Raw genomic sequence first — 57,671 nt, forward strand, 5'->3', positions numbered from 1 at the left:
CGCGAATCAGTTGCAGGCCGGGCACGCCGAGGGTGTCGCGGTTGTGTTCGATGAAGCCCTGGCGGCCTTCGTCAGCCTCGATCGCAAGCGTGCGGCAGCTGGGGTGGGCGCGCATCCATTCGATGCCGATGGAACCGCAACCGGCGCCTACGTCCCACAGCAGCTCGCCGGGTTGTGGTGCCAGGCGGGCCAGGGTGATCGCTCGCACGTCGCGCTTGGTCAGCTGGCCGTCGTGACGGAAGGCGCTGTCGGGCAGGCCGGCCACGCGAGGCAGGCGTGGGGTGTCGGGCGAGGCCTGGCATTCGATGGCGACCAGGTTGAGCGTGGCGATGTCGGTGTGTGGCCAGTCGTCGGCGGTGCCGCTCAGCGTTCGCTCCTGCGGGCCACCGAGGTGTTCGAACACCTGCAGACGGCTGGGGCCGAAGCCACGTTCGCACAGCTGCGCGGCAATGGCCGCCGGGCTGCTTTCGTCGTTGCTCAGCACCAGCAGGCGCATGCCGCTGTGCAGATGGGCATTGAGCGCGGCCAGCGGACGGGCAACCACCGAGACTACCTGCACATCCTGCAACGGCCAGCCCAGGCGGGCGGCGGCCAGGGCGCAGGAGGAGGGCATCGACAGCACCTGCAGTTCCTCGGCGGGCAGCTGGCGCGCCAGGCTGGCGCCGACGCCGTAGAACATCGGGTCGCCGCTGGCCAGCACGCATACCGGCTCGCCGCGCAGGGCCATGACCGGGGCCAGGGAGAAGGGGCTGGGCCAGTGCAACTGCTCGGCGGTCACGCAGCGGGGCAGCAGCGCCAGCTGGCGTGGGGCCCCGATGATTCGCGTGGCCGATAGCAGGGCACGCCGGGCCTGCTTGCCCAGGCCACTGAAGCCGTCTTCGCCGATGCCTATTACTGTCAGCCAGGGGGCCATCTGTTCCTCGTAGCAATCATTGATCACGGGGCAAACCCGCTCCCACGAGGTGGCGTGGGAGCGGGTTTGCCCCGCGATTCGTCTAAGCGTTCGACCACCGGTTTTTCATGCCGCCGGACAAAGCAGGCATAATACCGCGCCTTCTACACTGAAGCGCACTTTCACGATTGCCGGATGCCCCCTTGACGCAGCCCCCGTCCCCCGAAGTTTCGCCCCGTCCCTCGGCCTGTCCGGGGTTGTGGCGCATCGTCGCCGCGCGCGACGGTGGCATTTGCCGGATCAAGCTGCCCGGCGGCTTGCTGCTGGCCGATCAGGCCGATGCCGTGGCGGACGCCGCCGAGCGCTTCGCCGGCGGGGTGATCGAGGCGACCAATCGGGCCAATCTGCAGATCCGTGGCATTGGCCAGGATCACAGCGGGCTGGTCGAGCATCTGCTGGCCGCCGGGCTCGGCCCGCGTGACGCGGCGGGCGATGATGTGCGCAACCTCATGCTCAGCCCACTGGCCGGGCTCGATCCGACCATGCTGTTCGACACCCGGCCATTGGCCGGGCAGATCCTCGATCTGCTGGAAAGCACACCCCGGTTCCACAAGCTGTCGGCCAAATTCGCCGTGCAGCTCGATGGCGGCGAAGCGCTGGCGATGCTCGACCACGCCCATGATCTGTGGCTGTCCGCGATGCAACGCGAAGGGCACATCTGGTTGCGGTTTGGCCTCGCGAGCAGCCTGTCGAATGGCCAGGCGCTGGGTGCGGTACCGATGGAGCAGGGGCCGGCGTTGGTGCGCGCGGTGCTGGAGCGCTTCCTCGACCTGGCGACACCCGAGCAGTCGCGCATGCGTCAATTGCTGCAGGTGTGCCCGGTTGAGCACTTCCTGGAAGGGCTGGCGATTCAGATCGATGCCACGTCGATGGCCTGGCAGCGCCCGGCGACGACAAGCCCCTGGTTGGGCGTGCTGCCCCAGCGCCAGGGCGTGGCCCTGGGCGTCGCACCGCCCCTCGGGCGCCTGACGGCCGCAATGCTTCGCAGTGCCGCGCGCATCGCCCGGCAATGGGGCGATGGCAGCTTGCGCCTGACGCCTTGGCAGAGCCTGGTGCTGACCTCCCTCGAACCGACCGAGCTGGAAAACGCACGCGCGCAGCTGGCGGCATCCGGCATGCTCTGCCACAACGAACATCCACTGGCGCGGGTCGTTGCCTGCACCGGCTCCAGCGGTTGCGCCAAGGCCCAGGCCGACACCAAGGCCGACGCCATTGTCCTGGCCGCGCTGCTGCACCACGGTGCCCCGGGCAGCGTGCACCTGACAGCCTGCCCACGTTCCTGCGCCATGGCCCATGCCGCCCCGGCCACCCTGTTGGCCCGCGCCCCGGGCCGTTATGACCTTTATTTGCGCGACGCGCGCCTGCCGGGTTTCGGCAGGCTGCGCGCAGCCGACCTCACCCCAGAAGAAGCAGGCGCCATGCTCGACCTGCCGACGGAGCACCTTGATGATTGACTACATTCGCGATGGTCAGGAGATCTATCGCAATTCCTTCCGGATCATCCGCGAGGAAGCCCGGCTCGAGCGGATCCCCGCCGATCTTGAAAAGCTCGCCGTGCGCGTGATCCATGCCTGCGGCATGGTCGAGGCCATCGATGGCCTGCAGTTCTCCGAAGGCGCCGGTAGCGCCGGCCGCGAGGCCCTGGCCAAGGGCGCGCCGATCCTCTGTGACGCGCACATGGTCGCCGAAGGCATCACCCGCGCCCGCCTGCCGGCCAACAACCCGGTGATCTGCACCCTGCGCGACCCGAGCGTGCCGGACCTGGCCAAGGCCGAGGGCAACACCCGCTCGGCGGTGGCCCTGGAACTGTGGCGCCCGCACCTGGAAGGCAGCGTGGTGGTGATCGGCAACGCGCCGACCGCATTGTTCTACCTGCTGGAGATGCTCGATGCCGGCGCGCCGAAACCGGCGCTGATCCTCGGCTTCCCGGTCGGCTTCGTCGGCGCCGCCGAATCCAAGGCCATGCTCGCCGCCGACAGCCGTGGCGTGCCGTTCGTGATCATGCAGGGCCGCCTGGGCGGCAGCGCGATGGCCGCCGCCGCGGTGAACGCCCTGGCCACGGAGGTGGAATGATGCACGCACGCGGACGACTGCTGGGCCTGGGCGTGGGCCCGGGCGATCCCGAACTGATCACGGTCAAGGCCCTGCGCCTGCTGCGCGAGGCCCCTGTGGTGGCGTACTTCGTGGCCAAGGGCAAGCGCGGCAACGCCTTCGGTATCATCGAAGCGCACCTGCAAGCCGAACAGACCCTGCTGCCCCTGGTATATCCGGTGACCACCGAGGCGCTGCCCGCGCCGCTCTCCTACGAGCAGGTGATCAGCGACTTCTACGACGAAGCCAGCCTGCAGGTGGCCGCGCACCTGGATGCCGGCCGCGACGTGGCGGTGATCTGCGAAGGGGACCCGTTCTTCTACGGCTCCTACATGTACCTGCACGATCGCCTGGCGTCGCGCTACGAGGCGCAGGTGATTCCGGGCGTCTGCTCGATGCTTGGTGGTGCCTCGGTGCTCGGTGCGCCGCTGGTGTATCGCAACCAGACCCTCACCGTGCTCTCCGGTGTGTTGCCCCATGAAGAGCTCAAGCAGCGCCTGGCCGCTGCCGACGCGGCAGTGATCATGAAGCTGGGGCGCAACTTCCCCAAGGTGCGCCAGGTGCTCGGCGAGCTGGGCCTGGATAGCCGTGCGCTGTACGTGGAGCGGGCAACCATGGCCAACCAGAAGATCGTCGCGCTGGACGAAGTCGACCCGCAGTCCTCGCCGTACTTCTCGCTGATCATCGTGCCGGGTGAGAAATGGCAGGGATGATCAAGGCACCGGCAATCGTCATTCTCGGCCCGGGCAGCCTGGCTACCGCGCAGCGAATCCAGCAACGTTATCCACAGGCCGTGATCCATGGCCTGCAAGGGCGTGTGGAGGGTGCCGACCGTTACTACGCAGCCTTCGGCGACACCCTGCGCGAGTTGTATCAGCAAGACACGCCGATCATCGCCCTGTGCGCGGCGGGTATCGTCATTCGCACCCTGGCGCCGCTGTTGAGCGAAAAAGGCGTCGAGCCGCCGGTGCTGGCCGTGGCCGAGGACGGCAGCGCCGTGGTGCCGCTGCTCGGTGGCCTGGGCGGGGTCAATGTCATGGCCCGAGAGATCGGTGAAGCGTTGGATGTAAGCGCGGCGATCACCACCAGTGGCGAGCTGCGCTTCGGCACCTGCCTGCTCAACCCGCCCGAGGGTTATGCTCTGGCGGACCTGGAGCAGGGCAAGCGCTTCGTCTCCGATCTGCTGGCGGGTGAAACCGTGCGTGTCGAAGGCGACGCGCCGTGGCTCGAGCACGCGCAGTTGCCGGCAGGTGACGATGCGCGGCGCACCATTCATGTGGGGAGCGCTATTCGCCCGAGCAACCGTGACGAACTGCTGATCCATGCGCGTTGCGTGGTGGTGGCAGTCACAGCCGGCAGCGCTGACCTGGTGCAACAGGTGCGCGAGGAACTGCTGCGAGCGAACATCGCCGAGCCCGCGTTGGCTTGCCTGCTGGCGAGCGAAACCGAGATGGCGGAGCCGACCCTGCACGAGGCTGCCCAGGCGCTGAATGTCGCCCTGCGCTTCGCCCCGGTCGCCGAGAGCCTGGAGCGGATGCTGGCTGATGCATTGCCGCAAGCGCTTGTAGGTTCGTCCGTGGGGCTCGCCCACGCCGTTGCCGCGGCACCGGTCGACATCGACCGAGTTGGCCGTCGCCGGGGGCGCCTGGCCGTGATCGGCCTGGGCCCTGGTGCCGCCGAGCTGATGGTACCGGCGGTCAAGGCCGAACTGGCGCGCGCCCAGGATGTGCTCGGCTACGAAACCTACGTGCGCATGGCCGGCCCCTTCCGCGACGATCAAGTGCTGCACTGCACCGACAACCGCGAAGAGATGCAGCGCGCCCGCCATGCCTTCGAGCTGGCGGCCCAGGGGCGTTCGGTGGTGGTGGTGTCGTCGGGCGACCCGGGCGTGTTTGCCATGGCGGCTGCGGTGCTGGAAGCATTGCACGAGTCCAGCGACCCGGCCTGGCAGCGCGTCGAGTTGGAGATCCTGCCCGGCGTCTCGGCCTCGCTGGCCACCGCCGCTCAAGCTGGGGCGCCGCTGGGGCATGATTTCTGCGTGATGTCGCTGTCGGACAACCTCAAGCCCTGGTCGATCATCGAAAAACGCCTCGACCTGGCGGCCCAGGCGGATCTGGTGCTGGCGTTCTACAACCCGATCTCCAAGGCCCGGCCTCATCAGTTGGGTGCGGCGCTGGAAGTGGTGCGCCGCCATCGCGACGAAGAAACGCCGGTGGTGCTGGGCCGCGATATCGGCCGGCCGGGGCAGACCCTGCGGGTAGTGACCCTGGGCGAGCTGCTGCCGGAGATGGTCGACATGCGCACCATGGTGCTGGTCGGCTCCTCGACCACTTGCACCTTCGCCCGTGCCGATGGCGGCCAGTGGGTGTACACGCCGCGCTGGTACCCCACCAAGCCCTGAGCGTAACCGGGGTCAGGGCAGCAGGTAGCCCTTGATCCCGGTGAAGATGATCTGCGCCGCCAGGGCGCAGACGAACAGCCCCATCAGGCGGCTGACGATCTGCAGGCCCTGGTCGCCGAGCAGCCGCTCGATACGGTGCGAAAGGTACAGCACCAGGCCGACGGTGAAGCTGGCCAGGGCGATGCTGACGATGGCCAGCAGCTTGTCGTCCCAGTGCGGCTGGCCCACTCCCATCACCAGCAGCGCACCGATGGTGCCCGGGCCGACTGTCAGCGGAATGGTCAGCGGCACGATGGTCACGTCTTGCTGCACGTTGTCGGTCTGCACCGCCGACTTGCCCTGGGCCATGCCCAGCGCCGAGATGAACAGCACCGAGCCCGCGCCGATGCGAAAGGCGTCGGCGGTGATGCCGAACACGCCGAAGATCACCCGCCCGAACAGATAGAGCAGCACGCTGGCCACCAGCGTGGCGATCGCCACGCGCCAGGCCAGTTGCTTGCGTTCCTTGCTGGAGTGGCCGCGGGTCAGGCCGATGAAGCACGACAGCACGAAGAACGGGCTGTAGAGCACGAGCATTTTCAGGTAGACGCTGAACAACTCATGGAGCATGGGGGCGGGTCCAGGCGGAGAAGAGTGGCATCTGTATAGCACGGAACCTGTAGGAGCGGCCTTGTGTCGCGATAGGGCCGCAGAGCGGCCCCAGGATCTCAGCTATAGCAGAAATGGTCGGGGGCTGCTGTGCAGCCCATTCGCGACGCAAGGCCGCTCCTACACCGATAGCGCTGCCCGCGGTGTTTCAGTCGAGAGGCGCAGTAACCACCTGCCGTTGCCCCGCCCAGAACTGGATCAGTTCGCGCAATTGCGACAGCTCCACCGGCTTGGCCATGTGCCCATCCATGCCAGCCAGGCGCGCGCGCTCCTTGTGTTCGTTGAGGATGTGCGCGGTCAGCGCCACCACCGGGGTACGCGGACGCTGGTTGGCGGTTTCCCAGGCGCGCAGCTGCTGGGTGGCGGAGAAACCGTCGAGCACCGGCATTTCGCAGTCCATCAGTACCAGGTCGTAGTGCCTGGTCTTCATCGCCTGCAGGGCTTCTTCGCCGTTGCTGGCAGTGTCCGGCTCGAGGTTGAGCTTGCCGAGCATGCCGCGGATGACCTTGGTCGAGATGCTGTTGTCCTCGGCCACCAGGATGCGGAAGTCGCCGGGCAGGTCCAGCGGTACCGGGGTACCTGCCGGCAGCGGCGGCGCGGCCTGCTCGCGGCCGCGCAGGGCGAGCTCCTCGGCGAGGGTGGTCTTGAGCGTGTAGCCGGCCACCGGCTTGGCGAGGATGCGCTTGACCCCGGCGTTACGGGCGATGATCTTGCTCGGCGCGTTGCTGATGCCGGTGAGCATGACCACCAGGATGTCGTGGTTCAGGCTCGGGTCTTCCTTGATCTTGGCTGCCAGTTGCATGCCGGTCATGCCGGGCATGTTCTGGTCCAGCAGCACGGCGTCGAAGTAGTCGCGCAAGTGCGCCTTGGTGCGCAGCAGCGCCAGCGCTTCCTTGCCCGACGGCACCGCGCTGACGTTCATGCCCCAGGCGCTGCATTGCTGCACCAGCACCTTGCGGCAGGTGTCGTTGTCGTCCACCACCAGCACCCGCGCATCGCGCAACGGACCGTCGAGGTCGGTGGCCGGCTGCTCCAGGCGCTGCGGATCCAGCGGCAGGGTCAGCCATAGGGTGTTGCCCATGCTGGTGCTGGTCTTGATGCCGAATTCGCCCTGCATCAGGCCGATCAGCTGTTTGGCGATCACCAGACCCAGATGGCCACCGAGCTTGTTGCTGGAGAGGAAGTGCCGGCTGTGCAGTTCGGCCTGCAGCAGGGCGTCGCGCTCGGCGGGCGGCATGGGCTCGCCGCTGTCCTGCACGGCGATGCGCAGGCGCGGGCTGTCGCCACGCTGGTCGAGGGCCACCACCAGCAGGATCTCGCCCTGGGTGGTGTTCTTCAGGGCGTTGTCCAGCAGGCTCGACAGGGCTTGGCGCAGGCGCGTCGGGTCGCCACTGACGACCCTGGGCACCTGGGGCTGGGTGAAGCTGATCAGCTCGATGTTCTGCTGCTCGGCCTTGGCCCGGAAGATGTTCAGGCAGTCCTCGATCAGGGCGTTGAGGTCGAACTGCACATCGTCCAGTTCGATCTGCCGCGACTCGAGCTTGGAGATGTCGAGGATCTCGTTGATCAGGGTGAGCAGTTCGTTGCCAGCGCTGTGGATGGTCTGCACGTAGTCGCGCTGCTTGACCGACAGCGGCGTGCCCAGCAACAGCTCGGTCATGCCCAGCACGCCATTCATGGGGGTGCGGATCTCGTGGCTGATCTTGGCCAGGAACTCGGCCTTGGCGTTGATCTCGGCATCGCTGGCGGCCAGGGCGCGGCTGGCGCGGAAGCGTTCCTCGCTGATCCGGCGCAGGCGCTCGCTGACCGCGAGGTTGAGCAACAGGCCGCTGACCACGGTCAGCGCCATGAGGATGCACAGCAGCCAGGGCGTGGCGGTGCGGGTCAGGCCCAGCAGGGCCGGCAGCAGCACCAGGCCGCCGAGGTTGAACACCAGCATCGCCACGCTGAACAGCCGCGCCGGGCCGTAGCCCTTGTACCAGTGATAGCTGCTGACCAGCAGCATGCTCACGCTGCCCAGGGCGAGCAGGGCGTAGGTCATCAGGTTCAGCGGCAGCGTGTCGACGAACAGCAGCACCAGGCCGCTGACCGCGGCCACCACCATTTCCATTTGCAGCAGGCGATTGAGCCGTGCCGAACTGCAGGGGGAGAAGAAATGCAGGGTGAAGTACAGTCCGGCCAGGCCCGCCAGCACCAGGGTCAGATAGGCCGCCGGGGTCTGCGCGCTATGCCACAGCTGCCCCCACGGGCCAGTGAGATTGAGCAGGATCAGCGCGCTGAGCAGCATCAGGCCGTGGTACAGCGCCAGGACCAGCGTGGTGCTGGAGCGTGAATAGGCGAAGCGGATCAGGTTGTGCAGGATCAGCATTACCAGCCCGCCGAACAGCAGGCCGAACAGCAGCGACTGGCGCTGGTCGGCCGCGGCGTGGGCGGTGGACTCGACGCTGATGGCCGGGCGCAACTGGTGTTCGGAGACCAGCCGCAGGTAGATGTCCAGTGGCTGGCTGCTGTGTGGCAGTGGCAGCACATGGTCCCGGCCGCGCTGGGTCGGGCTCAGGCCATCGCCCTGGCGGCCATGGTGCAGCTGGCGCAGCAGCTTGCCGCCTTCAAGGGCGTAGAGGTCCAGGCGCGACAGGTCGGGGGCGAAGATGCGGACCAGTTGCTCCTGGTCGTGCGGCTCCAGGCGGTAGTGCAGCCAGAGCGCCTGGTCGGGGAGGGCGGCATCCAGTTCGTCGAGGGCCAGGGGGCTGAACTGGTTGCGGTAACGCTCGGAGCGTACATCGGACAATTGCAGGTTGGCCTGTTCGTCGAGCAGCGCCGACCAGCCTGCGGCCTGTTCGGCGTGTGCCGGGAGCAGGCAGAGCAGGGTCAGCAGGCTGACGATCAGGGCTATGGCAATCCGAAGCCGACGCACGACGAAATCCCTTCTTAGCTAATGTGCCGGATAACAACTATGCGCGGCGCGCCAAGGCGAAGGCAAGGCCCCGGCAGGGCCTTGACGACGAGCCGAAGGCCGGGCGCCTGGAGCGCCACGGCCGTTCGGTGCATTTTTACTGCTGGTGCTCACCGCGCTCGCGGGCGATGGCCCGGTAGCCGATGTCGGTGCGGTAGAAGCTGGCGTCCCACTTGACCTGCTCGGCCAGGCGGTAGGCCTGCTGCTGGGCAGCCTCGACGGTGTCGCCCATGGCGGTGGCGCAGAGCACGCGGCCGCCGGCGCTGACTACCTGGCCGTCCTTCAGTGCGGTACCGGCGTGGAACACCTTGCCTTCAAGCTTGGCGGCGGCATCCAGGCCGCTGATCGCGGCGCCCTTGGCGTAGTCGCCCGGATAGCCACCGGCGGCCAGCACCACGCCCAGGCTCGGACGCGGGTCCCATTGCGCTTCGACCTTGTCCAGGGCCTTGGCGAAGGCAGCCTCGACCAGCAGTACCAGGCTCGACTCCAGGCGCAGCATGACTGGCTGGGTTTCCGGGTCGCCGAAGCGGCAGTTGAACTCGATGACCTTGGGGTTGCCCGCCTTGTCGATCATCAGGCCGGCGTAGAGGAAACCGGTGTAGACGTTGCCTTCCTCGGCCATGCCGCGCACGGTCGGCCAGATCACTTGGTCCATCACGCGCTGGTGCACGTCGGCGGTGACCACCGGGGCAGGGGAGTAGGCGCCCATGCCGCCGGTGTTCGGGCCGGTGTCCTGGTCGCCGACGCGCTTGTGGTCCTGGCTGGTGGCCATGGGCAGCACGTTGTGGCCGTCGACCATGACGATGAAGCTGGCTTCCTCGCCGTCGAGGAACTCTTCGATCACCACCCGCGAGCCGGCTTCGCCGAAGGCATTGCCGGCGAGCATGTCGCGCACGGCGTCTTCGGCTTCCTGCAGGGTCATGGCGACGATCACGCCCTTGCCGGCGGCCAGGCCGTCGGCCTTGATCACGATCGGTGCGCCTTTCTCACGCAGGTAGGCCAGGGCTGGCTCGATCTCGGTGAAGTTCTGGTAGTCGGCGGTCGGGATCTTGTGACGGGCCAGGAAGTCCTTGGTGAAGGCCTTGGAGCCTTCCAACTGGGCCGCACCCTTGGTCGGACCGAAGCAGTCCAGGTTGCGGCTGCGGAACAGGTCGACGACGCCGAGCACCAGCGGTGCTTCCGGGCCGACGATGGTCAGGTCGACGTTCTTCTCGGCGAAGTCGGCCAGTTGCTCCAGGGCGGTGACGTCGATGGCGACGTTCTCGCACTTGGCTTCGGTGGCGGTGCCGGCGTTGCCCGGGGCAACGAAGACTTTCTCGACGCGTGGGTCCTGGGCGACTTTCCAGGCCAGGGCGTGTTCACGACCGCCGCTGCCGATGATCAAAACTTTCATGTCAAAACCTCGAATTCTTTCGGACGGGAGGCAAAGCCTCACGCTGTACGAGGTCGCAATGAAGCAGGTAGATGCAAGGCGGGGCCGGTTCCGATGAGCGGAGTTGCCTTCTGGCAATGAGCATCAGCGGAACCGGCCCCAACGCAGCAGATGCCTGCTTCAGTGCGGCCGATTGCCGTAAATCAGTGGCGGAAGTGGCGCATGCCGGTGAAGACCATGGCGATACCGGCTTCATCAGCGGCAGCAATCACCTCGGCATCACGCATCGAACCACCCGGCTGGATCACGGCGCTGATACCCACTTTAGCCGCATTGTCGATGCCGTCGCGGAACGGGAAGAACGCATCCGAGGCCATCACCGCGCCCTGTACCTGCAGACCGGCGTGCTCGGCCTTGATGGCGGCGATGCGCGCGGAGTTGACGCGGCTCATCTGGCCGGCGCCGACGCCGATGGTCTGGCGGTTCTTGGCGTAGACAATGGCGTTGGACTTGACGAACTTGGCCACTTTCCAGGCGAACACCAGGTCGTGGATTTCCTGCTCGGTCGGCGCGCGTTTGGTGACGATCTTCAGGTCGTCGGCGCTGATCATGCCGATATCGCGGCTCTGCACCAGCAGGCCACCGTTGACGCGCTTGAAGTCCCAACCGGCGGCGCGCTCGGCTGGCCACTCGCCGCACTCCAGCAGACGCACGTTCTGCTTGGCGGCCACGACTTCGCGGGCGGCCTGGGAGATTTTCGGGGCGATGATCACTTCGACGAACTGACGCTCGACGATGGCTTTGGCGGTTTCGCCGTCCAGCTCGCGGTTGAAGGCGATGATGCCGCCGAAAGCCGATTCGGTATCGGTGGCGTAGGCCAGGTCGTAGGCCTTGCGGATGCCGCCTTCGTCTTCAGGCACCACGGCCACGCCGCACGGGTTGGCGTGCTTGACGATGACGCAGGCCGGCTTGACGAAGCTCTTCACGCACTCCAGCGCGGCGTCGGTGTCGGCCACGTTGTTGAACGACAGCTCCTTGCCTTGCAGCTGGATGGCGGTGGAGATGCTGGCCTCGCCCTTCTTCGCCTCGACGTAGAACGCCGCGCTCTGGTGCGGGTTCTCGCCGTAGCGCATTTCCTGGGCCTTGACGAACTGGCTGTTGAAAGTGCGCGGGAACTCGCTGCGGTCTTCGGTCGACAGGGTTTGCTTGGCCTGGTCGATGGTGCCCATGTAGTTGGCGATCATGCCGTCGTAGGCGGCGGTGTGCTCGAAGGCCTTGAGCATCAGGTCGAAGCGCTGGGCGTAGGTCAGGCCGCCGGCCTTGAGGCCCTCGACGATACCGGCGTAGTCGCTGGCGTTGACCACGATGGCGACGTCCTTGTGGTTCTTCGCCGCCGAACGGACCATGGTCGGGCCGCCGATGTCGATGTTCTCGATGGCGGTCGGCAGGTCGCAGCCCGGCTTGCTGATGGTGGCTTCGAACGGGTACAGGTTGACTGCGACCAGGTCGATCGGCTTGATGCCGTGCTCGTTCATGATGGCGTCGTCGGTGCCGCGACGGCCGAGGATGCCGCCGTGGATCTTCGGATGCAGGGTCTTGACCCGGCCGTCCATCATTTCGGCGAAGCCGGTGTAGTCGGCCACTTCCACCGCGTTCACGCCATTGTCCTTGAGCAGCTTGTAGGTGCCGCCGGTGGACAGGATCTCGACACCGAGCTGCTGCAGCTCACGGGCGAATTCGAGGATACCGGTCTTGTCGGAGACGCTGATCAGGGCGCGGCGGATCGGCAGGCGGGTAGTCTGGTCGGTCATTTCAGATTCCATAACGCGGTGGAGTCAGCAAAAAAGGCGCCTTTTTGCATGAGCGCCTTTTCTGGTTGGGGTTCTGGCCTTACAACAGATCGTACTGCTTGAGCTTCTTGCGCAGCGTGCCTCGGTTGAGTCCGAGCATCTCGCTGGCCTTGGTCTGGTTGCCCTTGACGTAGTTCATCACGCATTCGAGCAAGGGCGCCTCGACTTCCGAGAGCACCAGGTTGTACACGTCCGTGACGGTAGCGCCTTCCAGGTGGGCGAAGTAGTTGTGCAGCGCCTTCTCGACGCTGTCGCGCAGGGTCTGGCCCTCCTCGCTCGGCGTGTTCAGGTGCTGCTTGAGGTTGGCGTTGTCGCTCACGGGCGTTGTTCCACTCACTAATGTCTCGGTCATCATCGTCATGCGGCCACCCCTTGTTCGTCCTCTGTCCCAAGGCTCTGTCGACGTTCGGCGAAAAACGCCTGAACGTTGGCGCACTGCGCTTGTGTGTCTTCCAAAGCGTTGAACCGGCTGCGGAACTCCTTGCCGCCGGGTCGGGTCGCCAGGTACCAGCCCACGTGCTTGCGGGCGATACGCACGCCCATCACATCGCCGTAGAAGGCGTGCAGCGCAGCCAGGTGCTCCAGCAGAATGCGTTCCACTTCGTCCAGCGCCGGTGCGGGCAAATGCTCGCCCGTGCGCAGGAAATGCTCGATCTCGCGGAAAATCCACGGCCGCCCCTGGGCGGCACGGCCGATCAGCAGGCCGTCGGCACCGGTGGCGTGCAGCACCGCCCGGGCCTTTTCCGGCGAGGTGATGTCGCCGTTGGCGAAAACCGGGATCGACACCGCCTGCTTGATCGCGGCGATGGTGTCGTACTCGGCGTCACCGGTGTACAGGTCGGCGCGTGTGCGGCCATGTACCGCCAGCGCCTGGATGCCGGCCTGTTCGGCGATCTTCGCCACATTCAGGCCGTTCTTGTTCGCCCGGTCCCAGCCGGTGCGGATCTTCAGCGTCACCGGGACGTCCACGGCGCCGACGACGGCGTGGAGGATCTCGGTGACCAAGGCTTCATCTCTCAATAAAGCAGAGCCTGCAGCCTTGTTGCAGACTTTTTTCGCCGGGCAACCCATGTTGATGTCGATGATCTGGGCGCCGGCCTCGACGTTGGCCCGGGCCGCCTCGGCCATCATCTGCGCGTCGCCGCCGGCGATCTGCACCGAGCGCGGCTCGGGATCGCCTTCGTGGATGCGGCGCAGGCTCGACTTGCGGCTGTTCCACAGGCGCATGTCGCTGGAGACCATCTCCGAGACCACCATGCCCGCCCCCAGGCGTTTGCACAGGGTGCGGAAAGGCTGGTCCGTGACGCCGGCCATGGGGGCCAGGATCAGGTTGTTCTGCAGTGTGTAAGGGCCGATGCGTACCGCCGACATAGGTGTTCCCTGTTGTGGGGCCGAATCATTGGAGTTCGAAAAAGGGATGGCATGATACCCGCTCTCGATGACCGGATAAAGATGAATCTGGATAAAATCTGAACAGTTGCGGCGTTATGACCGATGCCGCGAGTCTCGGAAATTCAACCGTTCAGTTGAATCTGGGGCCGCTTTGCGGTCCGTTCGCGACACCGGCAAGCCCGTGGGGCGGGCTTGCCGCTGGTCGTTTATTCCGGCGAGCGGAAGCTCAGGCTGTAGTTCACCGCCTTCGGCCCCGGGTCGAGGATGTCCAGGGCGATATGGATCGGTGTCTGGCTGGGCATCTCGCCGCGGCCGGCCAGCTCGCCAGACAGGTACTCGCTGGGCTTGAAGCGCCGGCTGGCGATCAGCTGGCCGTTGAGGTCGGCGAAGCGCAGCTCCAGCAAGGGGAAGGGTTGGGCGAAGGGCGCGCGGTTGTAGATGATCGCGTCGACGATCAGCGCGCCCTTGAAGTCCGGGTGGCTGCGTACCACCAGGTTGCTGCTCTTGATCCGCGAGATGTCCACGCGGGTCGGCACCTGGCAGCCGAACACCGGGCACAGTTGCTGGAACCAAGGGCGGTACTGGTCCTGGCGGGCCATTTCGTCGAAGTGGAACCAGACGTACTGGAACGCCAGCAGGCCGGCGGCCAGCAGGGTCAGGAAGCCCCACAGCAGGCGCTTGCCCCAGTTCGGTGCAGGCTTCTCCCAGTCCAGTTGCAACGGGTCGTCGACTACATCGACCAGCGGCTCCTTGCGCGTGCGCTCGGGCTTGATCGCCAGGCTGGGCTCCAGGCGTTGCCCAAGCTGTTCGTCGGGTTCCTCGTCGCGGGCCGAGAGCGGTTCGCTGCGGACCTCGTCGTCCAGCGCCGACAGGCCCTTTTCCGGAACAGGTTCGTCGTTGGCGGACATCCGCTCCAGTGGCTCGTCGAGGTCGTCGGCTGCTGGCGGGTGGCGCACCGGCGGTTCGTCGTCCAGCTCGAGGTCGGCGCTGCCGAGGGTCGGTTCGGTGCGTTCGTCGGCCGCGGGCTCCAGGTCCAGCGGCTCCTGCTCGTTCAGTACCGGCGCTTCCTCGCCTACCTGTGCGGGCGTCAGGTCGTCATCAGTGGCCGTGCCGAACAGTTCGTCGCCGTGTCCATCGCCGGCCTGCTCGTCGCGACGGGCCTGCAACACGCTCTGCGCTGCGCCGCGCCGGTCGCCCGGGCTGCGCCGTTCGAGGCGCGCCAGTTCCTGGTCGAGGTCGAGGGCATCCAGCTCCTCGGCCGTGACGCTCCAGTTGTCTTCGTCCGGTGCCGGGGTTTCGGCCACCGGCTCGACTGCCGGGGCCACTGCAGCGACCGGTTCCGCCACGGCGAGCGGTGCCTCGGCGTTGCCCTCTGCGCTGGTGGCGCGGTTCTGCTCCAGCAACTGTTTCGCCGCATTGAACACCTGCAGGCAATGGCCGCAGCGCACCACGCCGCGGGCCACGCTCAACTGGTGATGGGTGACGCGAAAGCTGGTCTGGCAATGCGGGCACTGGGTGACGAAACTGTCGGTCATGCGGCTGTCCGGGGAGCTGTGCAGGAGATGAGTCTAGGCGCGCTTAGCGGCGGCGACCACTGATACGTACCCAGCCGTCGCGCACGACGATCGGGTCCAGGTCGAAGTCGGCCGTATAGGCGGCGGCCACTTCCTCGCCTTGCTCGGCAAGGATGCCCGACAGTGCCAGCAGGCCACCGGGGCGCACCAGGCCGGACAGCTGCGGCGCCAGAGAGACCAGCGGGCCGGCCAGGATATTGGCCACCAGCACGTCGGCCTGCATGGCCGGCATCTGCTCGGGCAGGTACAGGTCGAACTTGTCGTCGGCGATGCCGTTGCGCTGGGCGTTGTCACGGGAGGCCTCGATAGCCTGCACGTCGATGTCGGTGCCGACCGCGTGGCGGGCACCGAGCAGCAGCGCGGCGATGGCCAGGATGCCCGAGCCGCAGCCGAAGTCCAGCACCTGGGTGCCTTGCAGCTGTTGGCCGTCGAGCCACTCCAGGCACAGCGCGGTGGTTGGGTGGGTGCCGGTGCCGAACGCCAGGCCCGGGTCGAGCAGCAGGTTGACCGCGTCCTTTTCCGGGGCTTCGTGCCAGCTCGGCACGATCCACAGGCGCTGGCCGAAGCGCATGGGCTGGAAGTTGTCCATCCAGCTGCGTTCCCAGTCCTGGTCCTCGATCACTTCGGCCTGGTGCTCGGGCAGCGCGGCACCGGTCAGCAATTGCAGGTGGGCGAACACCGCTTCAGGCTCGGCATCGGCCTCGAACAGCGCCAGCAGGTGCGTGTGCGACCACAGCGGGGTGGTGTTGAGGTCCGGTTCGAAGATCGGCTGGTCTTCGGCGTCCATGAAGGTCACCGAGACGGCACCCACTTCGAGCAGGGCATCTTCGTAGGTTTCGGCTTGTTCCGGGCTGATGGCCAGGCGTACTTGCAGCCAGGGCATGGCGGGCACCTTTGGTAAATCGACAGGGGCAGCCCGAGGCTGCGCGAAAAGGCCGCCAGTTTACTTGAGTGCGCAGGGTTTGTGCAGGACGCAGTTGTGGCGCAGCGCTTGTCGACGCCATCGCAGGGCAGCCCCACTCCCATCAAAGAGGGAGCGGGGCTGCCCTGGCGGATCAGAGGCTGCGCGCGCGGGTGACCCGGTCGACCAGGTACACCAGGCCGTGATAGTCGATGCCGCTGTGGCTCGACAGGCCGATTTCGCAGGTGCGGCTGGTGGAGATCCCTTCGCTGCAATACTGCACGGCGTCCTTCAGGGTGCGCAGGGAGTGGGCGTTGAGCTCCGGGGTGGTGAAGCCCTTGTCGCCGGCGAAGCCGCAGCAATGGATGCCCTCGGGGATCACCACCTGCTTGCTGCAGCGCCGCGCCAAGTCGATCAGCGCCTGGCTTTCGCCCAGGTGCTGGGTGCTGCAGGTCACGTGCACCGCCACTGGCTCGTCCTGGGGGGTGAACTCCAGCCTGTCGACCAGGTGGGTGCGGATGAAACGCACCGGGTCGTACAGGTCCAGGCGCGACTCGCCCAAGTCCTGCACCAGGCGCAGGGTGCAGGGGCTGGTGTCGCAGTAGATCGGGTCGAGGCCGCCGCGGCTGGCGTGCAGCAGGGCGGTGATCAGCTCCTGGCGCTTGTGCTCGGCCTGCTCGGGGTAGCCCTTGGAGGCGAACGGCTGGCCGCAGCACAGGCTGTCGGCGTTGTCCGGGAACACCACCTGGTAGCCGGCTTTTTCCAGCAGGGCGCGAGTTTTATCCAGCAGCGAGCTCTGTTCGCGGTCGGCGTAGGCCGGGCCCATCACCCGCGACACGCAGGCGGCCAGGTAGACGACCCGTGGCCGGGCATCGTGGCTTTGCGCGGGGAAGTCGATGGCGCGCAGCGGCTGCGGCATGGCGGGTGTCCATTGCGGCAGGCGGCCCTTGCTGGCCCTGCTGAGGCTGGCGCTGAGGCGGCTCATGCGTGGGGCGCCGAGCAGCCTGCGCGCGCCATTGGCGGCGGCCAGGGTGAAGCGGGCGCCGCGCAGGGTGGCGTGGAAGTGCTCGGCCAGCCAGTCGGCGGCCTTGCCGTGCTCGGCCGCCTGGCCGCGCAGCTTCTTCACCAGCTCGCCGGTATTGATGCCTACCGGGCAGCGCTGGGCACAGAGGCCGGTGGCGGCGCAGGTATCGATGCCCTGGTACTGGTAGGTGCGCAGCAGTTCGCGGATGTCGACGCCGGCACGCTTCTTCGCCTGGATATCGCGCCACATGACGATGCGCTGGCGTGGGCTGAGGGTCAGCCCTTTCGACGGGCACACCGGCTCGCAGAACCCGCACTCGATGCACTTGTCGACGATTTCGTCGGCGGCCGGCAGCGGCTTGAGGTTCTTCAGGTGGATATCCGGATCCTCGCTCAGCACCACATCGGGGTTGAGGATGCCGTTGGGGTCGAGCAGGCGCTTGAGCTGCCACATCAGCTGGTAGGCGTCCTTGCCCCATTCTAGCTCGACGAACGGCGCCATGTTGCGCCCGGTGCCGTGCTCGGCCTTGAGCGAGCCGCCGAACTCCACTGCCACCAATTGCGCCACGTCATCCATGAACGCCTGGTAGCGCGCTACTTCCTCGGCACTGTTGAATCCCTGGGTAAAGACGAAGTGCAGGTTGCCTTCCAGGGCGTGGCCGAAAATGATCGCCTCGTCGTAACGGTGCTTGTCGAACAGCTGGATCAGGCGGTTGACGCCTTCGGCCAGTTGCTCGATGGGGAAGGTGACGTCCTCGATGATCACCGTGGTGCCGGTCTGGCGCACGGCGCCGACGGCGGGGAAGGTGTCCTTGCGGATCTTCCACAGCTGGTTGTACACCGCCGGGTCTTCGCTGAAGGCGACCTTCTGCTCCAGCGGGAACTCGGCGATGGCGGCCATCACCTGGTCGAGCTGTTCGTGCAGCAGGCTCTGGCTGGCGGCGCGGGACTCGATCAGCAAGGCGCAGGCGTTGCCGGACAGGCCTTTCACCCAGGCCGGCATGCCGGGCATATCTTGCACCGAACGCAGGCTACGGCGGTCGAGCAGCTCCACGGCGGACACCGGTTGCGGCTTGAGCAGGGTCACCGCCCGGCAGCAGCTTTCGACGCTCGGGAACACCAGCAGCGCGCTGGCCTTGTGCGGATGGTCGGGCACGGTGTCGTAGGTGACGGCGCTGATGAAACCGAGGGTGCCTTCGGAGCCGACCAGAAGGTGCTGCAGGATGTCGAGTGGCTGGTCGTAGTCCACCAGCGCGTTGAGCGACAGGCCCGTGGTGTTCTTCAGTCGGTACTTGTGGCGGATACGGTCGGCCAATGCGAGGTTGGCGCGGGTCTCGCGGCCAAGGCGCGCCAGTTCGTCCAGCAGGCCGGCGTGGCTTTGCTCGAACGCGGCAATACTGGCCGGGTCCTCGCTGTCCAGGCGGGTGCCGTCGGCCAGCACCAGACGCAGGCCGGCGAGGGTGTGGTAGGTGTTCTGCGCGGTGCCGCAGCACATGCCGCTGGCATTGTTGGCGACGATACCGCCGATCTTGCAGGCATTGATCGAGGCCGGGTCCGGGCCGATCTTGCGCCCGTAGGGAGCGAGCCAGGCATTGGCCTGGGCGCCGATCACACCGGGCTGCAGGCGGATCTGCGTGCCCTGGCCGCGAATCTCCCGGCCATTCCAGTTGTCGCCGAGTACGATCAGCACCGAGTCGCTGATGGCCTGGCCCGACAGGCTGGTGCCGGCGGCGCGGAAGGTCACGGGTACCCGGTCACGCTGGGCCAGCTGGAGCAGCGCGACCACTTCATCCTCGGACTCCACGCGCACCACCAGCTTGGGGATCAGTCTGTAGAAGCTGGCGTCGGTGCCAAAGGCCAGGGTCGAGGTCGGGTCGTCGAAGCGGCGTTCGGCGGGGATCAGGCGCTCGGCATCACGCAGGAACGCGGCGGGCAGGCTCATGCAGTCTCCTCGCGGGGCCGCGGCGTCTTGTGCGCGGCGTGCCCCGGGCTATCAGGCGTTGGCGGGCGCTCTCAGGCGCCCAGTTCGCGGACCAGCGAGTCGCGGGTGATCTCGTTGATGGACTTGGCGCCGGTCAACACCATGGCCACGCGCATCTCTTTCTCGAACAGCTCCAGCAGGTTCTTCACGCCTGCTTCGCCATGGGTGGCCAGGGCATAGAGGAAGGCGCGGCCAATCAGCACGGTGTCGGCGCCCAGGGCGACCATGCGCACTACGTCGAGGCCGCTGCGGATACCGGAGTCGGCGAGGATCTTGATATCGCCCTTGACCGCGTCGGCGATCGCCGGCAGGGCGCGGGCGCTGGACAGCACGCCGTCGAGCTGGCGGCCGCCGTGGTTGGAGACGACGATGCCGTCGGCGCCGAACTTGACCGCGTCGCGGGCATCCTCGGCGTCGAGGATGCCCTTGATGATCATCGGGCCGTCCCAGAATTCACGGATCCACTCAAGGTCTTTCCAGGAGATGGACGGGTCGAAGTTGTTGCCCAGCCAGCCGATGTAGTCGGCCAGACCCGTGGGGTTGCCACGGTATTTGGAGATGTTGCCAAGATCGTGCGGGCGGCCGAGCAGGCCGACATCCAGCGCCCACTGCGGGTGGGTCATGGCCTGCCACACGCGGCGCAGCGGTGCGTTCGGGCCACTCATGCCGGAGTGGGCATCGCGGTAGCGGGCGCCGGGTACCGGCATGTCGACGGTGAACACCAGGGTCTTCACTCCGGCCGCTTTCGCGCGCTCCAGGGCGTTGCGCATGAAGCCGCGGTCTTTCAGGACATACAGCTGGAACCACATCGGCCGGTCGATGGCCGGGGCCACCTCTTCGATCGGGCACACCGATACGGTGGACATGGTGAACGGGATGCCATGGGCCGCCGCCGCGCGCGCCGCCTGCACTTCGCCGCGGCGGGCGTACATGCCGGTGAGGCCGACCGGGGCCAAGGCCACGGGCATGCTCAGGGTTTCGTCGAACAGCCGGGTCTCAAGGCTCAGGTCCGACATGTTCTTCAGCACGCGCTGACGCAGGGCGATACTGGCCAGGTCCGAGACGTTGTGGCGCAGGGTGTGCTCGGCGTAGGCACCGCCGTCGGCGTAGTGGAAGAGGAAGGGGGGCAGCTTGCGTTGGGCCGCGGCGCGATAGTCGGTGGAGGCGGAAATGATCATGGATTCTCGCAGCGTGGGTTGAAGGTGATGCCGGGCGCTCGCTGGCGCCCGGGCCCTTTCACTTTAGTGATGAACCAGCATGCCGGTCAGCCAATAGGCCTGGATCAGGGTGATCAGGCCGACGATGGTGGCGAAGAACAGGCTGTGCTTGACGGTGAAGCGGAACAGGTCGGATTCCTTGCCGACCAGGCCGGTGGCGGCGCAGGCCACGGCGATCGACTGTGGCGAGATCATCTTGCCGGTCACGCCGCCGCTGGTGTTGGCCGCCACCAGCAGGGTGTCGTTGACCCCGATCTGGTGCGCGGTGGTGGCCTGCAGCGAGCTGAACAGGGCGTTGGACGAGGTGTCGGAACCGGTCAGGAACACGCCCAGCCAGCCCAGGAACGGCGAGAAGAACGGGAACGCGGCGCCCGTACCGGCCAGCACCAAAGCCATGGTCGAGGACATGCCCGAGTAGTTGGTGACGAAGGCGAAGGCCAGCACCATGCCAATCGACAGGATCGGCCAGCGCAGTTCCCAGAAGGTCTCTTTAAAAGTGGTCAGACCAGTTTTTACGTTGATCTTCAACACCCACATCGAGATCAGCGCCGAGAGGAAGATGGCCGTGCCGGTGGCGGAGATCGGGTCGAGCTTGAACACCGCCGGCATGGCGGTCGGCGCGGTGACGATCGGCGCGGTCTTGATCACCAGTTGGTCGAGGTGCGGGATGGCGAAGTTGAACACGAAGTTGTACATCGCGCCGCCCGGGGCGAAGGCTGCCTTGAACGGCTTCAGGGTCCAGATCGTGACCAGCACGGTCAGGATCAGGAACGGCGACCAGGCCTTGAAGATCTCGCCGAAGCTGTACGGCGAAGGCTGGCTGCCACCCGATTGCACGACGGCGGCGCCGACGCTGCCCTTGGCTTCGGCGAACGAGCGCTTGGGCTGCCAGACCTTGAGGAACAGGGTCAGGGCGATCAGGCTGGCCAGGGCCGAGGTGATGTCCGGCAGCTCCGGGCCGATGAAGTTAGAGGTGAAGTACTGGGTGACGGCGAAGCTCAGGCCGGCCACCAGGGCGGCAGGCCAGGTCTCCTTCATGCCGCGCACGCCGTCCATCATGAACACCAGCCAGAACGGCACGAACAGCGACAGCAGCGGCAGCTGGCGGCCGGTCATGGCGCCGATGTGGAAGGCGTCGATGCCGGTCACTTGCCCGGCGACGATGATCGGGATGCCCAGGGCGCCGAAGGCCACCGGCGCGGTGTTGGCGATCAGGCACAGGCCGGCGGCGTACAGCGGATTGAAGCCCAGGCCCACCAGCAGCGCGGCGGTGATGGCCACCGGCGCGCCGAAGCCGGCCGCGCCTTCGAGGAAGGCACCGAAGCAGAAGCCGATCAGCAGCACCTGCAGGCGCTGGTCGTCGGTGATCGACAGCACCGAGCTGCGGATCACCTCGAACTGGCCGCTCTTGACCGTGAGTTTGTAGAGGAACACCGCGGCGACGATGATCCAGGCAATCGGCCACAGGCCGTAGAGGAAACCGTAACCCGCGGCGGCCAGGGCCATGTCGACCGGCATCTCGAAGGCGAAGATCGCCACCAGGATCGACAACGCGAGGGTGATGCTGCCGGCGACGTGGCCCTTGAGGCGGAACACGGCGAGGGCGAGGAAGAAGAACACGATGGGGATGACCGCCGCCAGCGCGGACAGGCCGAGGCTACCAAGCGGGGTATAGAGTTGTTGCCAGGTTTGCATATGGGGTGGCCCCTAATTGTTGTTGGTCAAGGCACTGGCATTGGATAATTGGTAAGACCAATTTACAATGGCTGGGCGCTAGGTTAAGAGCGCCGCGCAGGGTGTGTCAATTTGTCCTGTGGAAAACTTTGGTCGGATGCCGATGAGCGGGCATCTGAGCGGCAGGGAAAATCGCCGCCTGATGGGTGTCGGCGCAGGCTGGATAGGCGCAGAATAGGCGCCCCCGGATTCGCATCCCCGGGGTTCGTGGAGAGCAAGCAATGGTTTTTGATCAGGTCCGCCAGCGGCGCCTGTCCGACGACATCGTCGACCGGTTGGAAGGGATGATTCTCGAGGGTACATTGACTTCGGGGCAGCGCCTGCCCGCCGAACGTGTCCTGGCCGAGCAGTTCGGCGTGTCCCGTCCGTCGCTGCGCGAGGCGATCCAGAAGCTCGTGGCCAAGGGGCTGCTGGTCAGCCGCCAGGGTGGCGGCAACTATGTGGCCGAAGCCTTGGGCTCAACGTTCAGCGACCCGCTGTTGCAGTTGCTGGAGCGTAATCCGGAGGCCCAGCGCGATTTGCTGGAGTTCCGTCATACATTGGAGGCGTCGTGCGCGTACTACGCGGCCCAGCGCGCTACCGAGCCTGATCGCGAGCGGCTGAAGACGGCATTCGACGCGCTGCAGGACTGCTACAACCGTGTCGGCGAGGTGGATCGGGTGCAGGAGGGCGCGGCCGATGCGCGATTCCACCTGGCCATTGCCGAAGCCAGCCACAACGCCGTGCTGCTGCATACCATCCGCGGCTTGTTCGACCTGCTCAAGCGCAACGTGGTGACCAACATCGGCGGCATGTACCAGCAGCGCACGGAGACCCGCGACATGCTGATCAGCCAGCATCGCGAGTTGTACCTGGCGATTGTCGAGGGGCGGGCGGACGATGCGCGGGAGGTTTCTAGCCGGCACATCCTGTATGTGCAGGAAGTGCTGCAGGAGGCGCAGCAGGAGGCCCAGCGAGTGGCGCGGGCGGAGCGGCGCAGCGGGCGCTGAGAGGCGGCGTACGCGGTTCTTGTGGGAGCGGCCTCGGGATCTTTGTACCACTCAAGATCGTCGGGGGCTGCTTCGCAGCCCTATCGCGACACGAGGCCGCTCCTACAGTGACCGAGCAGGGCAGGAGTTACTCTTCCTTGCCCTTGTTGCGCATCGTGCGCTGCAGCTCGCGGTTGGAGTCGCGCTCGCGCACGGTGTCGCGCTTGTCGAACTCCTTCTTGCCCTTGCCGAGCGCGATCTCGCACTTGATCAGGTGCTTGCTCCAGTACAGCGACATCGCCACGCAGGTGTAGCCCTTCTGCGCCACGGCCGCTTCCAGGCGCTCCAGCTCACGCTTGTTCAGCAGCAGCTTGCGGGTGCGGATCGGGTCGGCGATGACGTGGGTGCTGGCGGTGTTCAGCGGGGTGATGTGGCTGCCGAACAGCCAGGCTTCGCCATCCTTGAGCAGCACGTAGCTGTCGGTCAGGTGTGCCTTGCCGGCCCGCAGGCTCTTTACTTCCCAACCGGACAGGACCAGCCCGGCCTCGAACTTGTGTTCGATGAAGTAATCGTGTCGCGCCTTCTTGTTCTGCGCGATGGTCCCGGTCGGATGTTTCTTTTGCTTAGCCATAGGGGCGGCATTATAGGGAGAGTCCGCGTCCTCGGCTATGGGGTTTAGGTGAGCTTGAGCCAGTTGTGTGAATCCCGGACAATACAGGCCTTGTTCTGCCGTGCAGAACCGTATTCGAGGCGCTGCGACGCGCCGCCCAGATTGGAAGTGACGCCTGGATGACTACCCATATTCAACGCTCCGCCCTGCTGCCGTTCCCTGCCCAGGCGCTCTACGACCTGGTCAACGATGTGGCCAGCTACCCGGAGTTCCTGCCCTGGTGCTCGGCTTCCACCGTGCTCGAGGCCAGCGACACGCACATGCGCGCCAAGCTGGAAGTGGCCAAGGGCGGCATGAGCCAGCAGTTCACCACGCGCAATGTGCTGGTGCCGGGGCAGTCGATCGAAATGAACCTGGAAGATGGGCCGTTCACCCAGCTGCATGGCCTGTGGGTGTTCAAGCCGCTGGGCGAGAAGGCCTGCAAGATCAGCCTCGACCTGTCGTTCGACTACGCCGGCGCCCTGGTGCGGGCGACCCTGGGGCCGCTGTTCAACCAGGCGGCCAATACCATGGTCGATGCGTTTTGCCAGCGTGCCAAGCAGATCAATGGCTGAATAGTGCCAGTGGCCTGATCCAAGGGCTTTTCGGCAACGCAATAAAAAGCCCGGACTGGATCCGGGCTTTTTAGTGTCGGCGCAATTACTGCGGCGAGGTTTCCAGCGGGGCCGGCGTCGGGACCGGAGTAGTCTCGATGTTGTCGATTTCTTTCTGCAGGGTGTCTTCCAGCGAGCCTGGCTTGGCCGGCTTCTCGGGCTGGCTTGGCTGCTTGTCCGGGCTGACCGTGGTGTCGCCGCTGCCGCCGAGGATTTCCTGGTCGCGGCTGACGCCCGGCATGAAGTCGCCGGAGAGGCTGACCAGTTGGTCGTTCTCGTTGAAGAAGATGCTCATGCGCTCCTGCTGGCGCTGGCCGCCGCCGGGCTGCAGGCTGTACAGGTAGTCCCAGCGATTGGTGTGGAAGGTGTCCTGCAGCAGGGGGTTGCCCATGATAAACCTTACTTGCCGGCGGGTCATTCCCGGGCGCAATTGGTCTATCATGTCTTGCGTGACGACATTGCCCTGCTGGATGTCGATTTTGTAAACCCCGGGAAACGAGCAACCGGCGAGTGCGAGCAGTCCCACTAGGGTGAGGCTGGTTAGCAAGAGCTTGGTGTTTTGCATCGGTGGGCGACTTCCACTATCTTGGCTGGACAACGTAAACCCCGATCATACCCGTATTAAGAGAAGCTGCGAAGCAGCATCGGCGAGAAAGCTGACCATGGTTGAAAATAGCGAATTGCGCAAAGCGGGCCTCAAGGTAACCCTGCCTCGAGTCAAGATTCTTCAGATGCTCGACTCCGCCGAGCAGCGTCACATGAGTGCCGAGGATGTCTACAAGGCGCTGATGGAAGCTGGCGAGGATGTCGGTCTGGCGACCGTGTACCGCGTACTGACCCAATTCGAAGCGGCGGGCCTGGTGGAGCGCCACAACTTTGATGGCGGCCACGCGGTGTTCGAGCTGGCGGATGGCAAGCACCACGATCACATGGTCAACGTGGACAGCGGTGAAGTCATTGAATTCTTCGATGCCGAAATCGAGAAGCGCCAGAAAGAGATCGTTGCCGAGCATGGTTTCGAGCTGGTGGACCACAATCTGGTTCTGTATGTGCGTAAAAAGAAGTAACGATTTAGATCGTTATTGATGACAAAGGCGACCTTCGGGTCGCCTTTGTGCTTTGTGGTGTCTCAAGTCTTGCGCGCTCAGGCCTTGCTGCTCACCACCATCTTGCGCGCATGGGCCAGCGATTCCTTGGTCAGGTCGATCCCGCCCAGCATCCGCGCCACTTCCTCGACCCGCTCGCGCTTGCCCAGGCTGGCCACTGCGGTATGCGTGGTGTCGCTGTTGCGCACCTTGTGCACGAACAGGTGGTGATGGCCCTGCGCTGCCACCTGGGGCAGGTGGGTCACGGTCAGGACCTGGCCGCGCTCGCCGAGGCGGCGAAGCAACTGGCCGACGATCTCTGCCGTCGGGCCGCCGATCCCCACGTCCACTTCGTCGAACACCAGGGTCGGAATGCGCGAGGTCTGCGCGGTGATCACCTGAATCGCCAGGCTGATACGCGACAGCTCGCCGCCCGAGGCGACCTTGGCCAGGCCCTTGAGTGGCTGGCCGGGGTTGGCGCTGACCAGCAGTTCGATCTGCTCCAGGCCATGGGGCGACAGGTCGCCGTTGTCGAAGGGCGTGAGCTCGATGCAGAAGCGCCCGCCGGGCATGCCCAGGCGCTGGATCTCCTGCTCGACAGCGGTGGCCAGCTGTTTGGCGGCCTGCTGGCGCAGCGCGCTCAGCTCGCCTGCCTTCTCTTTATAGTGCTGGGCGTAGGCGGCCAGCTCCTCGCCCAGGCGCTCGATCGACTCGTCGCTTGCATTCAACCCTTCCAGCTCTTCCATCAGGCGCTGCTGCAGGTGCGGCAATTCGGTGGGGTGCACGCGGTGCTTGCGGGCGAGGGTATAGATAGTATCCAGGCGCTCTTCGAGGGCCTGCAGGCGCATCGGGTCGGCGTCGAAGTTGTCGAGGAAGCGGTTGAGCTCGCCGACGGCCTCCTCGACCTGGATCTGCGCGCTGGCGATCAGGTTGACCGCCTCGCCCAGCGCCTTGGGGCCGTTGCCGACAGCGGTGAGCCGGTTAAGGCTGACGGTCAGGGCGCTCAGTACATTGCCCGAGTCGCTTTCGCTGCACTGGTCGATGACCTGGCGGCAAATGCCGAATAGCGCCTCGGCGTTGGTCAGGTTCTTGTGCTCCTGCTCCAGCTGTTCCAGCTCGTTCTCGCCAAGACCGAGGTTGTCCAGCTCTTCCAGCTGATAGCTGAGCAGCTGTTGGCGCGCCCGTTGCTCATCGCCGGAATTGCTCAGGCGCTCCAGTTCCTGGCGCGTCTGGTTCCAGCGCTTGGCGGCCAGCTGGACCTGGCGGGCCAGGTCGCTGGCGCCGGCGTACTCGTCCACCAGGCGGCGGTGGGTGTCGGTCTTCAGCAGTGACTGGTGCTCATGCTGGCTGTGGATGTCGATCAGCAGCTCACCCAGGGCCTTGAGGTCGCCCAGCGGGCAGGGGGTGCCGTTGATGTAGCCACGGCTGCGGCCCTCGGCGGTGATCACCCGGCGCAGGATGCACGGGCCGTCGCTTTCCAGGTCGCGATCGGCTAGCCAGGCGTGTGCCTCGGGGATGTCGACCAGGTCGAAGGTGGCGAGGATGTCGGCCTTGTCGGTGCCCGGGCGCACCACGCCGCTGTCGGCGCGATCGCCCAGGGCCAGGCCGAGGGCGTCGAGCATGATCGACTTGCCGGCCCCGGTCTCGCCGGTGATGACGGACATGCCACGGGCGATCTCGAGGTCGAGGTGTTCGACGATGGCGTAGTTGTGAATGGACAGGTGCACCAGCATGGGGCGGCTCCCGAAGGGTCTTGTCTGGATATTTATACAGTGCTTTTCGCGAGTCTGCCAATAGCCGGTCGACGAATGTGGAAAAGCACCTTCCCCCTTGAACCTGGTTTTTCCGACCCCATATAGCCGGCAAGACATGGCGAGCCTGGCTCGCACGACAGAAATCGTGGAGGAGAAACCCAATGGCTGACGAACAGCTGGATGAGAAGAACCTGAATTCCGAAGAAGCAGGCGCAGCGAATGCCGATGCCCGCGTCCTGGAGCTCGAGGAGCAGCTGGCCGCCGCCAAGGACCAGTCCCTGCGCGCCGCCGCCGACCTGCAGAACATCCGCCGCCGTGCCGAGCAGGATGTCGAGAAGGCGCACAAGTTCGCCCTGGAGAAGTTCGCTGGCGACCTGCTGCCGATCATCGACAGCCTGGAGCGTGGCCTGGAACTGTCCAGCGCTGATGACGAGACCATCAAGCCGATGCGCGAAGGTATCGAGCTGACCCTGAAGATGTTCCAGGACACCCTCAAGCGCTATAGCCTTGAAGCCATCGACCCGGATGGCGAACCATTCAATGCCGAGCAGCATCAGGCCATGGCCATGCAGGAAAGTGCCGACGTTGAGCCAAATAGCGTGCTCAAAGTATTCCAGAAGGGCTACCAGCTCAACGGCCGTCTGCTGCGCCCCGCCATGGTGGTGGTCAGCAAGGCGCCGAGCGCCCCGCAGCCTTCGATCAATGAAAAGGCTTGAAATCTTTCCGGGCACCCCCATCTAGGTGTCAAGCCTTCAAGTATTAGTGCAGTTGGCCAAAGCAGTCGCTGCTACCAAATTCAAGTTTCGGGAGAATCAACATGGGTAAAATCATCGGTATCGACCTGGGGACCACCAACTCCTGCGTCTCCGTGCTGGAAAACGGCACCGCCAAGGTCATCGAGAACGCCGAAGGCGCGCGTACCACGCCTTCGATCATCGCCTACGCCAACGACGGCGAGATCCTGGTCGGCCAGTCGGCCAAGCGCCAGGCGGTCACCAACCCGCACAACACCCTGTTCGCGGTGAAGCGCCTGATCGGCCGCCGTTTCGAAGAAGATGTCGTGCAGAAAGACATCAAGCTGGTGCCTTACAAGATCGTCAAGGCCAACAACGGTGACGCCTGGGTCGAGGCTGCCGACAAGCAGATGGCTCCGCCGCAGATCAGCGCCGAAGTTCTGAAAAAGATGAAGAAGACCGCCGAAGACTATCTCGGCGAGCCGGTCACCGAAGCGGTCATCACCGTTCCGGCCTACTTCAACGACAGCCAGCGCCAGGCGACCAAGGACGCCGGCCGCATCGCTGGCCTGGACGTGAAGCGTATCATCAACGAACCGACTGCCGCCGCGCTGGCCTACGGCATGGACAAGGGCAAGGGCGACCACACCGTCATCGTCTATGACCTGGGTGGTGGTACCTTCGACGTATCGGTCATCGAAATCGCCGAAGTCGACGGTGAGCACCAGTTCGAAGTACTGGCCACCAACGGCGACACCTTCCTGGGTGGCGAAGACTTCGACATGCGCCTGATCGACTACCTCGTCGACGAGTTCAAGAAAGAGTCCGGCATGGACCTGAAGAACGATCCCCTGGCCCTGCAGCGCCTAAAAGAAGCCGCTGAAAAAGCCAAGATCGAGCTGTCCTCCGCCCAGTCGACCGACGTCAACCTGCCGTACATCACCGCAGATGCGACCGGTCCGAAGCACCTGAACGTGAAGATCTCCCGCGCCAAGCTGGAGTCGCTGGTCGAAGACCTGGTCAACCGTACCATCGAGCCATGCCGCATCGCCCTGAAGGACGCCGGCATCGACGCCAGCAAGATCGACGACGTGATCCTGGTCGGTGGCCAGACCCGTATGCCGATGGTGCAGAAAGCCGTTGCCGACTTCTTCGGTAAAGAAGCACGCAAAGACGTCAACCCGGACGAAGCCGTCGCCATGGGTGCCGCCATCCAGGGCGCCGTTCTGGCTGGTGATGTGAAGGACGTGCTGCTGCTGGATGTCAGCCCGCTGACCCTGGGTATCGAGACCATGGGCGGCGTGATGACCGCGCTGATCGAGAAGAACACCACCATCCCGACCAAGAAGTCGCAGGTGTTCTCGACCGCCGACGACAACCAGGGCGCCGTGACCATCCACGTGCTGCAGGGCGAGCGCAAGCAAGCTTCGCAGAACAAGTCGCTGGGCAAGTTCGACCTGGCCGACATCCCGCCGGCTCCGCGCGGCGTACCGCAGATCGAAGTGACCTTCGACATCGACGCCAACGGCATCCTGCACGTCGGCGCGAAGGACAAGGCTACCGGCAAGGCGCAGTCGATCGTGATCAAGGCCAACTCCGGCCTGTCCGACGAAGAAATCGAGAAAATGGTGCGTGACGCCGAGGCCAACGCCGAGGAAGACCGCAAGTTCGAAGAGCTGGCCGCCGCCCGTAACCAGGGTGACGCGCTGGTCCACTCGACCCGCAAGATGGTCACTGAAGCCGGTGACAAGGTCACCGCTGAAGAGAAGACCGCCATCGAGGCCGCCGTGGTCGCCCTGGAAGCCGCCGTCAAAGGCGACGACAAGGCTGCCATCGACGCCAAGGTCGAGGAGTTGTCCAAGGTCTCGGCGCCAGTCGCTCAGAAGATGTACGCCGAGCAGCAGGCCGAGCAACCGCAGGGCGGCGCCCAGCAGGCCGAGCCGGAAGCCAAGCACGATGACGTGGTTGACGCCGAGTTCGAAGAAGTGAAAGACAACAACAAGCAGTAATTCCTGCATGTTGTCGGCCGGTTCACCGTCGTTTGATGGTGAACTGGTAGGATGTCGCCGCGCGGGAGCTTGCTCCCGCGTTGGCGTGTCTGGAACACGAGAATTATTTACGGCATCTGTCACGGCGTATTCGCCCATGACGACAGGTGCTGGTGGCATGGCGCACGATGCGCCGAGGTATGCCGAACGCCCCCAAGAGTGCATATGACCTATGGCAAAGCGTGATTTTTATGAGGTCCTGGGTGTCGAGCGTGGCGCCAGTGAAGGTGATCTCAAGAAGGCCTACCGCCGTCTGGCGATGAAGTACCACCCCGACCGCAACCCGGGCGACAAGGAATCGGAAGACCTGTTCAAGGAGGCCAACGAGGCCTACGAAGTGCTGTCCGATGCCAGCAAGCGCGCGGCATACGACCAGTATGGCCACGCCGGCGTCGACCCGAGCATGGGTGGCGGCGGTGCCGGTTTCGGCGGCGCCAACTTCTCCGATATCTTCGGCGATGTCTTCAGCGACTTCTTCGGCGGCGGCCGCGGTGGCGGTCGTGGTGGTGTCCAGCGCGGCAGTGACCTGCGCTACACCCTCGAGCTCAACCTCGAAGAGGCGGTGCGCGGCACCACGGTCAACATCCGCGTGCCCACGCTGGTCAACTGCAAGCCGTGCGACGGCTCCGGCGCCAAGAAGGGGTCGACGCCGTCGACCTGTCCGACCTGCGGCGGCATCGGCCAGGTGCGCATGCAGCAGGGCTTCTTCGCTGTGCAGCAGACCTGCCCGCGTTGCCATGGCCAGGGCAAGATCATCACCGACCCTTGCGGTTCGTGCCACGGCGAAGGTCGTGTCGAGGAATACAAGACGCTGTCGGTCAAGGTGCCGGCCGGTGTCGATACCGGTGATCGCATTCGCCTGTCCGGCGAAGGCGAGGCGGGCGCCCATGGCGGCCCTGCCGGTGACCTCTATGTGGTCGTCAATGTGCGCGAGCACCCGATCTTCCAGCGCGACGGCAAGCACCTCTACTGCGAAGTGCCGATCAGCTACACCGATGCCGCCCTGGGTGGCGAGCTGGAAGTGCCGACCCTTGATGGTCGCGTGAAGCTGAAAATCCCCGAAGGTACCCAGACCGGCAAGCAGTTCCGTCTGCGCGGCAAGGGTGTGGCGCCGGTGCGCGGTGGCGCGGCGGGCGACCTGCTGTGCCGCGTGGCGGTGGAAACGCCGGTCAACCTCAGCCGCCGTCAGCGCGAGTTGCTGGAGGAGCTGCGTGATTCCCTCGAAGGCGACAGCTCTCATTCGCCCAAGGCCAGTGGCTGGTTCGAGGGCGTGAAGCGCTTCTTCGGCGATCTCTGAGAAGGAACAGGCTATGCGACGTATTGCAGTGATGGGCGCCGCCGGGCGCATGGGCAAGGTGCTGATCGAGGCCGTGCAGCAGCAGGCGCCGAAGGCCGGCCTGACCGCGGCCATCCATCGTCCGGACAGCTCCCTGGTCGGTGCCGACGCGGGTGAGCTGGCGGGGCTGGGGCGCATCGGCGTGACCATATCTGACGACCTGGCCAAGGTCGTCGATGAGTTCGATGTGCTGATCGACTTCACCCATCCGTCGGTGACTCTGAAGAACCTGGCGTTCTGTCGCAAGGCGGGCAAGGCCATGGTCATCGGCACCACCGGTTTCAGTGCCGAGGAGAAGGCATTGCTGGTCGAGGCGGGCAAGGAAATCCCGATCGTCTTCGCCGCCAACTTCAGCGTGGGGGTCAACCTCAGCCTCAAGTTGCTGGACATGGCGGCCCGGGTGCTGGGTGACGACGTGGATATCGAGATTATCGAGGCCCACCATCGGCACAAGGTCGATGCGCCGTCGGGGACCGCGCTGCGCATGGGTGAAGTGGTCGCCAATGCGCTGGGGCGCGACCTGCGCGAGGTGGCGGTGTATGGCCGTGAAGGCCAGACCGGCGCCCGTGATCGCCAGACCATCGGTTTCGCCACCGTGCGTGCGGGTGACGTGGTCGGTGATCACACCGTGCTGTTCGCCGCCGAAGGCGAGCGCCTGGAAATCACCCACAAGGCCTCGAGCCGCATGACCTTCGCCAAGGGTGCGGTGCGTGCCGCGCTGTGGCTGGATGGGCGCGAGCCTGCGCTGTACGACATGCAGGATGTGCTCGAGCTGCATTGACCCTTGTGTATGGGGTTGTGGGAGCGGGCTTGCCCCGCGATGGCGTCGGAACGGGCAGCAATGGCCTGGTGGGGTGTCATCGCGGGGCAAGCCCGCTCCCACAATGGATCCCGACAAATCAGTCTGTCGCAATCCTGGGTTTTGGAGACACATTCCCGGTAGACCCAAAACGCATTTTTCTGTAAGCTACAGCTTTAGTGTGTCCACTAAAAGCGCGCAGACTAATTCAGCATAAAAGCGGGGTGACGTGTCCATACGTCATTCCGCTTTTTTGCAACCTGCGATCGCCCTTTCAGGCTTGATTTACGGGAGGTCTTCTTGACTAAGCCAGCCATACTCGCCCTTGCCGATGGCAGCATTTTTCGCGGTGAAGCCATTGGAGCCGACGGTCAGACCGTTGGTGAGGTCGTGTTCAATACTGCAATGACCGGCTACCAGGAAATCCTCACAGACCCTTCCTACGCCCAGCAAATCGTTACCCTGACCTACCCGCACATCGGCAACACCGGCACCACCCCGGAAGACGCCGAATCCAACCGCGTCTGGTCCGCCGGCCTGGTCATTCGCGACCTGCCGCTGCTGGCAAGCAACTGGCGTAACACCCAGTCCCTGCCCGACTACCTGAAAGAACACAATGTCGTCGCCATCGCCGGCATCGACACCCGTCGCCTGACCCGCATCCTGCGTGAGAAGGGCGCCCAGAACGGCTGCATCCTGGCTGGTGACAACATCAGCGAAGAAGCCGCCATCGCCGCCGCCCGCGCCTTCCCGGGCCTGAAAGGCATGGACCTGGCCAAGGTCGTCTCCACCAAGGAGCGCTACGAGTGGCGCTCCAGCGTGTGGGAACTGAAGACCGACAGCCACCCGACCATTGAAGCCGCCGACCTGCCGTACCACGTCGTGGCCTTCGACTACGGCGTCAAGCTGAACATCCTGCGCATGCTGGTTGCCCGTGGCTGCCGCGTCACCGTGGTGCCCGCGCAAACCCCGGCCAGTGAAGTCCTGGCGCTCAACCCCGATGGCGTGTTCCTGTCCAACGGCCCTGGCGATCCCGAGCCGTGCGACTACGCCATCCAGGCGATCAAAGAGATCCTCGACACCGAGATCCCGGTATTCGGCATCTGCCTCGGCCACCAGCTGCTGGCCCTGGCCTCCGGCGCCAAGACCGTGAAGATGGGCCACGGCCACCACGGTGCCAACCACCCGGTCCAGGACCTGGACACCGGCGTGGTCATGATCACCAGCCAGAACCACGGTTTCGCCGTCGACGAAGCCACCCTGCCGGGCAACGTCCGCGCTATCCACAAGTCGCTGTTCGACGGCACCCTGCAGGGCATCGAGCGCACCGACAAGAGCGCGTTCAGCTTCCAGGGCCACCCTGAGGCGAGCCCAGGCCCGACCGACGTCGCGCCACTGTTCGATCGTTTCATCGATGCCATGGCCAAGCGCCGCTGAGCATCCTGCAGCAAGGCCCCGGGCCGGCAATTGCCGCGCCCGGAAGCGCCTGACCCAGATTGTTCAAAGCGGCTTGCCGACTGACCCGCGGATTTGAGTGACAACCATGCCAAAACGTACAGACATCAAAAGCATCCTGATTCTCGGCGCTGGCCCGATCGTGATCGGCCAGGCCTGCGAATTCGACTACTCCGGCGCCCAGGCTTGTAAAGCCCTGCGCGAGGAAGGTTTCCGCGTCATCCTGGTGAACTCCAACCCGGCCACCATCATGACCGACCCGGCCATGGCCGACGCCACCTACATCGAGCCGATCAAGTGGCAGTCGGTGGCCAAGATCATCGAAAAAGAGCGCCCGGACGCCGTCCTGCCGACCATGGGTGGCCAGACCGCGCTGAACTGCGCCCTGGACCTGGAGCGCCACGGCGTTCTGGAAAAGTTCGGCGTCGAGATGATCGGTGCCAACGCCGACACCATCGACAAGGCCGAAGACCGTTCGCGCTTCGACAAGGCCATGAAAGACATCGGCCTGGAGTGCCCGCGCTCCGGTATCGCCCACAGCATGGAAGAGGCCAATGCGGTCCTCGAGAAGCTCGGCTTCCCATGCATCATCCGTCCGTCGTTCACCATGGGCGGCACCGGTGGTGGTATTGCCTACAACCGTGAAGAGTTCGAGGAAATCTGCACCCGTGGTCTGGACCTGTCGCCGACCAAGGAGCTGCTGATCGACGAATCGCTGATCGGCTGGAAGGAATACGAGATGGAGGTGGTCCGCGACAAGAAGGACAACTGCATCATCGTCTGCTCGATCGAGAACTTCGACCCGATGGGCGTGCACACCGGTGACTCGATCACCGTGGCCCCGGCACAGACCCTGACCGACAAGGAATACCAGATCATGCGCAACGCCTCGCTGGCGGTGCTGCGTGAAATCGGTGTCGAGACCGGCGGTTCCAACGTGCAGTTCGGTATCTGCCCGAACACCGGCCGCATGGTCGTGATCGAGATGAACCCGCGTGTTTCGCGTTCGTCCGCCCTGGCTTCCAAGGCTACCGGCTTCCCGATCGCCAAGATCGCCGCCAAGCTGGCCATCGGCTACACCCTCGACGAGCTGCAGAACGACATCACCGGCGGCCGTACCCCGGCGTCCTTCGAGCCGTCGATCGACTACGTCGTCACCAAGCTGCCACGCTTCGCCTTCGAGAAATTCCCGAAAGCCGACGCCCGCCTGACCACCCAGATGAAATCCGTGGGTGAAGTCATGGCCATCGGCCGTACCTTCCAGGAATCCCTGCAGAAAGCCCTGCGCGGGCTGGAAGTCGGCGCCTGCGGCCTTGACCCGAAAGTCGACCTTGCCAGCCCTGAGGCTGCCAGCATCCTCAAGCGCGAGCTGACCGTGCCGGGCGCCGAGCGTATCTGGTACGTCGCCGACGCCATGCGTTCGGGCATGACCATCGAGGAAATCTTTGCCCTGACCGGCATCGACCTGTGGTTCCTGGTGCAGATGGAAGACCTGATCAAGGAAGAAGAGAAGGTCAAGACCCTGGCCCTGTCGTCGATTGACAAGGACTACATGCTGCGCCTCAAGCGCAAGGGCTTCTCGGACCAGCGCCTGGCCAAGCTGCTCGGCATCACCGACAAGAACCTGCGCCGTCACCGCCACAAGCTGGAAGTGTTCCCGGTGTACAAGCGCGTCGACACCTGCGCCGCCGAGTTCGCCACCGATACCGCCTACCTGTACTCGACCTACGAGGAAGAGTGCGAGGCCAACCCGTCGACCCGCGACAAGATCATGATCCTGGGTGGCGGCCCGAACCGTATCGGCCAAGGCATCGAGTTCGACTACTGCTGCGTGCACGCCGCACTGGCGCTGCGTGAAGACGGTTACGAGACCATCATGGTCAACTGCAACCCGGAAACCGTCTCCACCGACTACGACACCTCCGACCGCCTGTACTTCGAACCGCTGACCCTGGAAGACGTGCTGGAAGTCTGCCGCGTCGAGAAGCCGAAAGGCGTGATCGTCCACTACGGCGGCCAGACCCCGCTGAAACTGGCGCGTGCCCTGGAAGAAGCCGGCGTACCGATCATCGGTACCAGCCCGGACGCCATCGACCGCGCCGAAGACCGCGAGCGCTTCCAGCAGATGGTCCAGCGCCTGAACCTGCTGCAGCCGCCAAACGCCACCGTTCGCAGCGAAGACGAAGCCATCGCTGCCGCTGGCAAGATCGGCTACCCGCTGGTGGTTCGTCCGTCCTACGTGCTGGGCGGCCGCGCCATGGAGATCGTCTACGAGCTGGACGAGCTCAAGCGCTATCTGCGTGAAGCGGTACAGGTCTCCAACGACAGCCCGGTGCTGCTCGACCACTTCCTCAACTGCGCCATCGAGATGGACGTGGACGCGGTCTGCGACGGCACCGATGTGGTGATCGGCGCGATCATGCAGCACATCGAGCAGGCCGGTGTTCACTCCGGCGACTCGGCGTGCTCGCTGCCGCCTTACTCGCTGAGCCAGGAAGTGCAGGACGAAGTCCGCGTCCAGGTCAAGAAAATGGCCCTGGAGCTGGGCGTGGTCGGCCTGATGAACGTGCAGCTGGCCCTGCAGGGCGACAAGATCTACGTGATCGAGGTCAACCCACGCGCCTCGCGTACCGTACCGTTCGTCTCCAAGTGCATCGGCACTTCCCTGGCAATGATCGCGGCCCGTGTCATGGCCGGCAAGACCCTGAAAGAGCTGGGCTTCACCCAGGAAATCATCCCGAACTTCTACAGCGTCAAGGAAGCCGTCTTCCCGTTCGCCAAGTTCCCAGGGGTTGACCCGATCCTCGGCCCTGAGATGAAATCGACCGGTGAAGTCATGGGCGTCGGCGACAGCTTCGGCGAAGCCTTCGCCAAGGCCCAGATGGGCGCCAGCGAAGTGCTGCCGACCGGCGGTACCGCGTTCATCAGCGTGCGTGACGACGACAAGCCGCAGGTAGCTGGCGTTGCCCGCGACCTGATCGCCCTGGGCTTCGAAGTGGTCGCCACCGCAGGCACCGCCAAGGTGATCGAGGCGGCCGGCCTGAAAGTGCGTCGCGTGAACAAGGTGACCGAGGGTCGTCCGCACGTGGTCGACATGATCAAGAACGACGAAGTGTCGCTGATCATCAACACCACCGAAGGCCGCCAGTCGATCGCCGACTCCTACTCGATTCGTCGCAATGCGTTGCAGCACAAGATCTACTGCACCACGACCATTGCGGCCGGTGAAGCCATCTGCGAGGCGCTGAAATTCGGTCCGGAAAAGACCGTTCGTCGCCTGCAGGATCTGCATGCAGGACTCAAAGCATGAGCATTACCAAGTACCCGATGACCGTCCAGGGCGCTCGCGCCCTGGAGGAAGAGCATCTGTTCCTGAGCAAGACCGAGCGCCCGCGCCTGAGCCAGGCGATCGGCGAGGCTCGCGAGCTGGGCGATCTCAAGGAAAACGCCGAATACCACGCCGCCCGCGAGGAGCAGGGCATGGTCGAGGCGCGCATCCGCGATATCGAAGGCCGTCTGCAGAACTCGGTGGTGATCGACGTCACCACCATCGCCCACACCGGCAAGGTAATCTTCGGCACCACCGTGGTGCTGGCGAACACCGAGACCGATGAAGAGGTGACCTACCAGATCGTCGGCGAAGACGAAGCCGACGTGAAGCAGGGCAAGCTCTCCAGCGGTGCGCCGATCGCCCGTGCCATCATCGGCAAGGAAGAAGGTGATACTGTCGTCGTCAAGACGCCAAGTGGCACGGTCGAGTACGAGATTGTCGAAGTCAAGCACATCTGACCGGCGCCTGCGGGCGCCATCCCTCGAGGGGATCCTCTGGCAACTGGCCCAGGTGTTCTGGGTCGGCGGCCTGTGGGTGTTCCATGTGGGGCTGGTGCCGGCGCTCAAGGTCAGTGGCCTGGCGCCACTGTTGGTGCACGACGTGGCTGCGCAGATCGACCGCTGGTTGATTGGCGTGGCCATGCTTGGGCTGTTGACCCAGCTGGCGGTGCTGGCGAGGGTGGATGGCCTGGCGGCCTGGTGGCGGCAGTTCCGCGGCCAGATGCTGCTGCTCGGCTTCGGCGCCTGCGTCAGCTACTACACGCTGCGCTACGGGATTTCCGTGGGCGAGCGTTGGCAGATGTTCTGCTTCCTGGTGCTGGGCTTCTCCGGCATCGTGCTGGTGGCCCAGCCGGTCCCGGTCAGGGCTCGGCGCTAGTCGGGTCGCAACGAGGCTTTGTGGGAGCGGGCTTGCCCCGCGAACACCGGCGAAGCCGGTGCCATGCACTGCGGTGCCTGTTTCGCGGGGCAAGCCCGCTCCCACAAGGCTGCGTTGGCAGCCCTGCTACCGTTACTTGTAACGGTGGATGTTGGACAGCTGCTTGTTCGGCTGCGGGTTCTTGCGGTAGATCAGCGCTTTCTTGCCGATGGTCTGCACCAGTTCGGCGCGGCCGGCCTTGCACAGCGCGGCGATGGTCTCGGCGCGTTCCTCGCGATCTTCCGAGCGAATCTCGACCTTGATCAGCTCATGGTCGACCAGGGCGCGCTCCAGTTCGGCGATCACGCCTTCATTCAAACCGTTGCCAGCAACGATCAGGACCGGCTTCAGGTCATGACCAATGGACTTGTATTGCTTCTTCTGCTCGTTATTGAGCGGCATAATCTGACCCTTTTCGTCTGATTCTGTAAAATTGACGGGCATTTTACCCGAGGGCCTGTGGCTCCGCCCAGTCAAACACGACGCATATCATCGAGGTGCCCCGTGGTACAACGTTCCAAAAGCAGCGCAAACTGGCTGCGCGAACATTTCAACGATCCTTTCGTCAAGCAGGCGCAGAAGGATGGCTACCGCTCGCGCGCGAGCTACAAGCTGCTGGAGATCCAGGAGAAAGACCGCCTGATCCGTCCCGGCATGAGCGTGATCGACCTCGGTGCGGCTCCTGGTGGCTGGTCGCAGGTGACCAGTCGTCTGATTGGCGGCCAGGGCCGGCTGATCGCCTCGGACATCCTGGAAATGGACTCGATCCCCGATGTCACCTTCATCCAGGGCGACTTCACCCAGGACGAAGTGCTGCAGCAGATCCTGCAGGCGGTCGGCGATTCGCACGTCGACCTTGTGATTTCCGATATGGCCCCCAATATGAGTGGTACGCCTGCGGTGGACATGCCGCGCGCCATGTTCCTCTGCGAACTGGCCCTGGATCTGGCGACCCGCGTGCTCAAGCCCGGCGGAGATTTCCTGATCAAGATTTTCCAGGGCGAGGGCTTCGACATGTACCTCAAGGACGTGCGCAGCAAGTTCGACAAGGTGCAGATGCGCAAGCCGTCGTCCTCGCGAGACCGTTCCCGTGAACAGTACCTGTTGGGCAAGGGTTTCAAGGGCGCATGAAAGGCGTATTGCGGGGTTGCCGATAGTTATTTCCAATCGGCCGCCCCGTCTGGATCGTCCGAACTTCGTGTAGTCTAGCTTTCACAAAGGGTTACAGACGGTGCCTGCGGATGCGTGGGTAATGTAGTAAGTTAGGGCGATGAATATCATGCGAGGCACGGCTGCGTCGTGCGCCGGCCTCAGAGGGTAGCGAATTGAACGACATGGCAAAGAATCTGATCCTGTGGTTGATCATCGCCGCCGTCCTGGTGACGGTGATGAACAACTTCTCCAGCCCTAACGAGCCGCAGACCCTCAACTATTCCGACTTCATCCAGCAGGTCAAGGATGGCAAGGTCGAGCGCGTGACCGTCGACGGCTACATCATTACCGGCAAGCGCACCGATGGCGACAACTTCAAGACCGTGCGCCCGGCCATTACCGACAACGGCCTGATCGGCGACCTGGTGGACAACCACGTCACCGTCGAAGGCAAGCAGCCGGAACAGCAGAGCATCTGGACCCAGTTGCTGGTCGCCAGTTTCCCGATCCTGGTGATCATCGCCGTGTTCATGTTCTTCATGCGCCAGATGCAGGGTGGTGCCGGTGGCAAGGGCGGGCCGATGAGCTTCGGCAAGAGCAAGGCGCGCCTGCTGTCCGAAGACCAGGTGAAAACCACCCTGGCTGACGTTGCAGGCTGCGACGAGGCCAAGGAAGAGGTTGGCGAGCTGGTCGAGTTCCTGCGCGATCCGGGCAAGTTCCAGCGCCTGGGCGGCCGTATCCCTCGCGGCGTGCTGATGGTCGGCCCGCCGGGTACCGGTAAGACCCTGCTGGCCAAGGCCATTGCCGGTGAAGCCAAGGTGCCGTTCTTCACCATTTCCGGTTCCGACTTCGTCGAGATGTTCGTCGGCGTGGGTGCCAGCCGTGTTCGCGACATGTTCGAACAGGCCAAGAAGCACGCACCGTGCATCATCTTCATCGACGAGATCGACGCCGTCGGTCGCCACCGTGGCGCCGGCATGGGTGGCGGTCACGACGAGCGTGAGCAGACCCTGAACCAATTGCTGGTCGAGATGGACGGCTTCGAGATGAACGATGGCATCATCGTCATCGCCGCCACCAACCGTCCCGACGTGCTCGACCCGGCGCTGCTGCGTCCCGGCCGCTTCGACCGCCAGGTGGTGGTCGGCCTGCCGGACATCCGCGGTCGTGAACAGATCCTCAAGGTGCACATGCGCAAGGTGCCGGTCGGCGAGAACGTCAATGCGGCGGTCATCGCCCGTGGCACGCCGGGCTTCTCCGGTGCCGACCTGGCCAACCTGGTCAACGAGGCGTCGCTGTTCGCCGCCCGTGCCAGCAAGCGCCTGGTCGAGATGAAGGAATTCGAGCTGGCCAAAGACAAGATCATGATGGGCGCCGAGCGCAAGACCATGGTCATGTCCGAGAAAGAGAAGCAGAACACCGCGTACCACGAGGCGGGCCACGCCATCGTCGGTCGCGTCGTTCCCGAGCACGACCCGGTCTACAAGGTCTCGATCATTCCCCGTGGCCGTGCCCTGGGCGTGACCATGTTCCTGCCGGAAGAGGACCGCTACAGCCTGTCCAAGCGCGCGCTGATCAGCCAGATCTGCTCGCTGTACGGTGGCCGTATCGCCGAAGAGATGACCCTGGGCTTCGACGGTGTCACCACCGGCGCCTCCAACGACATCATGCGCGCCAGCCAGATTGCCCGGAACATGGTCACCAAGTGGGGCCTGTCCGAGAAACTCGGCCCGCTGATGTACGCCGAAGAGGAGGGCGAGGTGTTTCTCGGTCGCAGCGCGGCGAGCCAGCATGCCAGTGTCTCGGGCGAGACTGCCAAGATGATCGACTCCGAGGTGCGCAGCATCATCGATCAGTGCTACGCCACGGCCAAGCAGATCCTTACCGACAACCGCGACAAGCTCGACGCCATGGCCGAAGCCCTGATGAAGTACGAAACCATCGATGCCGACCAGATCGACGACATCATGGCTGGCCGTACTCCGCGCGAACCGCGTGACTGGGACAATGATTCCGGTACCTCCGGCAACCAGGCTTCCCAGGATGATCGTCCGGAGTCGCCGATCGGCGGTCCAGCGGCTCAACACTAAGGGTATCTATGAGCTTGACGCAGTACCCGACCCGGTTGCCTTGCGGCAACCGGGTTCTTGATTTGTCCCGTACCCATGTCATGGGTATCCTCAACGTCACCCCAGACTCGTTCTCCGATGGTGGGCGCTTCAGCCAGCGCGATGCGGCCTTGCGCCATGCCGAGGAGATGGTGGCGGCCGGTGCGACCCTGATCGACGTGGGTGGCGAGTCTACCCGTCCTGGGGCTCGCGCCGTCTCGCCTATCGAGGAATTGGAGCGCGTGGCGCCAATTGTCGAGGCGATCAGCAGTCGGCTCGATGTGATCATCTCGGTCGATACCTCGACGCCCTCGGTCATGCGCGAGACGGCCCGCCTTGGTGCAGGGCTGATCAACGACGTGCGCGCCCTGGAGCGTGACGGCGCGCTCGATGCGGCGGCCGATACCGGCCTGCCGGTGTGCTTGATGCATATGCGTGGCGAGCCGGGCACGATGCAGGACAATCCGCAGTACAAGGATGTGACAGTCGATGTAACGCGCTATCTTGAACAGCGTATGGCAGCCTGCGCGGCGGCCGGCATCGGGGCTGAGCGCATCATCCTCGACCCGGGGTTCGGCTTTGCCAAGACCCTTGAGCACAACCTTAGCCTTTTCAAACACATGGAAGCGCTCTATCGCCTGGGGCGGCCACTCTTGGTGGGTGTTTCGCGCAAGAGCATGATCGGTCTCGCGCTGGGCCGTCCGGTCGGTGAGCGGCTTTACGGCAGTCTGGCCCTGGCCGCCCTGGCCATGACCAAGGGCGCGAGCATCCTGCGGGTACATGACGTTGCCGAAACCGTCGATGTCGTGCGCATGATCGCCGCGGTCCAGAGCGCCGAATAAGAACATTGGAGTCACTATGAGCAGAAAATACTTTGGTACCGATGGTATCCGTGGTCGCGTCGGCCAGTTCCCCATCACCCCTGACTTCATGCTGAAACTCGGCTGGGCCGCCGGCATGGCTTTCCGCAAGCAGGGCAATTGCCGTGTGCTGGTGGGCAAGGACACGCGGATCTCCGGCTACATGTTCGAATCCGCGCTCGAGGCAGGGCTGTCCGCCGCCGGTGCCGACGTGATGCTGCTCGGCCCGATGCCGACGCCGGCCATCGCTTACCTGACCCGCACCTTCCATGCTGAGGCCGGTATCGTCATCAGCGCCTCGCACAACCCCCATGACGACAATGGCATCAAGTTCTTCTCCGGTGCTGGCACCAAGCTGCCGGACGAAGTCGAGCTGATGATCGAGGAGCTGCTCGACCAGCCGATGAATGTCGTCGAGTCCGGCAAGCTGGGCAAGGTCTCGCGCATCAATGACGCGGCGGGACGCTACATCGAGTTCTGCAAGAGCAGCGTGCCCAGCAGCACCAGCTTCGAAGGCCTGAAGGTCGTCGTGGACTGCGCCCATGGCGCCACCTACAAGGTCGCGCCGAGCGTGTTCCGTGAACTGGGTGCCGATGTCACCGTGCTGCACGCCGCCCCGGATGGTCTGAACATCAACGAGGGCTGCGGTTCGACTCATATCGAGTCGCTGCAGGCGGCGGTCCTGGTCGGGCATGCGGATCTCGGTATCGCCTTCGACGGCGACGGCGACCGTGTGCTGATGGTCGATCACACCGGCGCCATCGTCGACGGTGACGAACTGCTGTTCATCATCGGTCGCGACATGCAGGAGCGTGGCAAGCTGCAGGGCGGCGTGGTCGGTACCCTGATGAGCAACCTGGGCCTGGAGCTGGCGTTCAAGGAACTGGATATCCCGTTCGTGCGGGCCAAGGTGGGCGACCGCTATGTCATGGCCGAACTGCTCGAGCGCGAGTGGCTGCTGGGTGGCGAAAACTCCGGTCATGTCGTCTGCGGCAGCCACACCACCACCGGTGATGCGATCATCGCCGCGCTGCAGGTGCTGATGGCGCTCAAGCGCCGTGGCGAAAACCTCGCCCAGGCCCGCCAGGCCGTGCGCAAATGCCCGCAGGTGCTGATCAACGTGCGCTTCGCGGCCGGCAAGAGCGACCCGCTGGAGAACCCCCTGGTCAAGGAAGCCAGCGCCAAGGCCACCGAGGCCATGGCTGGTCGTGGGCGGGTGCTGCTGCGCAAGTCCGGTACCGAGCCGCTGGTGCGGGTGATGGTCGAGGGCGACGACGAAAACCAGGTACGTGGCCATGCCGAGGCCCTGGCCAAGCTGGTCGAAGAAGTTTGTGCCTGAAAGAGGCTTGCCAGCGCAGATCGGGTTGGGTAAGATCTGCGCCCACTTTGACCGACGAGGTAAAGCATGCGTCGCCCCATGGTAGCTGGTAACTGGAAGATGCACGGTACCCGCGCCAGCGTCGCTGAGCTGACTCAGGGCTTGGGCGAAATGCTCATTCCCAACGGTATCGAAGTCGCGGTGTTCCCGCCCGCCCTGTTCATCAACGAAGTCGTTGATGGGCTAAAAGGCAAGGGGATCATCGTTGGAGCACAGAATTCTGCGGTACAGCCTGAACAAGGCGCACTGACCGGCGAAGTTGCACCGAGTCAGTTGGCTGAAGTCGGTTGCAAGTATGTATTGATTGGGCATTCCGAGCGTCGCCAGATTATTGGTGAAAGCGACGAAGTGCTGAATCAGAAGTTTGCAGCCGCTCAGAAAAGTGGTTTGACGCCAGTGCTGTGTATAGGGGAAACTCTTGCAGAGCGCGAGGCAGGTGAGACGCTCGAAGTTGTAGGGCGTCAACTAAGCAGTGTTATCGACGTGTTCGGTATCAAGGCTTTCGCCAATGCGGTTATTGCCTATGAGCCTGTTTGGGCCATTGGTACTGGTTTGACGGCCTCGCCACAGCAAGCCCAGGATGTGCATGCAGCCATCCGCAAGCAGTTGGCGGCGAAGGACGCCGAAGTTGCAGGAAATGTGCAACTTCTCTACGGCGGCAGCGTGAAGGCGGCCAATGCGGCTGAACTGTTCGGCATGCCGGATATCGATGGGGGGCTCATTGGTGGAGCTTCCCTGAACGCAGACGAATTCGGTGCAATTTGTCGCGCCGCAGGAAACTGAACAAATGCTGGAAACAGTCGTAGTTGTTTTTCATCTGTTGGCAGCGTTGGCACTGGTTGTAATGGTGCTGCTGCAACAGGGTAAAGGTGCGGAAGCCGGTGCATCTTTCGGCGCAGGTGCTTCAAATACTGTGTTCGGAAGCCAAGGTTCCGCTACCTTTTTGAGTAAAGTTACTGCTATACTTGCTGCCACTTTCTTTTTGACTGCACTTGGGTTAGGATACTTCGCCAAGCAGCAGGCTCACCAGCTGACTCAAGCTGGTCTGCCAGATCCAGCAGTGCTGGAAGTCAAAGAGCCAAAGCCGGCAGTCAATGATGATGTACCGGTGCTCCAGCAGCAGAAGAGCGAAACCACCAACTCTGGTGACGTACCTCCTCCAGCCAAAGAGCAGCAGTAACGGGTTTCAAGAAGTAGTATTGCCGAGGTGGTGGAATTGGTAGACACGCAACCTTGAGGTGGTTGTGCCCATAGGGTGTAGGGGTTCGAGTCCCCTTCTCGGTACCAATTGAAGCATGAGAGCCCGCTTTAGCGGGCTTTCTTGCAGGTGGAGGTCGGATTGACCCAGCAAAGGGTTCAGTCTTATACTTTCGCCCCAGCTTTGTCGCGGGGTGGAGCAGCTTGGTAGCTCGTCGGGCTCATAACCCGAAGGTCGTTGGTTCAAATCCAGCCCCCGCAACCAGCTTCAGCAGAGCCCCTTTTCAGGGGCTTTTTGCTAGCCGAACAGTTTTCGGCGCCGTTGTCCAACGGCGCTTTCAGGGATGGGCGCTTCGCCCATTTTTTATTTGCACAGCATGCACGAGGGGGTTCAGGTGTCGAGCAAGCTAGAACAGTTGCAGGCCTTGTTGGCCCCGGTGGTCGAGGGCCTGGGCTACCAATGCTGGGGGATCGAATACGTCTCCCAAGGCAAGCATTCGGTACTGCGTATCTACATCGACAAGGAAGACGGGATCCTGGTGGACGACTGCGAAGCCGTCAGCCGTCAGGCAAGCGCCATTCTCGATGTGGAAGATCCGATCAGCTCTGAATATACCCTCGAGGTGTCCTCTCCAGGCATGGACCGCCCGCTGTTCACCTTAGAACAGTTTGCTGCGCATGCCGGCGAGCAGGTGAAGATCAAGCTGCGTACGCCCTTCGAGGGCCGTCGTAACTTCCAGGGCCTTCTCCGCGGTGTGGAGGAGCAGGATGTGGTGGTGCAGGTAGACCAGCACGAGTTCCTGTTGCCGATCGACTCGATCGACAAGGCCAATATTATTCCCAGTTTTGACTGAGACGTGCCGGGCCCGGTGAAAGATCCGGGGCCAATGGCTTGCGCAAGGCGAGGCGTACGATGAGCAAAGAAGTACTGCTGGTTGTTGAATCGGTATCCAACGAAAAGGGTGTACCGCCCGGCGTCATTTTCGAAGCGCTGGAAGTGGCCCTGGCTACTGCAACCAAAAAGCGTTTTGAAGACGAAGTCGACCTGCGTGTGGAAATCAACCGCCACACCGGTAGCTACGAGACCTTCCGTCGCTGGACGGTCGTCGAAGAAGCGGATCTGGATGATCCGGCAATCGAGGTCTGGCCAGCAAAGATTCAGGAAAGTCATCCTGAAGCCAAAGTTGGCGACGTGATCGAAGAGAAGATCGAGTCGATCGAATTCGGTCGCATTGCTGCGCAAACCGCCAAGCAAGTCATCGTGCAGAAGGTTCGCGAAGCTGAGCGCGCCCAGGTGGTCGATGCTTACCGCGAGCGCGTGGGCGAGATCATCTCCGGTACCGTCAAAAAAGTTACCCGCGACAACGTCATCGTCGACCTGGGCAACAACGCCGAAGCGCTGCTGGCCCGCGAAGACATCATTCCCCGTGAGACCTTCCGTGTCGGCGTGCGCCTGCGTGCGCTGCTCAAGGAAATCCGCACCGAGAACCGCGGCCCTCAGCTGATCCTGTCGCGCACCGCGCCGCAGATGCTGATCGAGCTGTTCCGCATCGAAGTGCCGGAAATCGCCGAAGGCCTCATCGAAGTCATGGCCGCCTCCCGTGATCCGGGGTCGCGCGCCAAGATCGCCGTCCGCTCCAAGGACAAGCGCATCGACCCGCAAGGCGCCTGTATCGGCATGCGTGGTTCGCGCGTCCAGGCCGTATCCGGCGAGCTGGGTGGTGAGCGTGTGGATATCGTCCTGTGGGACGAGAACCCGGCGCAGTTCGTCATCAACGCCATGTCGCCGGCAGAAGTTGCCGCGATCATCGTTGATGAAGATGCCCATGCAATGGACATCGCCGTGGCCGAGGACAACCTGGCACAGGCCATCGGACGTGGCGGCCAGAACGTCCGCCTGGCCAGCCAGCTGACTGCCTGGACCCTGAACGTGATGACCGAGAAGGACATCCAGGCCAAGCAACAGGCTGAGACCGGCGACATCCTGCGCAACTTCATCGAGGAACTGGAAGTCGACGAGGAGCTGGCACAAGTGCTGGTCGACGAAGGCTTCACCAGCCTCGAAGAAATTGCCTACGTACCGTTGGAAGAAATGCTCAACATCGATGGCTTTGACGAGGACATCGTCAATGAGCTCCGCGCTCGAGCCAAGGACCGTTTGTTGACCAAGGCCATCGCTACCGAAGAAAAACTGGCAGACGCCCATCCGGCTGAAGACCTGCTCTCCCTCGAGGGCATGGACAAGGACCTGGCGGCGGAACTGGCGGTGCGCGGCGTGGTTAACCGCGAAGACCTGGCCGAGCAGTCGATTGACGACCTGCTCGACATCGACGGCATCGACGAAGAGCGTGCCGGCAAGTTGATCATGGCCGCCCGAGCCCACTGGTTCGAGTAATTAGGCGCGGCCTGAGGAGAGAAGTGCATGACGCAAGTCACGGTGAAAGAACTGGCCCAAGAGGTCGAGGCACCGGTAGAGCGCCTGCTGCAGCAGATGCGTGAGGCAGGTCTGCCGCACACCGACGCCGGTCAGGTAGTGACCGACAATGAGAAGCAGACCCTGCTGACTCATTTGAAGAGCAGCCACAAGAGCAAGGCGGAAGAGCCGCGCAAGATCACCTTGCAGCGCAAGACCACCAGCACTCTGCGTGTCGCCGGTAGCAAGAGCATCAGCGTAGAAGTACGCAAGAAGAAAGTATTCGTGCAGCGCAGCCCGGAAGAGATCCAGGCTGAGCAGAAGCGTGAGCAGGAAGAACGCCGCGCCGCTGAAAATGCCGCCCGCGAAAAGGTTGAAGCCGAAGTTCGCCAGCGCAACGAGGAGCAGGCACGCCGTCAGGCTGCCGAGGCCCCGGCCGCCGCGCCAGCGCCGAAGGCCGAGCCTGCCCCGGTTGCTGCCCCGGTAGTGGCCAACGCGCCGGTGTCCGAAGACGCCGCCGCCCGTGCCGCCGAGCGCAAGAAAGACGAGACCCGTCGCAACGAAAGCCGTACCCGTGATGACGATCGTCGCGGTGGTGGCCCGGCTGCGGCCGGTCGTGGCGAAGCGCCGCGCATGTCGGTCAAGGTCAAGGTCAAGGAGAAGGAAAAGGCTCCGACTCCGCGCGCTGCACCTCGCACCACCGACGAAGAAAGCGATGGCTTCCGTCGTGGCCGCGGTGGCAAGGGCAAGGGCAAGAAGCGCAATGCGCACGGCTTCCAGAGCCCGACCGGTCCGGTCATTCGTGACGTGACCATCGGCGAGACCATCACTGTCTCGGAACTGGCGCAACAGATGTCGGTCAAGGCCGCTGAAGTCGTCAAGTTCATGTTCAAGCTGGGCACCCCGGTCACCATCAACCAGGTGCTTGACCAGGAAACCGCTCAGCTGGTTGCCGAAGAGCTGGGTCACAAGGTCACCCTGGTCAGCGACACTGCCCTGGAAGACTCCCTGGCCGAATCGCTGAAGTTCGAAGGCGAGACCACCTCGCGTGCTCCGGTCGTGACCGTCATGGGTCACGTCGACCACGGCAAGACCTCGCTGCTCGACTACATCCGTCGTGCCAAGGTGGCCGCTGGCGAAGCCGGTGGTATTACCCAGCACATCGGTGCCTACCACGTCGAAACCGACCGTGGCATGGTCACCTTCCTCGACACCCCGGGCCACGCTGCGTTTACCCAGATGCGTGCCCGTGGTGCCAAGGCGACCGACATCGTCATCCTGGTGGTGGCGGCGGACGACGGCGTGATGCCGCAGACCCGCGAAGCCGTTCAGCACGCGAAAGCGGCTGGCGTTCCGCTGGTTGTTGCCGTGAACAAGATCGACAAGCCGGGTGCCGACCTCGATCGCATCCGTAACGAGCTGTCGGTCGAAGGCGTGACCTCCGAGGACTGGGGTGGTGACACGCCGTTCGTCAAGGTTTCGGCGAAGATGGGTACCGGCGTCGACGAACTGCTCGAAGCTGTCCTGCTGCAGGCCGAGATCCTCGAACTCAAGGCCACTCCGACCGCTCCTGGTCGTGGTGTCGTGGTCGAATCGCGCCTGGACAAGGGCCGCGGCCCGGTCGCTACCATCCTCGTTCAGGACGGTACGCTGCGTCAGGGCGACATGGTCCTGGTCGGCTCCAACTATGGCCGCGTGCGCGCCATGCTCGACGAGAACGGCAAGCCTGTGAAGGAAGCCGGCCCGTCGATCCCGGTCGAGATCCTTGGCCTGGACGGTACGCCGGACGCTGGCGAAGAGATGTCGGTGGTTGCTGACGAGAAGAAAGCGCGTGAAGTTGCGCTGTTCCGTCAAGGCAAGTTCCGTGAGGTCAAGCTGGCCCGTGCTCACGCCGGCAAGCTGGAAAACATCTTCGAGACCATGGGTCAGGAAGAGAAGAAGACCCTCAACATCGTCCTCAAGACCGATGTGCGTGGTTCCCTCGAAGCGCTGCAGGGTTCGCTCGGCAGCCTGGGCAACGACGAAGTTCAGGTCCGCGTCATTGGTGGCGGCGTCGGTGGTATCACCGAGAGCGACGCCAACCTGGCACTGGCCTCGAACGCGGTGCTGTTCGGCTTCAACGTGCGTGCCGATGCCGGCGCGCGCAAGATCGTCGAGCAGGAAGGTCTGGATATGCGTTACTACAACGTGATCTACGACATCATCGAAGACGTCAAGAAGGCCCTGACCGGCATGCTCGGCAGCGATGTTCGCGAGAACATCCTGGGTGTGGCCGAAGTGCGTGACGTGTTCCGTTCGCCGAAGTTCGGCGCCATCGCTGGCTGTATGGTCATCGAAGGTACCGTGTACCGCAACCGTCCGATCCGCGTACTGCGCGATGACGTGGTGATCTTCGAAGGCGAGCTGGAATCGCTGCGTCGCTTCAAGGACGATGCCTCCGAAGTGCGTAACGGCATGGAGTGTGGTATTGGCGTCAAGAGCTACAACGACGTCAAGGTCGGCGACAAGATCGAAGTCTTCGAGAAAGTCCAGGTGGCTCGTACCCTGTAAGGGGCGAGCATGGCGCAGGCCCCGTCGCAAGGCGGCTGGCGGCGCCTCACAAGGTAGCGCCCGGTCAGGCTTCAGCCTGACCGGGCGTTTGCCGCTTTACGTTACAGGTAGCAAGAATGGCAAAAGAATACAGCCGTACCCAACGTATCGGTGATCAGATGCAGCGTGAGCTGGCAGAGCTGATCCGCCGTGAAGTCAAAGACCCGCGCGTCGGTCTGGTGACCATCACCGCCGTCGACGTCAGCCGTGACCTGGGCCATGCCAAGGTGTTCATCACCGTGATGGGCCAGGACGGCACCGACGCCGTGCCGCAGACTCTCAAGGCGCTGACCAGTGCCGCGAGCTTCCTGCGTCTGCACCTGGGTCGCGTGATGCAACTGCGCAGCGTGCCGCAACTGCATTTCCACTTCGATGAAAGCGTCAGCCGTGGTGTTCACCTGTCGGCGCTGATCGAACGTGCGGTGGCCGAAGACCGCCTGCACAAGGATGCCGACGAGCTGGACGCCAAGGAGTAAGCGGTGGCCCAGGTCAAACGTATCCGCCGCAACGTCAGCGGCATCATCCTGCTCGACAAGCCGCTGGGGTTCACCTCCAACGCCGCGCTGCAGAAGGTCCGCTGGTTGCTCAATGCGGAAAAGGCCGGCCACACAGGCAGCCTCGACCCGCTGGCCACCGGCGTGCTGCCGCTGTGCTTCGGCGAGGCGACCAAGTTCTCGCAGTACCTGCTCGATTCTGACAAGGGCTACGAGACGGTCATGCAGATGGGGCAGACCACCAGCACCGCGGACGCCGAAGGCGAAGTCCTGCAGACCCGCGAAGTGACCGTTGGTCGCGCCGACATCGAGGCCGTGATCCCGCGTTTCAAGGGTGAAATCCTTCAGGTACCGCCGATGTACTCGGCCCTCAAGCGCGATGGTCAGCCACTGTACAAGCTGGCACGTGCAGGAGAGGTAGTGGAGCGCGAGGCGCGTTCTGTTACTATTGGCCGCTTGGAGTTGCTCGAGTGCGAAGGCACCCGTGCGCGCCTGTCGGTTGGATGCAGCAAAGGCACCTATATCCGCACCCTGGTGGAGGATATCGGTGAGGCGCTGGGCTGTGGTGCCTACGTCGCCGAACTGCGCCGCACCCAGGCGGGCCCCTTCGAGCTGGCACAGACCGTGACGCTCGAGGAACTCGAGCAGGCCCACGCCGAAGGCGGCAACGAAGCGCTCGATCGCTTCCTCATGCCTTCGGACAGCGGGTTGCAGGACTGGCCGCTGGTGCAGTTGTCCGAGCACAGTGCGTTCTACTGGCTGCATGGCCAGGCGGTACGCGCGCCGGACGCGCCGCAGTTCGGCATGGTCCGGGTACAGGATCACAATGGTCGCTTCATCGGTATCGGTGAAGTGAGCGAAGACGGGCGCATCGCGCCGCGTCGACTGATTCGGTCGGAATGACCGGAACCACCGGCAGAGGCTTCGGCTGAAACCGGTGGATACGAGGGTGGCTGTTATTAGGCACGGTCACACCTCTTCTTATTAATACGGGGACTTGTCCCTGGCCTATTGGAGACCGTTCGCGGGATCCGTTTATCAGGAGAAGCCAAATGGCCCTCAGCGTCGAAGAAAAAGCTCAGATCGTTGCCGATTACCAGCAAGCCGCCGGCGATACCGGTAGCCCGGAAGTGCAGGTTGCTCTGCTGACCGCCAACATCAACAAGCTGCAAGGCCACTTCAAGGCCAACGAAAAAGACCACCACTCCCGTCGTGGTCTGATCCGTATGGTCAACCAGCGTCGTAAGCTGCTGGACTACCTGAAGGGCAAAGACACCACCCGTTACAGCGCCCTGATCGGTCGCCTGGGTCTGCGTCGCTAATAGCGGCCTGGCCAGTGGTGTTGCATGGCGTGTCGCATGCATCGGCAGGGTTGCCCGGCAACCCTGGCGTTGGACACGCCACGCGATCTGCGAGGTTGGCAGCCTGGTCCGTCGTGCGGTTCATCCGCCCGGCGCCAGGCTCCCAGCCTCGTGTTGTATCTGGACGGTCAATGGGGCCGATTCCCCGTTCTGCCCAAGAATTCGCAAGAACCAGTTCCCCCAAGAGCCACTGAAGAAGGTAGGAAACCGTGAACCCGGTAATCAAGAAATTCCAGTTCGGTCAATCGACCGTAACCCTCGAAACGGGCCGCATTGCCCGTCAGGCCACCGGCGCCGTGCTGGTCACCGTCGACAACGATGTCACCGTGCTGGTGACCGTGGTCGGTGCCAAGCAGGCTGATCCGGGCAAGGGCTTCTTCCCGCTGTCCGTGCACTACCAGGAAAAGACCTACGCCGCCGGCAAGATCCCTGGTGGTTTCTTCAAGCGTGAAGGCCGTCCTTCCGAGAAGGAAACCCTGACCTCGCGCCTGATCGACCGTCCGATCCGCCCGCTGTTCCCTGAAGGCTTCATGAACGAAGTCCAGGTCGTCTGCACCGTGGTTTCCACCAGCAAGAAGACCGATCCGGACATCGCCGCGATGATCGGTACCTCGGCTGCCCTGGCCATCTCCGGCATTCCGTTCGAAGGCCCGATCGGCGCCGCCCGCGTTGCCTTCCACGAAAGCACCGGCTACCTGCTGAACCCGACCTACGAGCAACTGGCTGCCTCGAGCCTGGACATGGTCGTTGCCGGTACCTCCGACGCCGTACTGATGGTCGAATCGGAAGCCCAGGAGCTGACCGAAGACCAGATGCTGGGCGCCGTGCTGTTCGCCCACGACGAATTCCAGGCCGTGATCAAAGCGGTCAAAGAGCTGGCTGCCGAAGCTGCCAAGCCGACCTGGGACTGGAAACCTGCCGTTGCCAACACCGAGCTGTTCAACGCCATCCGCGCTGAATTCGGCGAAGCTGTTTCCCAGGGCTACACCATCACCGTCAAGGCCGACCGCTATGCCCGCCTGGGCGAGCTGCGCGACCAGGCGATCGCCAAGTTCTCCGGTGAAGAAGGCCAGCCTTCGGCCGGCGAAGTCAAAGACATCTTCGGCGAGATCGAATACCGCACCGTTCGCGAGAACATCGTCAACGGCAAGCCGCGTATCGACGGTCGCGACACCAAGACCGTGCGTCCGCTGAACATCGAAGTCGGCGTCCTGCCGAAGACCCACGGTTCGGCGCTGTTCACCCGCGGCGAAACCCAGGCCCTGGTCGTTGCGACCCTGGGTACTGCCCGTGACGCCCAGCTGCTGGACACCCTCGAAGGCGAGAAGAAAGACCCCTTCATGCTGCACTACAACTTCCCGCCGTTCTCGGTGGGCGAGTGTGGCCGCATGGGCGGTGCCGGTCGTCGCGAAATCGGCCACGGCCGTCTGGCCCGTCGTTCGGTCCAGGCCATGCTGCCGGCCGCCGACGTGTTCCCGTACACCATCCGCGTGGTGTCGGAAATCACCGAGTCCAACGGTTCCAGCTCCATGGCTTCGGTCTGCGGCGCCTCGCTGGCCCTGATGGACGCCGGCGTGCCGATGAAAGCCCCGGTTGCCGGTATTGCCATGGGCCTGGTCAAGGAAGGTGACAAGTTCGCCGTCCTGACCGACATCCTGGGTGACGAAGACCACCTGGGCGACATGGACTTCAAGGTAGCCGGTACCGCCAAGGGCGTCACCGCGCTGCAGATGGACATCAAGATCAACGGCATCACCGAAGAGATCATGGAAATCGCCCTGGGCCAGGCCCTGGAAGCGCGCCTGAACATCCTCGGCCAGATGAACCAGATCATTGGCGAGTCGCGTACCGAGCTGTCGGCCAACGCCCCGACCATGATCGCGATGAAGATCGACACCGACAAGATCCGTGACGTCATCGGCAAGGGCGGCGCCACCATCCGCGCCATCTGCGAAGAGACCAAGGCTTCGATCGACATCGAAGACGACGGCTCGATCAAGATCTTCGGCGAGACCAAGGAAGCCGCGGACGCTGCCAAGCAGCGCATCCTGGGCATCACCGCCGAGGCCGAGATCGGCAAGATCTACGTCGGCAAGGTCGAGCGCATCGTCGACTTCGGCGCCTTCGTCAACATCCTGCCTGGCAAGGATGGCCTGGTGCACATCTCCATGCTGAGCGATGCTCGCGTCGAGAAAGTCACCGACGTGCTGAAGGAAGGTCAGGAAGTCGAAGTACTGGTACTGGACGTGGACAACCGCGGCCGTATCAAGCTGTCGATCAAGGACGTTGCCGCTGCCAAGGCATCGGGCGTCTAAGCCTTCACAGGCTGAAAGAAAGGACCCTTCGGGGTCCTTTTTTTATGCCTGTGGTTTTGTCTTGTGGACTTGCATCTTGCATGCAGGATTTTGCCCGGGCTTGCAAAATGCACGACCAGCAATGCTGTATGTGTTTATTAAATAATTGATTTATAAGATAAAAATTAAAATCAGAAAGCTGGCACACGCCCTGCAACATCACTCCTACCTGACGCCAGGAACCACGGCGCAGACCTTTCGAAAAACAGGAGTGACCCACATGAAGAAGTTCGCCATTGCTGCCGCTACTGCCACCGCTCTGACCCTGACCATGGCTAACGCGGCGTTCGCTGCCCAGTCCACCCAGGCCCCGATGACGCTGGCGGCCGGTGAGGTGACCAAAGCCAAGGAAGCTACTTCCGACACCTGGATCACCACCAAGGTGAAGGCTGACCTGATGACCGAGAAAGGCGTGCCAGGCAGCGACATCAAGGTCGAAACCAACAAAGGCGTAGTGTCCCTGTCCTCGGACGTGGCCATTACCGATGCGCAGAAGGACATGGCAGTCGCCATCGCCAAGAAGATCAAGGGCGTGCAGGCCGTCTCGGCTGATGGCCTGAAGTCCGAATAAGGAATGTCCCGTCGGCCAAAAGGACTTGGCCACCCCTTCAAGCAAAAGCCCCGGCAATCGCCGGGGCTTTTGCTTACGCTCCTACACAGGGCGCTATAGCGCTGGATTACGTGCGATGACATCACTCTCGTAGCACACCTGCTCCACGATCAACGGTTCCACCAGCGGCCGGCTGTCCCGGAAATGTGCGGTCTGGGTATGGGCCTCATATGCAGCGTCATCCTGGTAGATCTCGTACAGGTAGATCACATTCGCTTCCTCCCTGTCCTGTGCCACATCGAATACCAGGCAGCCCGGCTCGGTGGCCACTGAAGCGGCGGCATTGGCCTTGATCGCCGCCAGGAATGCCTCGGCGGTACCGGGTTTCACGCGCGTCTTGATAAACAGGCAGTACACAGGAAGCTCCTTTTGTTTTAAATTCAGATTTGAATTGTATACAAAATAGGAGCCTCGCTCATGTCCGATCTACCTGCCCGTCCTGGTCGCCTTAATGGTCTGCGTCATATCGCCTTGCTGGTCCCCAACCTGGAGGAGTGCGAGCGCTTCTACGTGGATGTGCTGGGCATGGAGGTACTGAACCGCGCCAACGAAGACCTGGTCTACCTTACTTGCGGTAACGACAACCTGTCGCTCGGGCGCGGCGCTGGTGCGGCCAATGGGCTGCAGACCCTGGATCACTACGGGTTCATCGTCGACAGCGTGGAAGAGCTGGAAGCCTGGTACCGGTACTTCAAGGCCCACGGCGTGACGCTGCTGGATCGCCCCTTCAATCATGGCGATGGTGCCCGTAGCTTCCATTTGCTGGACCCTGCGGGGAACAAGGTGCAGCCGCTGTATCACCCGGCGGTGTCGGGGCAGCGGCTGGTCTGATGGGATTGATTGCCTGTGCTGCCCTCATCGCCGGCAAGCCGGTGATGAGGGCGACTCGGTGGTGAAGGGCTACTCGGCATCCAGATGCATAGGTGTCACCACCCGCCCATCGCTCTCTGCCTGGCCAAGATTGGTGTCGATGAAGTACACCCGGTCATCTTCCAGCTGGCCCTTGTCTACCAGGTAGTCCTTGATGCTGCTGGCGCGTTCCTGGCCGAGGGTGCGCAGCAGCGCGGTGCTTTCCGCCCAGGACTTGATCACCGCCTCGCGCAGCTTGGTGGTGCGCTCGTCACGGCCCAACTTCTCCCATTCGGCCGGCGGCTGCTGCTTCAGGCGGTTGCGGTAGATGCCTTCGAGCATCGCCGGTTTGTCGCTATCGTCCACCACCAGCAGCGAGGCGTTGGCCGGTACCTTGTCGCCGCGGCGCTGGAGTATCTTGTACCAGGTGGCCTGGTACTCGCGCTCCAGGCGCTGCTGGGCGATCAGCGGTCCGTCGCTGCTCTGCGCGGCGGTGCCCTCGATCTCCAGGCGCAGCTCGGGACGCTCCTTGAGAGCCGAGGCGAGCTTGTCCAGGGACGTCTGCACTTCAGGGGTCAGGTCGCTGGAGCCTGCCGCGAACGAGACGTTGCCCAGGTCTTCCGCGCCGCCGCCCGAAACCAGCCCGCCGAGCAGCTTGAACGGCGCCTGGGCCGCGCGCAGCACCAGGTTGCGCAGGGTCTGCCAGACGATCGGCATCACGCTGAACTGCGGGTTGTTGAGGTCGCCCGACACCGGCAGCTCGATGGAGATCCTGCCTTCGGTGTCCTTGAGCAGGGCGACCGCCAGGCGGATCGGCAGGTCCACGGCGTCCGGGCTGTCGACTTTCTCGCCCAGTTGCAATTGCTCGATCACCACCTTGTTCTCGGCCTTGAGCTGGCCGTTGGTGATCAGGTAGTGCAGGTCGAGGTTCAGCCGACCCTTGCGGATGCGCATGCCCGCGAACTTGCCGGAGTAGGGGGTGAGGGTGGTCAGCTCGACACGCTTGAAGCTGGTGGCGATGTCCAGGCTGGCCAGCGGGTTGAACGGGTTGAGCGCGCCCTTGATGGTCACCGGCGCGTAGCGGTCCACCTTGCCCTTGATATCCACCTTGGCCGGCGACGGCTTGCGGTTGTCGATGGTGCCGATCTGGCCATTGAGCTGCTGCACGGCGGTGGCGAAGTTCGGCGTAAGGGTCAGGTCGGCGAAGTTGGCCGAGCCGTCGTTGATGCTGATCTGGCCGATACGGATGCCCAGTTCCTTGCCACTGCCGGACGCCGCCGGCTTGCTAGGCGCCGCGGCCGGCTTGTCCGCGGGTTGCGGGATGAGCAGGTCGTCGACGTTGGTGGTGCGGTCTTCGTTGATGATGAAGCGCGCATAGGGTTGCAGCAGGGTGACCTTGTCGATCGACAGGGCATCGCCGTGCACATAGGACAGGCCATCGACGTTGACCTGCTGCCATTTGACGAAGTCGCGGTTCTTGATGGTGTCCAAGGTGTGCAGCTGGTTGGCCTGGGCCTTGCCGGTGATGCTGAAGGCCAGTGGCTCGGTGCTCTTGAGGTCGACCTTGAGGTCGCTGGAGAGCATGCCGCTGCGCAGCTCCAGGCGGATGAACGGGCTGATGTAGGCCTGGGCGACTCGCAGGTCGATGTCGCGGGTGGCGACATCGAGTTTCGCCGTGACCGGCGCCAGGTTGACCTGGCCCGCGGCCTGCAGCTTGCCCTGCTTGCCCACGCCGGTGTCGAGCTTGAGGGTGAAGGGCGACTGGTTGAGGCTGTCGAAGTTCTGCAGGTCGAGGTTGAGTGGGCCGACATCCAGGGCCACGGGCTCCTTCTGGCTACGGTCGGCCAGGTGAACCAGGTAATTGCGTGCCTGCACGTCCTTGAGCAGGACCTGCCAGGGCTTGCTCGGTTCCTTGGCGGCCTGTTGTTCCGGGGTCGGTTCGGCGGCGGCGGGCTCGGCCTTTTCCTTCGGCGTGGCCTTGGCCGGCTGGCTGGCGAACAGCTTCTGCCAGTCGAGCTGGCCGTCCTTCTCCAGGGCCGCCCAGGTCTCCAGCTTCTCACTGCGGATCTTGCCGACGGTGACCAGCTGTTTGGCCAGGTCGATGGAGGTCTCGCTGACTTCCAGGCTGGCCAGGCGGGCCAGCGGGCGCCCGTCCGGGGCCTTGATGGCGAAGGGCGCGACCCGAACCGAGGTGTTGTCGAGCAGCAGCTCGGTTTCCTTGGCGAGGTTGAGCTTGTAGTGGGTGTCGAGGCTGACCATGCCGTCTTCCAGCACCAGCGGCACGGCGTCGCGCACATAAGGCCAGAACAGCTTCATCTTGCCGTCGGTGACCTTGAGGGTGCCTTCGGAGGCGATCGGCGCCAGGCTCAGGGTGCCGCTCCAGTCGATGCGCCCACCGGCCGGGCCGTTGGCCACCAGGGTCATGTCGGCGTTGTCGTCGGGCAGGGTGCTGAGGTTCTTCAGCTCCAGGTTCATCGAGTCGTAGAGGAACTCGATCGGCTCGCTCGGACGCAGGTCCTGGAAGTGCAG

At 64.0% G+C, this 57,671-nt stretch carries 48 protein-coding genes and 2 tRNA genes (2 of these 50 running past the window's edge); 32 read left to right on the top strand and 18 right to left on the bottom strand.

Features of this window, described 5'->3' with window-relative positions; all coding sequences use genetic code 11:
- Positions 1-913, bottom strand: partial view of a precorrin-6y C5,15-methyltransferase (decarboxylating) subunit CbiE gene (gene cbiE / locus HU751_RS11535; protein WP_186732734.1) — the 5' portion only. Its footprint begins 299 nt before the window's first position; the window shows 913 of its 1,212 coding nt (coding positions 1-913); the start codon lies at positions 911-913; the stop codon falls past the left edge of the window.
- A 167-nt stretch (positions 914-1,080) separates the two neighbouring features.
- Here cbiE and cobG point away from each other — a divergent pair, with 167 nt between their 5' ends.
- Genes cobG through cobJ form a run of 4 tightly spaced genes read left to right on the top strand, consistent with a single transcriptional unit; the run spans position 1,081 to position 5,444 of the window.
- Positions 1,081-2,406 carry a precorrin-3B synthase gene (gene cobG, locus HU751_RS11540; RefSeq protein WP_186732735.1) on the top strand — a complete coding sequence of 442 codons (1,326 nt, stop codon included), beginning with the start codon at positions 1,081-1,083 and terminating at the stop codon, positions 2,404-2,406.
- Entirely contained in the window at positions 2,399-3,025 is a 627-nt protein-coding gene (locus HU751_RS11545) for a precorrin-8X methylmutase (RefSeq protein WP_046854044.1), read from the top strand. The genes cobG and HU751_RS11545 overlap by 8 nt, the downstream gene beginning before the upstream one ends.
- On the top strand, positions 3,022-3,756 hold the full coding sequence (locus HU751_RS11550; RefSeq protein ID WP_177330861.1) for a precorrin-2 C(20)-methyltransferase: 735 nt from the start codon (positions 3,022-3,024) through the stop codon (positions 3,754-3,756). Before HU751_RS11545 ends, HU751_RS11550 begins: the two co-directional genes overlap by 4 nt.
- Complete coding sequence (gene cobJ / locus HU751_RS11555; protein ID WP_186732736.1) at positions 3,753-5,444, top strand: precorrin-3B C(17)-methyltransferase; 1,692 nt, start codon at positions 3,753-3,755, stop codon at positions 5,442-5,444. Before HU751_RS11550 ends, cobJ begins: the two co-directional genes overlap by 4 nt.
- Positions 5,445-5,456: 12 nt before the next feature.
- Here cobJ and HU751_RS11560 read toward each other — a convergent pair whose 3' ends face one another.
- The 11 genes from HU751_RS11560 to HU751_RS11610 form a co-directional block, all read right to left on the bottom strand.
- Complete coding sequence (locus HU751_RS11560) at positions 5,457-6,053, bottom strand: MarC family protein (protein WP_028691281.1); 597 nt, start codon at positions 6,051-6,053, stop codon at positions 5,457-5,459.
- Between the two features lie 187 nt (positions 6,054-6,240).
- On the bottom strand, positions 6,241-9,006 hold the full coding sequence (locus HU751_RS11565; RefSeq protein ID WP_186732737.1) for a hybrid sensor histidine kinase/response regulator: 2,766 nt from the start codon (positions 9,004-9,006) through the stop codon (positions 6,241-6,243).
- Between the two features lie 136 nt (positions 9,007-9,142).
- A complete protein-coding gene (gene purD, locus HU751_RS11570) occupies positions 9,143-10,438 on the bottom strand; it encodes a phosphoribosylamine--glycine ligase (RefSeq protein ID WP_186732738.1) in 1,296 nt (431 codons plus the stop codon).
- A 182-nt stretch (positions 10,439-10,620) separates the two neighbouring features.
- Positions 10,621-12,228 (bottom strand): bifunctional phosphoribosylaminoimidazolecarboxamide formyltransferase/IMP cyclohydrolase, encoded by a 1,608-nt coding sequence (purH, locus tag HU751_RS11575; protein WP_050707007.1) that lies wholly within the window; start codon positions 12,226-12,228, stop codon positions 10,621-10,623.
- Positions 12,229-12,307: 79 nt separating this feature from the next.
- Complete coding sequence (gene fis / locus HU751_RS11580; protein ID WP_011535876.1) at positions 12,308-12,628, bottom strand: DNA-binding transcriptional regulator Fis; 321 nt, start codon at positions 12,626-12,628, stop codon at positions 12,308-12,310.
- Positions 12,625-13,638, bottom strand: a complete 1,014-nt coding sequence (gene dusB, locus HU751_RS11585; RefSeq protein ID WP_050707006.1) for a tRNA dihydrouridine synthase DusB — start codon at positions 13,636-13,638, stop codon at positions 12,625-12,627. Before dusB ends, fis begins: the two co-directional genes overlap by 4 nt.
- A 227-nt stretch (positions 13,639-13,865) precedes the next feature.
- The gene (locus HU751_RS11590) at positions 13,866-15,194 is read right to left on the bottom strand and encodes a DUF3426 domain-containing protein (protein ID WP_186732739.1); all 1,329 of its coding nucleotides are present in this window, start codon (positions 15,192-15,194) and stop codon (positions 13,866-13,868) included.
- Positions 15,195-15,237: 43 nt separating this feature from the next.
- Positions 15,238-16,116, bottom strand: coding sequence for a 50S ribosomal protein L11 methyltransferase (gene prmA, locus HU751_RS11595; protein WP_050707004.1), 879 nt, complete (start codon positions 16,114-16,116; stop codon positions 15,238-15,240).
- A gap of 172 nt (positions 16,117-16,288) precedes the next feature.
- On the bottom strand, positions 16,289-19,099 hold the full coding sequence (locus tag HU751_RS11600; protein WP_186732740.1) for an FAD-binding and (Fe-S)-binding domain-containing protein: 2,811 nt from the start codon (positions 19,097-19,099) through the stop codon (positions 16,289-16,291).
- Positions 19,100-19,170: 71 nt separating this feature from the next.
- A complete protein-coding gene (lldD, locus tag HU751_RS11605; RefSeq protein WP_186732741.1) occupies positions 19,171-20,316 on the bottom strand; it encodes an FMN-dependent L-lactate dehydrogenase LldD in 1,146 nt (381 codons plus the stop codon).
- A 63-nt stretch (positions 20,317-20,379) separates the two neighbouring features.
- Positions 20,380-22,050: a lactate permease LctP family transporter gene (locus HU751_RS11610; protein WP_186732742.1), complete on the bottom strand. Its 1,671-nt coding sequence runs from the start codon at positions 22,048-22,050 to the stop codon at positions 20,380-20,382.
- 260 nt (positions 22,051-22,310) lie between these two features.
- Here HU751_RS11610 and HU751_RS11615 point away from each other — a divergent pair, with 260 nt between their 5' ends.
- Positions 22,311-23,078 carry an FCD domain-containing protein gene (locus HU751_RS11615; RefSeq protein WP_186732743.1) on the top strand — a complete coding sequence of 256 codons (768 nt, stop codon included), beginning with the start codon at positions 22,311-22,313 and terminating at the stop codon, positions 23,076-23,078.
- 127 nt (positions 23,079-23,205) lie between these two features.
- Here HU751_RS11615 and smpB read toward each other — a convergent pair whose 3' ends face one another.
- A complete protein-coding gene (smpB, locus tag HU751_RS11620) occupies positions 23,206-23,688 on the bottom strand; it encodes an SsrA-binding protein SmpB (RefSeq protein WP_023629355.1) in 483 nt (160 codons plus the stop codon).
- A 158-nt stretch (positions 23,689-23,846) separates the two neighbouring features.
- Here smpB and HU751_RS11625 point away from each other — a divergent pair, with 158 nt between their 5' ends.
- Entirely contained in the window at positions 23,847-24,281 is a 435-nt protein-coding gene (locus HU751_RS11625) for a type II toxin-antitoxin system RatA family toxin (protein WP_050707000.1), read from the top strand.
- Between the two features lie 85 nt (positions 24,282-24,366).
- On the opposite strand, the gene HU751_RS11630 is transcribed toward HU751_RS11625, so the two are convergent.
- On the bottom strand, positions 24,367-24,885 hold the full coding sequence (locus tag HU751_RS11630) for an outer membrane protein assembly factor BamE (protein ID WP_110735055.1): 519 nt from the start codon (positions 24,883-24,885) through the stop codon (positions 24,367-24,369).
- 97 nt (positions 24,886-24,982) lie between these two features.
- Here HU751_RS11630 and fur point away from each other — a divergent pair, with 97 nt between their 5' ends.
- Positions 24,983-25,387 (top strand): ferric iron uptake transcriptional regulator, encoded by a 405-nt coding sequence (gene fur, locus HU751_RS11635; protein ID WP_028691268.1) that lies wholly within the window; start codon positions 24,983-24,985, stop codon positions 25,385-25,387.
- Positions 25,388-25,464: 77 nt separating this feature from the next.
- Here fur and recN read toward each other — a convergent pair whose 3' ends face one another.
- Positions 25,465-27,138, bottom strand: coding sequence for a DNA repair protein RecN (gene recN / locus HU751_RS11640; RefSeq protein ID WP_186732744.1), 1,674 nt, complete (start codon positions 27,136-27,138; stop codon positions 25,465-25,467).
- A 182-nt stretch (positions 27,139-27,320) separates the two neighbouring features.
- Between recN and grpE the strand changes: the two genes are divergently transcribed.
- The 8 genes from grpE to HU751_RS11680 all read left to right on the top strand — a co-directional run bounded on the left by grpE (position 27,321) and on the right by HU751_RS11680 (position 37,738).
- The gene (gene grpE / locus HU751_RS11645; RefSeq protein WP_186732745.1) at positions 27,321-27,875 is read left to right on the top strand and encodes a nucleotide exchange factor GrpE; all 555 of its coding nucleotides are present in this window, start codon (positions 27,321-27,323) and stop codon (positions 27,873-27,875) included.
- A 101-nt stretch (positions 27,876-27,976) separates the two neighbouring features.
- Entirely contained in the window at positions 27,977-29,902 is a 1,926-nt protein-coding gene (gene dnaK, locus HU751_RS11650) for a molecular chaperone DnaK (RefSeq protein ID WP_102683185.1), read from the top strand.
- 211 nt (positions 29,903-30,113) lie between these two features.
- Positions 30,114-31,238 (top strand): molecular chaperone DnaJ, encoded by a 1,125-nt coding sequence (gene dnaJ / locus HU751_RS11655; protein ID WP_050706995.1) that lies wholly within the window; start codon positions 30,114-30,116, stop codon positions 31,236-31,238.
- Positions 31,239-31,251: 13 nt separating this feature from the next.
- Positions 31,252-32,058 carry a 4-hydroxy-tetrahydrodipicolinate reductase gene (gene dapB / locus HU751_RS11660; protein WP_050706994.1) on the top strand — a complete coding sequence of 269 codons (807 nt, stop codon included), beginning with the start codon at positions 31,252-31,254 and terminating at the stop codon, positions 32,056-32,058.
- Between the two features lie 318 nt (positions 32,059-32,376).
- Positions 32,377-33,513: a glutamine-hydrolyzing carbamoyl-phosphate synthase small subunit gene (gene carA / locus HU751_RS11665; protein ID WP_011532129.1), complete on the top strand. Its 1,137-nt coding sequence runs from the start codon at positions 32,377-32,379 to the stop codon at positions 33,511-33,513.
- 106 nt (positions 33,514-33,619) lie between these two features.
- Positions 33,620-36,841: a carbamoyl-phosphate synthase large subunit gene (carB, locus tag HU751_RS11670; RefSeq protein ID WP_050706992.1), complete on the top strand. Its 3,222-nt coding sequence runs from the start codon at positions 33,620-33,622 to the stop codon at positions 36,839-36,841.
- Positions 36,838-37,320 carry a transcription elongation factor GreA gene (gene greA, locus HU751_RS11675; protein ID WP_011532131.1) on the top strand — a complete coding sequence of 161 codons (483 nt, stop codon included), beginning with the start codon at positions 36,838-36,840 and terminating at the stop codon, positions 37,318-37,320. Before carB ends, greA begins: the two co-directional genes overlap by 4 nt.
- Entirely contained in the window at positions 37,298-37,738 is a 441-nt protein-coding gene (locus tag HU751_RS11680) for a hypothetical protein (protein WP_011532132.1), read from the top strand. The genes greA and HU751_RS11680 overlap by 23 nt, the downstream gene beginning before the upstream one ends.
- A 132-nt stretch (positions 37,739-37,870) precedes the next feature.
- Here the strand turns inward: HU751_RS11680 and yhbY are convergent, their stop codons facing one another.
- Complete coding sequence (yhbY, locus tag HU751_RS11685) at positions 37,871-38,179, bottom strand: ribosome assembly RNA-binding protein YhbY (RefSeq protein ID WP_050706991.1); 309 nt, start codon at positions 38,177-38,179, stop codon at positions 37,871-37,873.
- A 102-nt stretch (positions 38,180-38,281) separates the two neighbouring features.
- On the opposite strand from yhbY, the gene rlmE reads away from it, so the two are divergent.
- The 16 genes from rlmE (at position 38,282) to HU751_RS11765 (ending at position 54,254) form a co-directional block, all read left to right on the top strand.
- Positions 38,282-38,908 carry a 23S rRNA (uridine(2552)-2'-O)-methyltransferase RlmE gene (rlmE, locus tag HU751_RS11690; protein WP_011532133.1) on the top strand — a complete coding sequence of 209 codons (627 nt, stop codon included), beginning with the start codon at positions 38,282-38,284 and terminating at the stop codon, positions 38,906-38,908.
- Positions 38,909-39,111: 203 nt separating this feature from the next.
- The gene (ftsH, locus tag HU751_RS11695) at positions 39,112-41,019 is read left to right on the top strand and encodes an ATP-dependent zinc metalloprotease FtsH (RefSeq protein WP_028691259.1); all 1,908 of its coding nucleotides are present in this window, start codon (positions 39,112-39,114) and stop codon (positions 41,017-41,019) included.
- Between the two features lie 8 nt (positions 41,020-41,027).
- Entirely contained in the window at positions 41,028-41,879 is an 852-nt protein-coding gene (gene folP, locus HU751_RS11700; RefSeq protein WP_186732746.1) for a dihydropteroate synthase, read from the top strand.
- Positions 41,880-41,895: 16 nt separating this feature from the next.
- The gene (gene glmM, locus HU751_RS11705) at positions 41,896-43,236 is read left to right on the top strand and encodes a phosphoglucosamine mutase (RefSeq protein ID WP_186732747.1); all 1,341 of its coding nucleotides are present in this window, start codon (positions 41,896-41,898) and stop codon (positions 43,234-43,236) included.
- Between the two features lie 66 nt (positions 43,237-43,302).
- Positions 43,303-44,058: a triose-phosphate isomerase gene (gene tpiA, locus HU751_RS11710; protein ID WP_186732748.1), complete on the top strand. Its 756-nt coding sequence runs from the start codon at positions 43,303-43,305 to the stop codon at positions 44,056-44,058.
- 4 nt (positions 44,059-44,062) lie between these two features.
- A complete protein-coding gene (gene secG, locus HU751_RS11715; protein WP_028691255.1) occupies positions 44,063-44,455 on the top strand; it encodes a preprotein translocase subunit SecG in 393 nt (130 codons plus the stop codon).
- Positions 44,456-44,476: 21 nt separating this feature from the next.
- A tRNA-Leu gene (locus HU751_RS11720) sits at positions 44,477-44,562 on the top strand.
- A gap of 98 nt (positions 44,563-44,660) precedes the next feature.
- Positions 44,661-44,737: transfer RNA gene (locus HU751_RS11725), tRNA-Met, on the top strand.
- Positions 44,738-44,867: 130 nt separating this feature from the next.
- Positions 44,868-45,326 (top strand): ribosome maturation factor RimP, encoded by a 459-nt coding sequence (rimP, locus tag HU751_RS11730; RefSeq protein ID WP_036986186.1) that lies wholly within the window; start codon positions 44,868-44,870, stop codon positions 45,324-45,326.
- Positions 45,327-45,385: 59 nt separating this feature from the next.
- Complete coding sequence (gene nusA, locus HU751_RS11735; RefSeq protein ID WP_050706987.1) at positions 45,386-46,867, top strand: transcription termination factor NusA; 1,482 nt, start codon at positions 45,386-45,388, stop codon at positions 46,865-46,867.
- A 27-nt stretch (positions 46,868-46,894) separates the two neighbouring features.
- A complete protein-coding gene (infB, locus tag HU751_RS11740) occupies positions 46,895-49,435 on the top strand; it encodes a translation initiation factor IF-2 (protein WP_186713751.1) in 2,541 nt (846 codons plus the stop codon).
- 116 nt (positions 49,436-49,551) lie between these two features.
- Positions 49,552-49,950: a 30S ribosome-binding factor RbfA gene (gene rbfA, locus HU751_RS11745; protein WP_050706985.1), complete on the top strand. Its 399-nt coding sequence runs from the start codon at positions 49,552-49,554 to the stop codon at positions 49,948-49,950.
- A gap of 3 nt (positions 49,951-49,953) precedes the next feature.
- Positions 49,954-50,871, top strand: coding sequence for a tRNA pseudouridine(55) synthase TruB (truB, locus tag HU751_RS11750; RefSeq protein ID WP_050706984.1), 918 nt, complete (start codon positions 49,954-49,956; stop codon positions 50,869-50,871).
- 149 nt (positions 50,872-51,020) lie between these two features.
- A complete protein-coding gene (gene rpsO, locus HU751_RS11755; protein ID WP_029613930.1) occupies positions 51,021-51,290 on the top strand; it encodes a 30S ribosomal protein S15 in 270 nt (89 codons plus the stop codon).
- A 248-nt stretch (positions 51,291-51,538) separates the two neighbouring features.
- Positions 51,539-53,644 (top strand): polyribonucleotide nucleotidyltransferase, encoded by a 2,106-nt coding sequence (gene pnp, locus HU751_RS11760; RefSeq protein ID WP_186713749.1) that lies wholly within the window; start codon positions 51,539-51,541, stop codon positions 53,642-53,644.
- Positions 53,645-53,903: 259 nt separating this feature from the next.
- Positions 53,904-54,254, top strand: coding sequence for a BON domain-containing protein (locus tag HU751_RS11765; protein ID WP_050706982.1), 351 nt, complete (start codon positions 53,904-53,906; stop codon positions 54,252-54,254).
- Positions 54,255-54,347: 93 nt separating this feature from the next.
- Here HU751_RS11765 and HU751_RS11770 read toward each other — a convergent pair whose 3' ends face one another.
- Positions 54,348-54,650: a heme-binding protein gene (locus tag HU751_RS11770; protein WP_186732749.1), complete on the bottom strand. Its 303-nt coding sequence runs from the start codon at positions 54,648-54,650 to the stop codon at positions 54,348-54,350.
- A 60-nt stretch (positions 54,651-54,710) separates the two neighbouring features.
- Between HU751_RS11770 and HU751_RS11775 the strand changes: the two genes are divergently transcribed.
- Positions 54,711-55,124 (top strand): VOC family protein, encoded by a 414-nt coding sequence (locus HU751_RS11775; protein WP_186732750.1) that lies wholly within the window; start codon positions 54,711-54,713, stop codon positions 55,122-55,124.
- A gap of 69 nt (positions 55,125-55,193) precedes the next feature.
- On the opposite strand, the gene HU751_RS11780 is transcribed toward HU751_RS11775, so the two are convergent.
- Positions 55,194-57,671, bottom strand: the 3' portion of a protein-coding gene (locus HU751_RS11780) for a DUF748 domain-containing protein (protein ID WP_186732751.1). It continues 459 nt past the right edge of the window; only the last 2,478 of its 2,937 coding nucleotides appear in the window; its start codon lies beyond the right edge, outside the window — the gene reads right to left on this strand; the stop codon is at positions 55,194-55,196.

It is taken from the genome of Pseudomonas peradeniyensis (assembly GCF_014268935.2).
GTDB classification, from domain to species: domain Bacteria; phylum Pseudomonadota; class Gammaproteobacteria; order Pseudomonadales; family Pseudomonadaceae; genus Aquipseudomonas; species Aquipseudomonas peradeniyensis.

Coding starts and splice junctions, on each gene's coding strand:
- HU751_RS11545 (WP_046854044.1), top strand. CDS start 2,399: ATGATTGACTACATTCGCGATGGTCAGGAGATCTATCGCAATTCCTTC.
- HU751_RS11550 (WP_177330861.1), top strand. CDS start 3,022: ATGATGCACGCACGCGGACGACTGCTGGGCCTGGGCGTGGGCCCGGGC.
- cobJ (WP_186732736.1), top strand. CDS start 3,753: ATGATCAAGGCACCGGCAATCGTCATTCTCGGCCCGGGCAGCCTGGCT.
- HU751_RS11560 (WP_028691281.1), bottom strand. CDS start 6,053: ATGCTCCATGAGTTGTTCAGCGTCTACCTGAAAATGCTCGTGCTCTAC.
- purD (WP_186732738.1), bottom strand. CDS start 10,438: ATGAAAGTTTTGATCATCGGCAGCGGCGGTCGTGAACACGCCCTGGCC.
- purH (WP_050707007.1), bottom strand. CDS start 12,228: ATGACCGACCAGACTACCCGCCTGCCGATCCGCCGCGCCCTGATCAGC.
- fis (WP_011535876.1), bottom strand. CDS start 12,628: ATGACGATGATGACCGAGACATTAGTGAGTGGAACAACGCCCGTGAGC.
- dusB (WP_050707006.1), bottom strand. CDS start 13,638: ATGTCGGCGGTACGCATCGGCCCTTACACACTGCAGAACAACCTGATC.
- HU751_RS11590 (WP_186732739.1), bottom strand. CDS start 15,194: ATGACCGACAGTTTCGTCACCCAGTGCCCGCATTGCCAGACCAGCTTT.
- prmA (WP_050707004.1), bottom strand. CDS start 16,116: ATGCCCTGGCTGCAAGTACGCCTGGCCATCAGCCCGGAACAAGCCGAA.
- HU751_RS11600 (WP_186732740.1), bottom strand. CDS start 19,099: ATGAGCCTGCCCGCCGCGTTCCTGCGTGATGCCGAGCGCCTGATCCCC.
- lldD (WP_186732741.1), bottom strand. CDS start 20,316: ATGATCATTTCCGCCTCCACCGACTATCGCGCCGCGGCCCAACGCAAG.
- HU751_RS11610 (WP_186732742.1), bottom strand. CDS start 22,050: ATGCAAACCTGGCAACAACTCTATACCCCGCTTGGTAGCCTCGGCCTG.
- HU751_RS11615 (WP_186732743.1), top strand. CDS start 22,311: ATGGTTTTTGATCAGGTCCGCCAGCGGCGCCTGTCCGACGACATCGTC.
- smpB (WP_023629355.1), bottom strand. CDS start 23,688: ATGGCTAAGCAAAAGAAACATCCGACCGGGACCATCGCGCAGAACAAG.
- HU751_RS11625 (WP_050707000.1), top strand. CDS start 23,847: ATGACTACCCATATTCAACGCTCCGCCCTGCTGCCGTTCCCTGCCCAG.
- HU751_RS11630 (WP_110735055.1), bottom strand. CDS start 24,885: ATGCAAAACACCAAGCTCTTGCTAACCAGCCTCACCCTAGTGGGACTG.
- fur (WP_028691268.1), top strand. CDS start 24,983: ATGGTTGAAAATAGCGAATTGCGCAAAGCGGGCCTCAAGGTAACCCTG.
- recN (WP_186732744.1), bottom strand. CDS start 27,138: ATGCTGGTGCACCTGTCCATTCACAACTACGCCATCGTCGAACACCTC.
- grpE (WP_186732745.1), top strand. CDS start 27,321: ATGGCTGACGAACAGCTGGATGAGAAGAACCTGAATTCCGAAGAAGCA.
- dnaK (WP_102683185.1), top strand. CDS start 27,977: ATGGGTAAAATCATCGGTATCGACCTGGGGACCACCAACTCCTGCGTC.
- dnaJ (WP_050706995.1), top strand. CDS start 30,114: ATGGCAAAGCGTGATTTTTATGAGGTCCTGGGTGTCGAGCGTGGCGCC.
- dapB (WP_050706994.1), top strand. CDS start 31,252: ATGCGACGTATTGCAGTGATGGGCGCCGCCGGGCGCATGGGCAAGGTG.
- carB (WP_050706992.1), top strand. CDS start 33,620: ATGCCAAAACGTACAGACATCAAAAGCATCCTGATTCTCGGCGCTGGC.
- greA (WP_011532131.1), top strand. CDS start 36,838: ATGAGCATTACCAAGTACCCGATGACCGTCCAGGGCGCTCGCGCCCTG.
- yhbY (WP_050706991.1), bottom strand. CDS start 38,179: ATGCCGCTCAATAACGAGCAGAAGAAGCAATACAAGTCCATTGGTCAT.
- ftsH (WP_028691259.1), top strand. CDS start 39,112: ATGGCAAAGAATCTGATCCTGTGGTTGATCATCGCCGCCGTCCTGGTG.
- folP (WP_186732746.1), top strand. CDS start 41,028: ATGAGCTTGACGCAGTACCCGACCCGGTTGCCTTGCGGCAACCGGGTT.
- glmM (WP_186732747.1), top strand. CDS start 41,896: ATGAGCAGAAAATACTTTGGTACCGATGGTATCCGTGGTCGCGTCGGC.
- tpiA (WP_186732748.1), top strand. CDS start 43,303: ATGCGTCGCCCCATGGTAGCTGGTAACTGGAAGATGCACGGTACCCGC.
- secG (WP_028691255.1), top strand. CDS start 44,063: ATGCTGGAAACAGTCGTAGTTGTTTTTCATCTGTTGGCAGCGTTGGCA.
- nusA (WP_050706987.1), top strand. CDS start 45,386: ATGAGCAAAGAAGTACTGCTGGTTGTTGAATCGGTATCCAACGAAAAG.
- infB (WP_186713751.1), top strand. CDS start 46,895: ATGACGCAAGTCACGGTGAAAGAACTGGCCCAAGAGGTCGAGGCACCG.
- rbfA (WP_050706985.1), top strand. CDS start 49,552: ATGGCAAAAGAATACAGCCGTACCCAACGTATCGGTGATCAGATGCAG.
- rpsO (WP_029613930.1), top strand. CDS start 51,021: ATGGCCCTCAGCGTCGAAGAAAAAGCTCAGATCGTTGCCGATTACCAG.
- HU751_RS11765 (WP_050706982.1), top strand. CDS start 53,904: ATGAAGAAGTTCGCCATTGCTGCCGCTACTGCCACCGCTCTGACCCTG.
- HU751_RS11775 (WP_186732750.1), top strand. CDS start 54,711: ATGTCCGATCTACCTGCCCGTCCTGGTCGCCTTAATGGTCTGCGTCAT.